This is a genomic window from Gordoniibacillus kamchatkensis, assembly GCF_000829455.1.
Taxonomy (GTDB): domain Bacteria; phylum Bacillota; class Bacilli; order Paenibacillales; family NBRC-103111; genus Gordoniibacillus; species Gordoniibacillus kamchatkensis.
On record NZ_JXAK01000033.1, the window covers coordinates 1 to 57671 of the forward strand.

Below are 57671 nucleotides of genomic sequence, written 5' to 3' on the forward strand. Positions count from 1 at the left end.
TGCCGTAACCGGCCGGCCGAAGCGCCGAATATAGGGAGGAGCAACGAGTTTTATGAAGATCGCTTCGATTCAATTGGAGATCAAGGATCAGGAGAGCAAGGCGCAGCGCATCGAACGGGCGGCCGCTCTCGTGGACCGTGCCGCGCAGGATGCGGATCTGATTCTGCTGCCGGAAATATGGGCGACCGGCTACTTCTCGTTCGATAAGTACGTGGAAGAGGCGGAGCCGATTGACGGCCCCTTTGTGCAGCTGTTTGCCGACAAGGCCAAGCGGCACGGCGTCTATTTGTTCGCCGGCAGCTTCGTGGAAGTGAAGGACGGCAAATATTACAACACCAGCATTATGTTTGACCGTCAGGGCGGGCTTGTCGGCACTTACCAGAAGACGCACCTGTTCCGCTACGGCTCCAGAGAAGGCGAGCTGCTGACGCGGGGGGAAGGAGCCAAAGTATTCGACACGGAATTCGGCAAGGTCGGCCTGACGACGTGTTATGATCTGCGGTTCCCCGAGCTGTATCGGCAGCAGGTCGATCAAGGGGCGGAAATCTTTCTCGTCACGTCGGCCTGGCCGCATCAGAGGCTGGAGCATTGGAAGCTGTTCAACGCGACGCGGGCCTTGGAAAATCAATGCTATCTCGTCTCCTGCAACTGCGTCGGCACGACCCGGGGCGTTCTCCTCGGCGGACATAGCTCCGTCGTCGACCCGTGGGGCATTATGGTGGCAACGAGCGGAGAACAGGAAACGATCGTCAAGGCGGACATCGACCCCGCCGAAGTCGCGCGCATCCGGGACGTGTTCCCCAGCTTAAAGCATCGCGTTCTTTAACGTTCACGCTTGTGCGGGACGATTAGGACGATATGCCAGCCTAAAGAGAGGAAGTGCATCTTGTGGAATTTATTTGCAACGGAACGGCATTCCAGTGGACGCCGACCCGGCTGGTTATCGCCGGATATACGGGGAAAAACCAGGAGGCTGTCAAGAAGCATATCGACGAATTGGAGGAACTGGGGATCCCGGGCCCGCCGCGGGTGCCGATGCTGTTCGATCTCTCGCCGCACCTGCTGCAAACCGCAAGCGAAATTACGGTCGTCCGCAACGACGGCAGCGGCGAGGCGGAAGCCGTTTTGCTGGACGTGAACGGCAAATGGTACGTCGGGCTCGGCAGCGACCATACCGACCGCGTACTGGAGGCGGTGTCGATCCAAAAGTCGAAGGAGGTTTGCGTCAAACCGGTCAGCAAAGAGGTGTGGGCGCTGGACGACATTTTGGACCGCTGGGACGACATCGAAGTGAGAAGCTGGGTGGAGAAGGACGGGAAAGAACACTTGTATCAATCCGGGACGCTCGGGGAGTTTTTGCACCCGAACGAACTGCTGCGCCTTGTGCGGGAGCGGGGCTATGACGCTCCCGGCATGGCGCTTTACTGCGGCACGTTCCCGCTGCACGGAGAGTTTGTGTACGGAGGGACGTTCCGCGCGGAAATGACCGACCGTGCAAAAGGCCGCAAACTGGAGCTCAAGTATCGCACAAAACTGCTTAAAGACGCCGAGGAGGAATAAGCCCATGGCTAAACCGGAGTTGGAATTTACAGATTACCGTCAATTTGAAGAGGTGCCGTTCAGCAAAGTTCAGGGGCTGACGGAACGAGTGATTGCCAAGGACCCGGAATCCGGAGTGGCGACGCGCATTCTTATATTTGCGCCGGGCACGGATACGACGCCAAACGGCGTGCAGATTCACGATTTCTGGGAAGAGCTGTACATTATCGAAGGCTCGATTTACGACCTCACGCTGAAGCAGGAATTCACCGCCGGCATGGTGGCTTGCCGCCCGCCGGGCATGAAGCACGGACCGTGGATTTCAAAAAACGGCTGCAAAACGTTCGAAGTCCGCTATTATTCCAAATAAATGCGGGTAGGCACGGCCATCATTTTTGAAAAGGGGCTGCAAGCATATGAAACGTGTAAAGAAGGGCTTAAGCATTGTGGCGGCTGCCGTCGTTATGGCATCGATCCTGGCAGGCTGCGGCAATGGAGCCGGCGGCGGTTCCGCTTCCGGCAAACCGGGTGACGGCCAATCGGCATCGGCTGCGGGGGGCAAAAAGATCACGCTGAAAATCGCCAACATCACGAAAGCCGACAGCCAGCTCAGCGTGACCGCCAAAAAAATCGGCGACGAGCTGAAGGCCAAGACGAACGGACGCTTCGATCCGCAATATTTTCCCGGCGGCGAGCTGGGCAACGAAACGGATATGATGCAGCAGCTGAACACGGGCAGCATCCAAATGGCTGTCATTACAACCGCACAGCTGAGCAACTCGTCTCCCGCATTCGGCGCGTGGCTCATGCCGTTCCTCATCGATAATCACGATCAAGCGTACAAGCTGTGGACGAGCGACGAGTCGATGAAGCTGTTCGATACGCTGACGAAGGAAAACGTTGTCGGTCTCGGCTACGCCTCTTCCGGCTTCCGTTACCTTCTCGGCACGAAGCCGATCTCGAGCGTGAAAGATCTGGAAGGGTATAAGCTGCGCACGACGCCGAGCCCGACGATCCTCGATTATTGGACGGGCCTTAAGGCGGGCCCGACGCCGATGCCGCTGACCGAGGTGTACACTTCGCTGCAAACCGGCGTCATCAAAGGTGTCGATATCGATTCCGAATCGGTAACTTCGGAGAAGCTGACGGAAATCGCCAAATACTTGAACCCGGACAAGCATATGTACTGGGCGGCCGGCATTCTTATCAACAAGGATTTGTGGAACAGCCTGTCCCCGGACGATCAGAAGCTGATCAAAGATACGGTGCTTGCCAAAACGAAAGAAAACAGCGTCGAGGTCGCCAAAAACGAAGAAAAGTTTTTGGGCGAAGCCAAGAGCAAGTACGGCTTGACGCTCGGCGAAGTGAACCGCTCCGAATACGACCCTGTCGTGAAATCGGTGCGGGATACGTGGAGCAAGAAATCTCCGGAAATTGCCAAGTTTTTGGAGAAAGCGGATCAAATCAGACAAGGGAAGTAGGTGCTTGCTCTCATGATGGCGAACGACAGACCTGCTGAACGGGGCCTCCTATTTATTATAACCAATCCGCTTGACAAGCTGCTGGTCTGGGTTAGCATTGCCGTGGGCGCCATACTTGCGGTCAACATGATCGTAGCCGTGTTTTTCCGCTATGTCCTCAGCTCGCCGATTGTATGGGCGGACGAGCTTTCCTTGTACTTGTTTTGCTGGGCCACGTTTCTCGGTGCCAGTCTTGCCGTGAAGCGATCGGATATGGCGGCGGTCACGTTCGTGCTCAGCCGCCTCCCCTTCAAGGGGCGCGTGCTCGGCTCGATCTTCATTCAGCTGAGCATTTTGTTTTTCGCCGTCGTGATCGGCTATTACTCCTTCATTTGGGTCGTCAGTCCGAGCGTGATGAATCAAATATCGCCGGCGCTATCGGTCAAATTGTGGAAGCTTTACGTCATCGTGCCGTTCTCGATGTTGTGCATGGCGCTGTTTTCGATCGAAAACACGCTCGGTTTGGTGCGTTCGCTGCTGCGGACCGGGAAAGGGGGGGCTCCCGAATGAGTTCCGGCATCGGTTTTGTCATTCTGCTGTTCATCGGCGTGCCCGTAGCTCGTTCTCGGCTTGACCACCCTGATTTACGTCTTCTCTACCGGGAATTTGAATTCGTTGCAATCGCTTTCTTCCAAGCTGTTCAACGGGCTGCAAAACTTCGGGTTCGTCGCGATTCCGATGTTCGTGCTGCTCGGCGAAATTATGAACCGCGGCGGCATTACGAAGCGCCTGATTCAATTCGCAACGGTGCTGGTCGGCCATTTGCGCGGCGGACTTGCTTACGTCAACGTCATCGCCAACATGTTTTTGGCGGCGATAGTCGGCTCCTCCAACGTGCAGACGGCGATTATGGGCAAAGTGATCGTACCGGAGATGGAGAAGAGGGGCTACGACAAAGAATTCAGCACAGCGCTGACAGCCAGCTCGTCCATCATGGGGCCGCTCATTCCGCCGAGCATGCCGTTCATCATTTACGGCGTTACGTCGGGTGCCTCGATCGGCAGCCTGTTTTTTGCCGGCATTATTCCGGGCCTGCTGTTTGCGCTCGGCTTCGGCATCATCATCTACGCCGTCTTCCGCAAAACGGAAAGCGACCGCATGAGAAGAAGCACGGTAAAGGAAATGGCGCAAAGCCTGCTCGGCGTTCTGCCGGCGCTGTTCATTCCGGTGCTGATCATGGTCGGCATTACGACCGGCGCGTTTACGGCTACGGAATCGGCGGCGGTTGCCGTATTCGCGGCGATTCTCATCGGCGCTTTCGTCTACCGCGAGCTGAAGCTCCGGGATGTGCCGGGCATTTTGCTGCGCACAATCATCACGACCTCGTCGGTGTCCTTCCTGCTGGCGACGACGAATATTTTCGGCTGGGTGCTGCATCTGGAAGGCATACCGCACAAAATCGCCGACATTTTCCTCAGTCTGGCCGGCAGTAAGTTCATGTTCCTTATTTTGCTCAACGTGCTGCTGATCGTGATCGGCACGTTCCTCGAAGGCGTGGCGGGCATTATTTTCCTGACGCCGATTTTGCTGCCGATCGCCGCCCAATACGGAGTCGATCCGATTCACCTGGGGGCGATTATGGTCATCAACCTGACCATTGGCTTGATGCACCCGCCTTTCGGCACGGTGCTGTACATCGCTTCGGCGACGACCGGGGTGTCGGTGGAACGTTTGACCGTCAAATTGATCCCGTTCCTGCTCGTCATGTTCGGCATTTTATTATTGGTCACTTACTTGCCTTGGACGACGTCGTTCCTCCCCGGCCTGTTCGCACCGAAATAACGTAATTGCGAGAAGATTGCCGAAGGAGTTCCGCGCGAACGGCGCGGAGCCGGCACAGAGGTAACCGGGCGGTAGATGTGAAAAAAGTCAACTTTTACCGAAATAGATTGAAAACGAAAAAGCTTGCTGCGGCAAGCTTTTTCTGCTTATTTATAGCGCTTTTTGCTGAAAATTCGGGTCGCGAATCAGAAAATTGGGAAAATTATGCGACAATATTCGCCAATTAATGATAAAATGAGACGCAAGGATTGTATCCGGATGTGGGGGGAACCCGTTGTGAAGAAGCCGCTATCCAAGTTTAGTTTTAAAAACCTGTCGATTCGAGTGAAATTGCCCGTAGTGCTGCTTGTCTTGTCCATGATTCCGCTCCTGGCTTCAACCTGGTTTCTGACCGGCTATTTCAGCGCCATTACGAAATCCGACCGCGAACAAATCCAGCAAGACATTGCGGAGCTGAACATTGCCAGAATCGACGAATGGATGCAGCTCAAAATTTCCGAAATGGAGGAGCTGATCAAGCAGCATCCCGAATTTAAATCGGGCGATCCGAAAAAGATTCTCCCGCTGCTGAAGCTGCTTGACGAAAGCGACAAGCAGATCGACGGCTTCAATCTGGTGAACGCAAGCGGCGACGGCATCGACGTCAACAACGTAGCGATCAACGTTGCCGACCGCGCGTACTTTAAACAGGTAAAAGAAACGAAAAAGCCGGCGATTTCGGATATGCTGGTCAGCAAAAAGACGGGCAAGTACGTGCTGCCGATAGCCGTGCCGATTCTCGACGATTCCGGAAGCTTTGTCGGCATCGTATCTGCGACCGTATCTCCCGATACGCTCACGAACTTGATGGCTTCCGTCAAAGTGGGCGAAACCGGCTTTGGCTATATCGTTTCGGGTACGGGCGATTATTACACGCATCCGGACAAAAACCGAATCGGCAAACAGGTTTCCGAATACGAGAAAAGCGCCAGCTCGCAGGAAGCCTTCAAGTCCATGCGCGATAACCAAAGCGGCGCCGTCACGTACATAGGCGATAACGGCAAGGAAGTGTTTGGGTACTACGGGACGATCCCGAATACTTCATGGAAGCTGCTCGTCGTTGCGCCGACGAATGAAATATACGGCGCTGTGCATAAGGCACAGCAAATTTCCGTTCTGTTCGCGGTCGCAGCGGCGCTGCTGATCGTGCTGGTCGCCTTCCTCATTTCCAGATTGAGCGTGAAGCCGATTATCGCCATTTCGACGGTGATGAAGAAAGTGGCGGACGGCTACTTGAACGAAAGATTGCGCGTCTTTGCCGAGGATGAGCTCGGTCAAATGAGCCGCAATATCAACGTCACGATCGATTCTTTGGCCGGGATGGTCGGCCAAATCAATTCCACGATCAACCGGGTTGCGATCGCGTCGGACGAGCTGCTCGATTCGGCCGGGCAATCGTCCAGAGCGTCCGCGCAAATCGCCGCTTCCATTCAGGAGGTGGCCAGCGGCACGGATGCCCAGCTGCAAGGAGCGGAGCAATCGGCGAGGGCGATGGAGGAGATGGCGGCTGGCGTTCAGCGCATTGCCGAATCGTCGGGGATCGTATCCGACCGGTCGCAGGACGTCACGAATGAATTGGAGAGCGGGTATCGCGACATCCAATCCGCCATCGAGCAAATGAACGTTATCGGCACGGCGGCTGGCGAGACCGCTGCGGTGATCGGGCAGCTGAGCAAGCACTCCGACGAAATCGGCCACATCGTCGACGTCATTTCGGAAATCGCGAACCAGACCTCCTTGCTTGCTTTGAACGCCTCGATCGAAGCCGCCAGAGCCGGGGAGCAGGGGAGAGGCTTCGCGGTCGTCGCGAATGAAGTGAAGAAGCTGGCCGAGCAAACGAATCAATCCGTAGCGAGCATCGTCGGTTTAATCCAGTTAATCCAAAGCACCTCCGCGAGCGCCGCAAGCTCCATGGAGCACAACGTCGCCGAAATCGACGACGGCATCCGGAAAATGCTGCATATCGGAGAAGCTTTCGGCACCATTCGCTCCTCCATTCGCAACGTGGCCGAACAAATCCAGGAGGTTTCGGCTACGACGGAGCAAATTTCCGCAGGTACGGAGCAGATCACGGCGTCCATCGCCGACATGGTGCACGTGGCCAAGCAGTCCGCGGACAATTCGCAGGCGGTGGCCAGCTCAACGGAGGAGCAATCGGCCATTATGGAGACGATTGCGGCTTCGGCGCATAACTTGAACAAATTGACGGGCGAGCTTAAAGAGATGGTCAAAGTATTTCGCGTATGACCGGGCCGCGGTTGGGGCAAAATTTTCCCGACATGTTATTTGCCAGAAAGCGGCGTGAACGAATTGGAGACCAAATTTGTGAAGGAAACCCGGTGCTTTAAAGTATCGCGCGTGTTTCCTCCGGATGTAAACAGCTACAACACGATGTTCGGCGGCAAGCTGATGTCTTATATCGACGATATCGCTTCGATTTCCGCAACCAAACTGTGCCGCGCGACTGCGGTTACGGCCTCTACGGATTCCGTCGATTTCCTGCAGCCGATCCGGCCGACGGACTGCGTATCGCTGGAGTCCTTCGTCACCTGGACCGGCAGAAGCTCGATGGAAGTGTTTGTGAAAGTCATCAAAGAGGATTTGGCGAGCGGCGAAAGGAAAATTGCGGCTACCTCTTTTCTTACGTTCGTCGCTCTCGACGAGCACAATAATCCGACTCCGGTGCCGCAAATCGTACCGGAGACGGAGGAGGAGAGCAAGCTGTTCGAGACGGCGCAGCGCCGGGCCGAGATGAGAAAGCGCCGCCGCGAGGAAAGCAAACAATTCGCCGATTATTTGCTTACCAAATACCCGTGGGAGTAACGGCCGCGCCGATTCGCAGGCAGCAGGGCTAACGCTCGGATGGGTTGGCGTTAATCTCCGCACGAACGCTGGCCGCAGCCGGGGCAGATGGTGCAGCCGGCTTTTTCCGGGACCGCGTATATCGTCAGGCAGTTCGGGCATTGCTTATTTATCGTTTCGACGGAAATAGGTTGCTGGCTGACTTGATTCACAAGGAAAACCTCCGTTTGGCTAGTATCAGGGTGAGGCATAAAGGAACGGTGTTCCGCTATTTGCTCAAAAGAAGAGCAATGTGACGAAATAACGGATTTTCATTCCGCTAATCGGCGGCAATTGCCGGATCATATCCATTTTTGGGCGTTTTGCTGGCGAATAACGGACTGTCGTTCCGCTAATTCTGGGAAATAGCGGGAAATGCCGCTAATAACGGAAATACGTTCCGCTATCGCAGTCCAAGTTGCGCGACACAGGAACACGTGTTCTTATTATATGCGAACGGTTGCTCTTTATGCAAGTGGCCGCAAGAAAACGAAGCGCCTACCGGAGGGGATGGCGCTTCGTTTTTGCATGTGCGAGCTATGTTGCGTTTTCACTGTCCATAATAATATGTCCTTGTCCGGGTAAGGCCTCGATGAAGCCTGCCATATGGCGCGCTTGATACCGGATAGGCTTGCCGCTGCCCATGATCACGACATTTTGCACGTCGCGAGCCCCTTGCGCAGGAAGGGCAAACGTCCTCGTATACGGAAAATGTTCGCCAAGCGTAGTATGAATGGCGTTAATCAAATTGTCGTTCGCGCCTTTTCCCATAAGATTCATGACGATAGCTCCCCGGGAGTGGAGCTTTTCTTTCGCCATCCCGAAAAACTCCGCAGATACCAAATGCCGAGGAGTTCCCTCAGCCGTGAAAGCGTCCAAAATCACATAATCGTAAGTTTGCGGCGCTTCGTTCGCGAGAATAAAGCGGCCGTCGCCGATGATCACATTATCGCTATGGTAACCGAAATGCGTCCTGCTGATTTCCAGCACCTTGCCGTCGAGCTCCGCGGCTTTAAACCGCTTGTCCGGAAAATGTCCGGCGATCGTACCGATGCCGTGGCCGATGACGAATGCGTCCTCGAACGACGGATTGTTCAGCTCCATCAAGTGAATGATGGCCCGGGGATATTCAAGCACGATGCGCTTCGGATCGTTCAAATCCATCGCGCCTTGCACGGCTTCATGGGAAAACTGCATGACCCGGAAGCTGCCGCGCTCGCCGTACAGCTCCTTAGTGTCGTAAACCGTTATGTCTTGATGTTGCTGCCCAGTCTCTTTAAGCCGCAAATGCAAAATACCGATCTCCTCCAAGGAACAACGATGAAGCTGCGCATGTCGATCATAACATACCGGAGGAAACATGGTATAATTGACGGAAAATTGAACATGAACAAGGCGCGGTGATGGTTATCAAGCTGGAGCGGCTTATTTCGATGATTTATATGCTGTTGAACAACGAGGTCATTTCTGCTTCTGCACTGGCGGAGAAGTACCAGGTGTCTCAGCGGACCATTTATCGGGACATCGACGCCATTTGCGCGGCTGGCATTCCGGTGGTGTCGTACCAAGGGGCTAACGGCGGCTACGGCATCATCGAAACGTACAAAATGGACAAAAGCTTGCTCGGATCCCACGATGTCGGATCGCTCGTCACGATTTTGCAAAGCCTGTCGACCGTATTCGGCGATGAGCAGGCGATGGATACCGCCCGCAAATTGCAAACGATCCGGAAAGACGATGGCGCCCCAAGCGTGCTGATGGATATCGGCGGCCGGCGCGCCTCGAACGCGTCGCTCCGTCTTTGCGAGCGGCCATCACGACCCGGCACGTGGTCCGGTTCGCTTACGTTAACGGCAACAATGAACGATCGGAGCGAAGCGTCGAACCGGCAAGCCTCAAGTACAAAAACAATGTCTGGTATATGTACGGATTTTGCCGCGAGCGAAACGATTACCGGGAGTTCCGGCTGTCGAGAATGTCGGATCTGGTCTCGCTGCCGGAGCAGTTTCAGCGGAGGCATGACGTCCCATTGGAACGAACCTCGTTTGAGCGCGCGGAGAGGGCCGATCCCGTAAATGTCGTGCTGCACTTTTCGGTGCAATCGCTGGCAAATGCGCTGGATTTTTTTTATGAAGGGGAGAAGAGCTTCCACCCGGACGGTTCGCTGACGATAACGTTCAAGATCGGCTCTATGGAAGACGCAAAATGGCTGATCCCGGCACTGCTCAGCTTCGGCGACCGCGTAGAGGTCGTTGAACCGCCCGCAATCCGGCAGGAGCTGAAGACGACTATCGAAAACATGCTGAGGCGGTATTTGTAAACCAAAAAAATTGTGCGCATCAATAGGAGGCGAGTTCCATGCAAGAAGAAAAGCAAATCATTTTTAGGAGTCCGCAAACAATGCCGCCTGCGAATGGCTACACACAGGTTGTGGAAGTACGAAACGCGCGGACGATCTATGTTTCCGGACAGGTTGCTATTAATCAAAATGGAGAATTGGTAGGTCCGGGAGATTTAAAAGCGCAAACAATACAGGTATTTGAAAACATAAAAGCAGCGTTGGAAGCATCCGATGCTACTTTTGACAATGTGGTAAAATTGACGTTCTTTTTAACTGACATCTCCCAAATCCAAATGGTTCGGGACATTCGAGATATGTATGTCAATACAAAGCATCCGCCAGCCAGTTCGGCAGTTGAAGTGAGCAAACTGATCAATGAACACTTCCTGATTGAAATTGAAGCGATAGCAGTGGGGAAATAGGTTTTACCGGCAGTAAGGTGATTTACCGTTTGTGAGGGGGAGAATATGGACGAATTATTATTGATGCTAAATAATCAGCAAATAGACTATGGAATCATCGAACATAGTATTCCCATTCATACTGCACAGGAAGGTGCCGAATATTTTGGCATTCACATTGGACAAACTGCCCCGACACTAATTTTGAAGACAGAACAAGGATATTGTGCATTGATAATCTCTGGCGATTACGGACGAGTCGAATTCGATTCGTTGAAGGACATCTTACAGACTCAAGAGATCAGATTAGCGAAACCTAAAGAAGTAGAACAAGTTACCGGTTCTAAGATTGGAAGTGTATCATTAGTAAATCCCAATATCCCGACAATCATTGATAGAGGATTATTTCGATTTCCCTTTGTTTACGGGGGGACAGGGGTCTCGCAATCGACTTTGAAGATTCAGCCGAAGGATATAGAGAAATTAAATAATGTAGTTGGTTACATAAGGTAAAGATCAAGTGAAGCAAACATGTCGGGGAGAGATAAACATGGTAAATATTATTCAAGCTTCTACAGATGATCATTACAAACAAGCGAGAGAACTTTTTACCGAATATGCTAAGTCCTTGGACATTGACTTGGCGTTCCAAAATTTTGATGAAGAATTGAAAAGTATTCCTGGAAAGTATGAGACTTCAACAGGCGGATGTTTACTGTTGGCTGCAGATAACCAGTACCCGATAGGTGTGTGGCTATAAGGAGAATAGATGACAACATATGCGAAATGAAGAGATTGTACGTCAAACCGGACTGGAAGGGACAAGGAATTGGAAAAAGGTTAGCCGTTTCTATTATTGAAGAAGCTAAAGCTCGCGGCTATTGCTTTATGCGGCTTGATACCTTGTCAACAATGAAGGCGGCAATCTCACTATATGAATCCTTGGGATTTTACAAAATTGACCCGTATATATTTAATCCGATTGAAGGAGCAATATATTTGGAATTGGATTTATCAAAAAAATGACGGTAATTGAAAAAAAGCAGTGGCAGACTACGTAGCTGCCGCTGCCTTTTTTCACTCAATGAGAAGCTGCGTAATCCCCAGCTTCCGCTTCAGTTCCCGCTTCCGCTTTCGCCTCCGCTGCCGCGACCATCTTCTCGCCGCCCATGAAGAAGGCCGCCACGAACGCCAATACGGCCGGAACGAGTCCCCACGCAAACGTGTAAACGATGGAAGAAGCGAGCCCCTCCTTGATGATTCCCAGCGCGTGCAGCGGAAGCTGCGCACGCGTTGCGGGGTCCAGCAGCACGTGCGGATCGCCGATGTCGGTACCCTTCGGCATGCCGGTTAGCGCATTCCCCGCCAGCGCGTACGTCAATTTGCCCGTGAGCGAATGGTTCTGGATGATGCCGAATACGGTAATGCCGACGGCCATGCCGAGTGAACGGAGGAAATTGAGCGTCGAGCTCGCCACTCCCCGTTGCGCCGGGGGGAACGTGTGAACCGCCGCGTTGGTCAGAACGGAGAAAGAAGCGCCGATGCCGAGCCCTACCAAAATCATATAGACGGTAACAAGCCATCGCGGCGATTCGCTCGTTATGGTGCTCAGCAGCGCAATGCCCATAGCGAGCAGGAGCAAGGTGGAAACCATAAGCAATCTGTACGACAGTTTCGTCAGCAACGCGCCGGCACCTGCGGCCGTAACGACTGAAGCGAGCATCATCGGCAGCAGCATCAGACCCGAATTCGTTGCCGTACCGCCGAGAACCCCTTGAATAAAAATCGGAATATAAGCGGATGCCGTAATGAACGCAGCGCCGCTCAGCATGCCGATGACATTGCTTGCTGTGTAAAGGCGGCTTTGGAACATGCGGAACGAGATGATCGGCTCTTGCGCGCGCTTCTCCGCCCATAGGAACAACGCGGCAAACAGGACGAAGCCCGCAAACAAGCTGGCGATCGGAACCGAGTTCCATGCATACTGCTTCCCGCCAAGCTCCATCGCGAAAATGAGGCAGACGACCGCACCGACCAAAGTGACGGCGCCTATATAATCGATCCTCTGATTGTTGTGTACGCGCGATTCTTTATAGAACAGCGCGATCATGGCAAAAGCGAGCAGCCCGAGCGGCAAGTTAATAAAGAAAATCCATTCCCACCGGATAAAGTCGGTGATGTAAGCCCCGAGCAGCGGTCCGAGAATGCTCGACAGGCCGAACACGGCGCCGAACAAGCCGTTCAGCTTGCCGCGGTTTTCCGGAGTCGTCGCATCGAACATAATCGTAAACGCGATCGGCACCAAGGCGCCTCCGCCGATCCCTTGCACGGCCCGATAAATGCTGAGCTGCACGATCGATTGCGCCGTTCCGCAAAGGATGGAGCCGAGCATGAACACCAGTATCCCGAACACGAAAAAACGCTTGCGCCCGTACATATCCGACAGCTTGCCGAATATCGGCATTCCGGCCATTTCCGCCACCATGTAGGCCGAGGTGACCCATACGAATTTGTCGAGCCCTCCCAGCTGGCCGACAATCGTTCCCATCGCGGTCGCCACGATCGTGTTATCCATCGAAGCCATAAGGATCGCCAGCAGCAGGCCGGCGACGATATACCCGGTTTTGTGTTGCGTTGCACTCATCGGTTCGTTTCCTCCAAAATGTGTTGGTTTTGTTTACAGGATCAATGATAGCGGAGGAACTCTGACAGCATTGTGTCAGTGTTTTCGGGCATATCGCGAAGAATAAGTTGCTGTTTCCCGGAATATGAATGAGGCTGAGAATCGGAGGAGGTATGGGAATGAGCAGAGCTTCGATCCAAGCTTTAGTCCGCGCGCCGCGGAAAGCTCCGAAGCGGTTGCGATGGGCATGTTCGCTGTTGCTGGTTTGCCTGGCCGTGTTCGGTGCGGGAGCTTTGCCGCAGGCATCGGCCGCCGAAGACTTCAACGGGGAAGCGGCGACTGCGGTATCCGTTCTGCAAAGCTGGTACAACGGGAGCACGTACAATTCGACGGGATGGTGGAACTCCGCCAACGCGCTCGAAGCAACGATCGATTACATGATGCGGTCCGGATCTACCACTTATTTAAGCGACTTGACGAATACTTACAACGCTAACCACAGCGGCAATTTCCTCAACAATTACTATGACGACGAAGGCTGGTGGGCGCTCGCCTGGATCAAGGCGTACGACCTGACCGGAGACGCCAAATATTTGGACCAGGCCAAAACGATTTTCAGCGACATGACCGGCGGTTGGGACAGCACGTGCGGCGGAGGCATTTGGTGGAGCAAGGATCGGACTTACAAGAACGCCATCGCCAACGAACTGTTTCTGACGGTCGCCGCCAAGCTGCACAACCGGGTTGCGGGCGATTCTACCTATTACAACTGGGCGAATCAGGAATGGAACTGGTTTAAAAACAGCGGCATGATCAACAGCTCGAATCTGATCAACGACGGCTTGACGAGCGGCTGCGCCAACAACGGGCAAACGACGTGGACGTACAATCAGGGCGTCATTTTGGGCGGCCTTGTCGAGTGGAATGCAGCGACGAAGGACGCTTCGCTGCTCACGACCGCCCAGAACATCGCGAACGCCGTCATGAACAGCACGACGCTGACGAAAAACGGCATCCTGACGGAGCCGTGCGAGGCGAGCGGCTGCGGAGGCGACGGGCCGCAGTTCAAAGGCATTTTCATGCGGTATCTGAAAGTGCTGTACGACCGGACCTTGAATGCCGGCTACCAAACCTACATGCAGAACAACGCCCATTCGGTCTGGGCAAGCGACCGCAACGCATCCAATCAGCTCGGTCTCAAATGGGCGGGGCCGTTCGATTCCGCCGACGCGGCGCGGCAAAGCTCCGCGCTTGACGTACTCAATACGCAAGTGACGGAAACGCAAACCGTCGATCTGGCGCTCGGAAAGACGGCGACGGCGAACGGAACGGCATGCGCGTCGTCGGAAGGGCCGGGCAACGCGGTGGACGGCAATACGACCGGGACCAAATGGTGCCAAGGGGGCTCCGGAGGGCAGACGCTGACGATCGATCTCGGCTCGGCCCAGTCCGTGTCGCAGCTATTTCTGTATTTTGCTGGAAGCGGCGGGGAGGACCCGGGGTATAACATTCGCGATTACAATATCCAGATCGGTGACGGCACGAACTGGACGACAGTTGTGACCAAATGGGGCAACATCGGCAATGTCGTATCGCATGATTTCAATGCAGTCACCGGCCGATACATCAAGATGAACGTGACGACCGCCCAGACTTCGACAAGCAACCTCGCCGCCCGTCTCTATGAGCTGAAAGCGAGAGGAAGCGCGGCGACATCCCAGTATGAGGCGGAATACGGAACGCTGCACAGCTTGTCGATCGAATCGAAATATAGCGGATATACAGGCACGGGCTATGTGGCCGGATGGAACGCCGACGGGCAGTGGGTCGATATTAGCGTCAACGCCGCTTCGGCGGGAACCTACAAGCTGACATTCCGCTATGCGGGCGGCGCCGGGAACGCTTCGCGCTATGTTTACGTCAACGGAGCGGGGGTCGTGAACAACTTGTCGTTTCCGGGCACCGGCAGCTGGAGCAGTTACAGTACGGTCACCGTAACGGGAGTCCAGTTGAACGCGGGAAGCAACACGGTCTCGCTCATTTACAACAGCAGCAATGGGAGCACGAATTATTTGAACTATGACAATCTTACGGTGTCGCAATAGGATGTCAAAAAGCGCACAAAGCCTGCCGCAGCAGGCTTTGTGCGCTTTTATCGGGCGAAGGAACTAGATTTTGGCTATCGATTGATTCAGCGTTTCCGCCATTTGGGCCAGCGACTGCGATGTCGATGCCGTTTCCTCTACGCTGGCCGCCGTTTGCTCGGCTACTGCGGCGATGCTTTCGACGGAGATGAGCACCTCGTTCGATTGGGCGGCTTGCTCCTCGCTGGCGGCGGCGATTTCCACGACTTTGCCGGCGGTTTCGGTCAGCTGCGACACGATGCGCTCGAACGCTTTGCCCGTCTCCTGCGACAGGGCCACTCCTTCCACAACCGCCCGGACGCTTTGCTCCGTATTTTTCTGCATGCCTTTAATGATGGCCGATATTTGTTTCGTCGCTTCGCCGCTCCGTTCGGCCAGCTTGCGCACTTCGTCGGCGACAACCGCGAAGCCGCGGCCTTGTTCGCCCGCGCGCGCCGCTTCGATAGCGGCGTTAAGCGCCAGCAAATTCGTCTGATCGGCAATATCGCTGATAACTTCGATGATTTCGCCGATTTTCCGGGAATCTTCTTCAAGATGGGACATTTGCTTGTTGACCTGATCCATGCCGTTAATCGAGTTTCGCACCGTCTGGCCGCCTTCATGGGCAATTTGTACGGTTTTATTGGCGTAATCGGCGGCGAACTCGGCGCTTTCGGCAACGGTGTTGATGGCTGTGGACATTTCTTTGATCAGCTCGGTCATGTTTTGCGCCGCAGTGGCTTGAGCCGTCGCCCCGCTGGCGATTTCCTCGGTGCTGGCGGATATTTCCTGGGCCGCGGCGGATAAGTTTTGCGACGAATCGTAGACGGCCTGGACGACCGTTTTCAAGGCGCGAAGCATGATCAGCGCGAAGGCGACGCTAATCACGAAACAGATCGCAATAACGGTGAAGATGATGAAATTATCGCGGCTAGCTTTGCTGTGTATGCTATCCGTAGTGGCGTCAATCTGCTTGTCCAGCTTGTCCAGCGAATCGGCGACAATCGGGTCGAGTTCTTTGCGGGCATCCCGCTCTTCCCCGAAGTGGAGCTTGATCGCTCCGTCGCGGTCTCCGCTGCCGTAAGCGTCGATGACTTTTTTGCTGGCGGCCGAGAAGACGGCGAAGTTTTTGCTCACTTTATCCGCGGTTTGCAGTTCTTCTTTATTCAAACCGTTCAGCTGTTGAATGCTCTTCAAAAAGCTGTCCACGTCGGCAGTTTTGTTTTTGATTTCCTGCAAATAGCTTTGATCGCCTTGAAGCAGGTAGCCTCTCTCGTCGTTCGACAGGCCGGCCAGGCGGAACTGGATCGATTTCAGGTAGAATCGGTATTCCTGCTTGTCCAGGATGGCGTCGTAGCTCTTTTGAGTTTGCAGATTATTGACGTAGCCATAAATCCCGATGAACAAAATAAAACCAACCAAAGCAGCAAGCACGCTTACCAGTTTCGTTTTCAATCTCATCGACCCATTCCCCCGCAATATGTAATATGGTGCATAAAAACAAAAAAACGGCTTGAATCAAGCCGTTTTCCGGCTTTTCGGCGGCCCGGCGGTCATAGTTCGTACTTGGAACCTTAGACCCGTAGCTTTGCGTCCCTGCCTTTCGGCAAGTTTGCCTTTATCGAAGCGATAAAATAGACGATATGAATATGTAAGCGGTACTAATTTATATTATAATGGGGCGTTTTTGGAAATCAACAAAATACGACAAAATAATTGAAATATTTTGACATGATTCGATAATTCTCAACTCGAAATTCCCGGAGCCGAAACGGACCTGAGCAGCGCCCGGAGTTCTTCCGCCGGAACAGGCTTGCCGATCAAATATCCTTGAATCTGGTCGCAACGGTAAGACTCCAGAATCCGAAGCTGCTCCGGCAGCTCCACGCCTTCCGCAACGACGGTGAGCTGAAGCTGATGCGCCATATCGATCAGCGCCGACACGATGACTTGATTGCGGGCGTTATCCGCGAGATGGTCGATCAGCGTTTTGTCGATTTTCATGCATTGAATCGGCAGCTGGAACAAGTACTTCATCGAAGAGTAGCCCGCTCCGAAATCGTCGATGGATATAAGAAATCCGAAGTCCCGCAGCTGCGCGAAAATGTCGACCACTTCGTCGAACTTGGCGATCATGAAGCTTTCCGTCACTTCCAGCTCGAAATGCCGGGGATCGGCTCCCTCCTCGGCAAATATGGTCCGGATTCGCCGGGCGAAATTCGGCTGCAGCAGCTGAACGCCCGATATATTGATGGCGACGATCAGAGACATGTCCGCAAATTCGTTTTGCCAAGCGGCGAATTGCCGGCAGACCGAGCGAATGACCCATTCGCCGATGTCGTGAATGATGCCCGAAGACTCGGCGACGGGAATGAACTCGTATGGCGGTACGTTGCCAAGCTGCGGGCTGTTCCACCTCAAGAGCGCCTCCACCCCTACCGTTTTGCCTTGCGCCAAATCCCGCTTGGGCTGATAGTGAACGGTGAGCTCGTTACGGACAATCGCGCTTTGCAAAAATTGCTCCATGCGCAATCGTCTTGCCCGTATCGCTTCCATGGAATCCGCATACCAGCGGTAATGATTTTTGCCGGTTTCTTTCACCTCGAGCATGGCTACATCCGAATGGTGCAGCAAGCTTTCCGAATCGGTTCCGTGCTCCGGATACAAGCTTATGCCGATGCTGGCCGATACCGAGGCGCGGTGGCCGTGAAGATCGAACGGGGCCTCGAACGCGCGCTGGATGGCTTGCGCAAGTTGCTCGATCTGACTGGAATCGCGGACGCTGCGGGTAATGATGCAAAATTCGTCGCCCGCCAGACGGCATACAAAATCCTCGTCACTCAAGCACTGCCGCAATCTTTCGGCAACCTCGACGAGCAGCAGGTCGCCCGCATGGTGGCCCATCGTATCGTTGATAAACTTAAAGCGGTCCAAATCGACAAAAAGCAGGGCGAATCGGACTCGATCCCGCGAGCTGTGCATGATCGTTTTCTCAAGCTGGGCGTAGAACGCTTTCCGGTTGCTGAGGCCTGTTAACGGATCGTGATACGCCTGATAATGGATTTCGGATTGGGCGTGCTCGAGCGACGACATCATGTGGTTGAACGATTTTTCCAGCTTCGTGATCTCATCTTTGCCCGATTCCGGAATTCGGATGGAAAAATCTTGCTTCTCCTCGATCGCATTCATGCCGCTTATCGTTCTGTTCAATCTGGCAAATAGCGTGCGCTGCAGAACGAAGCTGACGATGAAGAAAAAGACGAATCCGGAAAGCGCGAAATAGAGCAAGTAAAACATAATGCCGTTATTGGCTTCTTTCACGAGTGCCCGCGGCTTCGAGTACTCCAGAAGGAGGGCAGGCTTGCTATCGATATCCGTAAGCAGGCAGAAGCTCCTGACGGTCGTTTTGTCGGATACGGTCCAAAACGGCAGGGAACGGTTGCCGGGACCGCCTATCATAACCGCATCGGGCGGAGGGGAGAAGGACGGTTCTACGATGGAGATCGAAAACGGCATGTCCGTTTTTTCGGAAATGTACTTGATGTAGTTTGAATCCAGGTAACGGACAAAAACCAAGGTGCCGTGAACGGGACCTTCGTTGTTGCTCGTTAAAACCGGATAAGAAGCGGCAATCATCGGCTTGTTGTCGACGATCAAAAGCCCTTGTTTGCGGGATGACTCGACCGGATGCTCGAGGAAAGACGGATGCTCTTTCAGCAGAGCTTCGACCAATGTGCCGGGGTGGGGGAGAGCGCGCTTCTCGGCATAATCGTAAGCTTTGCCGAAGTAAAGCCGCTTCTCGTTATTAAACAGAAGCGTCGCGTTCAGACGGGAAGAGACGAATAACGAATCGGTATAATTGTCGGTGAGATACGGATCGTTCTCGGCGGGAATAGCCGGCCGGGCGACAAAGTTGTACGTATCGTCCCAGCCCGCGTAATTGATCGTGATAGCCCCGAGATTCGTATATTCGTCAAAAAAAGCGAGCAGGCTTTGTTTCATGTTTTCCCGAACGCTGGAAAGCTCCAGCCGTTCGTAATTGTCTAGCAGCATGCTTTTTGAAATGACATAAAGCAGCGTAAGCAGGCCAAGAGTGGTGATCCCGATGTAGATCATAATTTTGCGATGAAGCGACATGGCGGATCGGCCTCCGATAATCCCTTCAGATGTAAAGCAACTCACAGCCGTTTGCCGTTGCAGTATGCATAATTATTTCGATTATAATCGACATCAATTGACAATACAACAACATGCGCATTGCAGTAACGGCTTGCCGGCGCAGCGGCCGTAGCAATGAGAAACGCCGGCCTGTCGCCAGGCCGGCGTCTTCGGGGGCAATCATTCGTCCGCTGCAGGCGGGCAAACGCCGCAGTCGGCAAAAGGGTTCCTCCATTCCGTAAGCACTGCATAGAAGCAAGAATCCCGGTCTCCGCGCAAATAATTGGGCAGCACCTTCAGCGGCGTCCGTCCGGCTTTCATCAGGAAAGTAAGCACAGGGTCGGTAATCTGACCATGTATGACCTGCCGCACATAATCGTCCGGGCTCAGCTTGTCCGCGTAGAGATGATAGCCCGGCATGCGGCCGCCTCCCACCACCCGGGGGATGCCTAGCGCCACAGCCAGCTCATACATCGATTGAATCAGCCAATACCCGATCTTCAGCCGCCGGTATGCCGGGCGGACGCAAATATCGACGATATACAGCGTGTTTCCGTCCGCCTTATGGTTCCGGATATAGCCGTTGTCCGTTATGCTATGCCACGTATGCTCCGGGTTGCCGGGGCCGAGATCGATCCGGAAGCCGGTCATTGAGCCTGCCGTTTCGCCGTCTACCTCCGCGATGAGCGCTCCTTCCGGGAACATGGCGATCTGGCTTCGCAGCTGGTCTTTGCGCCACCACTGCTTCTCCGAGGTCGGCGGGGGAAAGCTTTCCCGCTGGATGCGGATCAAATCGTCGAAATCCGCTTCCTCGTAACGGCGAATGACAGTAGGAACCGGCCGCGCTCCGCTGAACGTAAACAATTGCTTGCGATACACTGTCCCACCTCCGTTAACTCCAATCCGGGTACAGGTCGGTCCGGCGGTCGCGCCACGTCGTTACCGAGCCCCTCTCCCTGATCTCGTGCAGCAGCTGCAGATCAAGTTCGGCGGTTACGACCATCTCTTGATTGATTTCACCTTCAGCCACAATGCCGCCAGGCGGAAAAGGGACGTCGTTCGGCGCGATGACCGCGGCTTGCCCGAAGCTTTGCCGCATGCCGCCTACCGTCGGCAGAGAGCCGACCGTTCCCGAAGTGACGACGTACACTTGATTTTCCACAGCCCTGGAGTGGCACGAATACTTGACGCGGTACAGCCCGTGGCGGTCGTCCGTACACGACGGGCAAAACAGGATATCGGCGCCCCGCGCTCTGGCGATGCGGGCGATTTCCGGAAATTCGATGTCGTAGCAGACGAGCAGCGCCACGGTGGCTTTGTCCGTTCGGAACACCTGCAGCCCTTCTCCGGCGCTAATATTCCACTCTTTGCGCTCGGCCGGGGTGATGTGCAGCTTTTTTTTGCTTGCCGAAACGGCCGTCCGGGTAAAACAAATAGCAGGTGTTGTAGAGGTGGCCGTTCTCCCGGACGATATGGGTGCCGCCGACAATATGCATGCGGTATTCCTGCGCGATTCCCTGGAAGAGCAGCTCGTACTCTGCGGTATAGCGCGGCACGTCCTCAATGGACACCCGACCCGCCCGATCTCCCTGGATCGTCAGCAATTGAGTCGTAAACAGCTCCGGAAACAGCAGGAAATCCGCCCTGTATTCTTTCGCGACCTTCGTATAATGCTCGACCTGATCCGCGAATTCGGTAAAATTACGCACAGCATGAAGGTGATACTGCACGGTGGATACTCGAAGTTTCATAGGTTCCTCCCGCATAAACGAACGGCAGCCGCTCCGAACGTAGAGCATAGCGCTCTTTCTCATCATATGTAAGCATTTGCGAGCGGTGTCTTCCCATCCGCAAAAATAGGCCTCGAAGCGCAGCCGCTTGCGCATGCCGCCGCAGGGGCCCGCATATGGGTAAAGCAGGAACGCAGCGCAGGAATCGCATGATCCGCGTTGAAATATTACTTCATGCGGTGCTGAACGTTTAGCACGTGAAGCAAACGTAACGTTTCAGGCTGCCCGGGAAAGGCGGAGCGGAGAATGGGAATGTAGGCCTATGAGCGTAGCGTGCGCCTTTGAAATCGCGTTCCCGCCTTCTCTAATTTCGAGGGAACACGATTGTGGGCGAAGCCGGAGACCCACGTTCTTAGGTCCGCAGCGCAGCCATACTTTCTCGGGAAGCCCGAACATTTTCCGGTTGAACGCCAAGGCGGTAAGCCGGAGGTACGACACCAGGCATGCGAAGCCAATGTAACACCGCAAGCTAAACTCTAAGGAGGGTGGAATATGGAAGCGGAATCAAGCTCAAGATGGATTGCGGCTCTGCCGTTCGTGGTCGTATTTTTCATAGTGACCGGCATGGCCGGCGGCTATATGGATGTATGGTGGCATTTGAAAGGGCTCGTGGAGACGTTTGCGACAATCCCTCATCTGATCATTTACGCTTCCGTCTTTCTGGGAGGGATGGCGACGCTGCTCGTGGTCGCAAGAGAGCTGGTCAAGATCGGCGCATTCGCGCCGGCCCGCATCCCGCATGCGGCAGGCCTGGCGCTTGCGGGGACCGGCTCGCTGCTGGAGCTTATAGCGGGAATTACCGATAACCTGTATCACAATCTGGTGGGGTTCGACGTGACGCTGTGGAGCCCTCCTCATTTACTCGTCATCTACGGGGGCGTCGTCAACGCGCTTGGAGTGGCGGAGCTGTTCCGGCAATCGCCGAACCGCCGGATAGCGCGAATCGGGGCCATTGCGGCGTACGGCATTGCGGTGAGCTTTTTTCAGTTCGGAATGACCGAGTACGACGTCGATACCGGATGGGCGATCGGCGCGCGCTGGAGCCGCTATTCCGGTTACTACGCCATCTTGATCATGCCCGTCCTCGTCTTTGTCGTTAAGGAAGGTTTACTTCGGTTCGGCAAGCCGATCGGTACCTGGGCGACGCTTGTACCGTTCGTTTTTAAGCTTATTGTATACGGTGTGTGGTCGCTGACGACGGTTCACATGCTGTTCCCATTTCTGCTCGTTCTGGCAGGCATTCTGTTCGATCTGGTCTATGCACTTTTGCGTGCAAAACCGGTCTATGCGGAGTATGGGGGCGTACTGGCGATGGCTATCGGGCTGACAGTAGCCGCAGCGCTGCAGGACCCGCTCGGAATGAGCCGGGAGCACGTCGTTTTGTCGCTGCTCGGTTCTTGGCTGGCAGGAGCGGCCGTTTTGCGGATCAGACGGGGGACCCGGGGACGGAAGGAGGAGGCAGGACATGCGTAAAATCGGATTTTGGCTCGCCTTGCTCCTCGTGCAGCTCCCTGAGGCGGCTTGGGCTCACGAAGGGGAGGGGGCCGCCAGACGGGCGCCGGATCTTCACCCGCTGTTCGTGCTCGCGGAGTTCGCCGTCGTGCTTTGGGCAGGTCTGCGCATCGCCGGCTGGCTAAGCCGAATCGGGCGGCCCCGGAATGAGGAACGCAGACGTTCGTGACGATATTCGCCGGTTTCGCGCAAGGAAAAAAAGGGGCTCCTCCATTCGCCTATGGGGAGCCCCTAAATTATGTACTGCGCAATCCTGAGGAGGGAAGGCGCCGAAAACCGCACTCGATGGTGTAAGGAAGAGCAGTCGGTGATGGATTTATTATAGCGGTTCTTAGGACCAGCTCATAGAGGTTAGGGTTAGGGAAGTTCAGGGTTCCCAGCCATTCATATCCATACATAAAATCTTCATATCATTCCCCTATTGTATGGAAAATGATGCTATGGTAGAATAGATTTGCAATCAAAATTCGAAAAAAAAAACATAAATCGATGGTCAACATGGTACATTTGTCGTATATTGGCGGGCTTTGAAGTCGGCATATTGGTTCAATATCTAGCTTGTTGTAGGGGGTGGCCATCTTTTTTGGGGTGAATCCCGTTCGACAAATGTCGATTTATGACAAATGAGCGCAGTACAAAAATTTGAAACAGTGAGGCGATACCGTGAAAATTTCGACATTGCTAAAGATCGTCGCAATCGCTTTCAGCATCTTGTCCGTCCTGCTCATTGTGTCCGTTCTGCTGCTCCGCGCCAATTACGAATCGTTCAAAACTGCCGTAAACCGCCAGGCCGAATTTAAACAGCTTGGCATCGATTTGGCGGACTCCTCGGACTATTTGACCAACGAAGCCCGCCAATACGTGCAATTCGGCGATAAAGTCCATTACGACAATTACTGGAAAGAAGTCAACGAGACGAAGACGCGGGACCGCGTGGTCGCGCGGTTGAAAGAGCTGCACGCGCCGCAGGACGAGCTGGATTTGATTACGCAGGCGAAGAATAGTTCCGACACCCTCGTCAAGACGGAAGATGCCGCCATGAAAGCGGTGGCGCAAGGGGACTTCGACGCGGCGCGCAAGCTGATGTTCGACAGCCAGTACGATACCAACAAAAAAATCATCATGGCCCCGATCAAGCAATTCCAGGATAAGATGAATACGCGTGCGCAAAATGAAACGCTGTCGGCGGAAAACCGGATGTATTTTATTTGTTACGCCGTTACTCGCCATCATTGCGGTCGTTGCCGTCAGCATGCTGATCTCGGTGTTCCTGCTGTTCCGCAAAATTCGCCCGCTGCATCTCGTCGTACATAAATTGCAGGAGCTCTCCGGCAACAAAGGGGACTTGACGGCGCGCTTGCCCGATTTCGGCCAGGACGAAATCGGCCAGCTGGCCCGTTCCTTTAATACGATGCTGGACAATTACCAGGTGTTCATCCGCAACATTTTCCAATCCGCCCATCAGCTCGCTGCGGCCTCGCATCAAATATCGGCTTCCATCGAAGAAATTTCCGGCTCCAGCCAGAGTCAGGCTCAAGCGTCACAAACGATCAACGAGCTGTTCAGGGAGCTTTCACACGGTGTCGATTCCGTCGCCAAAAACGCCGAATCCGCAGCCGATCTTTCCGAACAAACGGCCCGCCGCGCCTCCGAGGGCAATACGATCATCGCCAAATCGCTGGACGGGATGAACCGTTTGAACCAGCAAGTATCCGTCCTTGTCGAACACTCCGGCAAAATCGGGCAAATTATCGAAGTGATCGACGAAATTGCCGACCAAACGAATCTGCTTGCGCTTAATGCCGCCATCGAGGCAGCCCGCGCGGGCGAGCAAGGCCGCGGCTTCGCCGTCGTAGCCGACGAAGTGAGGAAGCTGGCCGAAAGAAGCAGCGATGCCACCAAAGAAATTACCCACATCATTAAGGCGATGCAGGTTAATATGGAGCAAAGCGCGCAGGCCGCCAAAGAAACGGCGGAAAATTCCACGCTGAGCGGCGAAGCGTTCAAAGCGATTTTGGACATGGTCAACGGAGTAGCGCTCAAAGTGTCGGAAATTGCTGCAGCCACGGAACAGCAGGCCGCACAATCGAGCGAAATATTGAACTCGGTCGAGACGATCGCCGCTGGCAGCGAAGAGTCAGCCGCAGCATCGCAAGAGTCGGCGGCTTCCGCAATGACGCTAGCGAGCTTGGCGGAGCAATTGAATCAATCTGTTGCCGCGTTCAAAATATAAGGCGCGCGGCGGTAACTTAATAGGAACAGTAGGGGCGTCCGGCTACCGGGCGCCTTTCTTTTTTACCGTTAAAGAATGTTTAAGTTCTGTGAATATCGATATGCGAACAGAAGAACATTCTTTACGGCATGAAAAGCTTCCTCGCTTACGAAGCGGGTTTTGCTGCGCAAAACTTGTAGGTCGCTCATCATCGATAAGGCTTCGAAAGAGCTTTTCTTATGGATGAGCCTGCATTTGCGAAACGATATATAAATTCTGATATAATAGACATAGATTTGGGAAAATAGGAGGAATGCAGCGATGAAGAAATTACATATGGCGGCAGCGGCCGCTTTGGCGGCTTTCTCCGCGTTTGGGAGCGCAGCGCTCGCCGATACAAGCTCGGGCAGTGCAACCGGTGCTGCGGCGAATGCGGTGACATCGGCACAATTCGGCGATCTCGCTCGATCAGCGCCGATCTGAAGGTGAAGATTGACGCTCTGCTGGCGGAAGGCGTTATGGAAGGCGTATCCGCGGATACGTTCGGCATTCAGCAAAATATGACCCGCGCTCAATTCGCCAAAGTACTCGATTTGAGCAGCGGCGTACGCGTCGACATGAACGTGACGGCGTCAAGCTTTACGGATGTGAAAGCTGACGATCCGGCTAACGGCTGGTCGATTCCTTATGTGGAAGCGGCGAAGAAGGTTGGCCTCATCGACGGCATGACCGATACGACGTTCGCGCCCGGAGATAACGTGACGGTCGGCCAATTGGCCACTGCGCTGCTGAAAAGCGTCGGCAAGAAGCCCGACTTGTCCGGCAGCCCGTGGTACGCCAAAGCGGTTCAGGATGCCAAGCAGCTTGGCCTGATTGCCGCTGACGCCGACGGAGCCGCGGCGGCGACGCGAGCGGACCTGGTCGTCGGCGGGTATGCGGTATATAAAACGAAATTGGACCAATCCGCGCCGGCTCCAACCCAGGCCGTTCAAGTGTCCGTTGTCGGCGCCAAAGCGACAGATGCCCAAACCGTCCAGGTACGTTCGACCAGCCGGTCGATACCGCAAAAGCCGTTGTGACGCTGAGCCAGGGCCAGGCTGTCGTGGCTGCGAAGATCGCCTGGTCCGCCGACGGCAAGACAGCGACGCTGACGCTGACAAGCGGCTCGCTCGCCACCGGCGATTATACCGTTGCTTTAAGCGGATTGGATGCTTCTACCGTCAAGACCGGATCCACTTCGTTCCACTATGATAGCCCTGCGCCCGCACCGGAAGTGACGGCGGCTTACGTACTGCCCGGCGTTATCGACAGCGGCGTTACCGCCCTCGCGGCCGGGATCGACGGCGTCAATCAGGCTGCGGCTGAAAACCCGGCCCAGAGTAAATTGGCAAAAGAAATCGTGATTACCGCAAAGACTGCAGACGGTGAGCCGGTTGCGATGCCGGGCGTCATTCAGTCGATGGTATCCTCCAATCCCGCAGTAGCCAAGGCTGGCATTGATGCGAACCATAAGGGCTATGTGCTTGGCGTCAAAGCAGGGAAGGCAACGATCAACTTGACTTTCCGCGCCCTGAATGGCGATACCAAGCAAATGAACGTTCCGGTTGAGGTAAAAGCCGATCCGATTTCCGTCGCCAAGCTGGAAGCCGGAAATACCGGCGTCACCGTACCGGTGGGCACCTTCAATGCATTCCAGCAAATGAAGCTGACCATCACCGATAACTACGGCACGACGTACAAGAGCGACAGCACCCGTAACGAGGGGCAAGAGTATAATTTCGCATTGGGCGTTCTGTTCACCGTGAGCCACATTCTCGGCGACAGCTCGTCCAGCGTAGGCAATGTCACGGTCGACCCGGACGGCAACGTCACCATCGCCGGCAATGTGACCAGCTTTGACTTGAAGGCCGTTTCCCCGAGCGGCGTGGAGGCCTGGACGGCGGTCACCGTAGAGCATTGACGAACACCGCGTCTGACCCGGCTGGATCCGGTTGGGGCGTACTATAGTTCATTTGAAAGGCTCTACCTGCAGCAGTGGCTGCGGGTAGAGCCTTTTGTGCGCTTGGGAGCGTGGTGCTGTTTCCGACGGGCGGCAGCTCGGCTTACGCTTCACGCAGCGGCTGGCCGGGCTGGCAGGGTGGGACGATAGTTTTCAACAGGTGCATGTTCGGAGCGAAGTGCGATTGTATGGCGACCGTCAGCGTGCGGCCCGGAATTTGGCATGCGCAGCGCCGCACCGCATCGCGCGCCGGGAGAGGCATTTGCCGGAAGCGAGGGCTAAATAGCTGAGATGGAGTCGAAGGGACATGCTGGTGCGATTCCAGTGAGCAGGGAGACGGTGGGGGGGCTGGACGGTGCGGCGACACAGTGGGCAAGGAGGTGGCGAAGGGGGGGCGACATAGTAGGCGGGGAGATGGCGTAGGAACGGAAAGTGCGGCGACACAGTGGGCTGGACAGTGAGGCGACACAGTTGCTGGGAGACTGCGAGGGGGCTGGACAGTGAGGCGACACAGTGGCTGGGAGACGGCGAGGGAACTGGACGGTGCGACGACATAGTAGGCGGGGAGATGGCGAGGGAGCTGGACAGTGAGGCGACACGGTGGGCTGGGAGACGGCGAGGCACGGTGCGGCGAACATAGTGGAAAGGGAGACGGTGGTGGGGCTGTACGGAGTGCAACAAAGTGGACATGGAGACTGTAAAGGCGATGAGCCGCCTAGTTCCAATGGGGAGAGCTGTTTAAAGAACTGGTACGCTATGCAGCGTCTTATGGGACGCTATTAAGGACCAATTGGACGGAATGAACGTCCAGAGCCCTGTTGTTCCGTAAATAGCGACGATTATTCGCATGGAGCGACTTTCGAGGCGTTAAGGGTCAGTTTTTCCATTTTCTCCGAAAATTAGCGTCTGGAAAGTCGCTGATCAGCGAACATGGGCTTAATTACAGCAATAATCGGCGAGCGCGGGCTAAATGGGCTTAATTACAGCAATAATCGGCGAGCACGGGCAAAATAGCAGCGTTAGACTCCAATTTAAAGAACTGGTACGCTATGCAGCGTCTTATGGGACGCTATTAAGGACCAATTGGACGGAATGAACGTCGAGAGCCCTGTTGTTCCAAAAATAGCGACGATTATTCGCATGGAGCCACTTTCGAGGCGTTAAGTGGCTGATTTTCCGTTTTCCCCAAAAATTAGCGTCTGAAAAGTCGCTGATCAGCGAACATGGGCTTAATTACGGCAATAATCAGCGAGCACGGGCTAAATGGGTTTAATTACAGCAATAATCGGCGAGGTACGGGCTAAATAGCAGCGTTAGACTCCAATTATTTGGGGTATTTCGTTCGTATCTCGATTCCCCGGCTGCCGTCTAACCGCCCGGCTAATCTGCCAAGGGTGCGCTCTAATGCGCATGAGCTCAGTAGCTGTTCTTAGCCCGCGCCCCCCCGTCAGTTTCAAACTCAAGGCAGTTTAGATTGCGACCGCATGAGCACAAAGGTGAACAAATAGGCGAGAGACGTTACGCCAAAAAGCGCAAATATGCTCGGCGTCATAGCAGTGTACAAGCTGCCTGGAAATGACCAGATGAACGCGACTGCCATGAAGGCTCGCTTTGATGCAGCAACAGCTGCAAGAGCGATGCAGGCCGGGAGAAACAGCAGGATGAATGTAGTAATGGCCGCATCCGGTTCCCATCTGTGCGAGTATGGATTGAGAAACACAAATACAACCCAGAGCAGCATGGAAGCGATACTAGCGCATATGCCCAAGAGGGAGACTTTGTTGTACTGGCGGCCAACCATACTAGCACCCCGCAACTGTTAAAATAGTTCTTATTCGCTCTACCGATGCAACGAAATTATTGCCGCCGCTATGCATGTATAACAACATATATACCCCATAAGGCGGAGCGCATATAGTGGGCTCCGGCCCTAGGAAGACAGGGTCTGCAGCCGGAATGGAGCAGGCGCTGCAAAGCGGTTTGCGGCAGGAGTGGTTACCGAAACTATTCGGCCCTTTCCCGCCCTCTGGTCTCGTTCTGTTCCGACTCGCTTCATTCGGGTCATGGCAGCAAACATGGATCGTCGGCACACGATTGATGGAACCCGGCACATCGTGTGCCGGGTCCTATTTACATCATGGCAAAGTTTAGTTGCCTGTTCAATCCGTTCGTGCTTGCCGCGCCAAGCATAAAAGCCAGTAACGCAGACGAGAGGCTGCAAGCCGGACTCCGGATGGAGGAGGAGCGCTCGTACTGTTGCATCGGCGCCGTTCCTAGACCGTCCGATCGGGTATTGCGAATCCCTGAGCCTACCCCTTCATCACGCCCCCTAACCACCCGAGGCGCTACAATTTAGTTCGGATTTGACGCGGCCAGTTCGATTTTGTAGGCATGTTCCAGACGTTTGGGCCAAGCGGTAAAATTGATGAATGCGTCGTCAACGTGCGTAAGCTGATCGATGGACCCGACCGGGACTAATTTGCTGAGCGTCGCGTCGGTAATTGCGCGTTTGCATGCCTCTGCATAGCTGCCCGCATTCAGAACGCGATACGGGCGAACCGCATCGTTAATCCCGACCTTGTAATGCTCGAACGTGCGCTGGACTGTTGGCGTAAGCCCCAGAAAATTATGCTTTTCAGCGACAATCCCAAGCGCCTGCGCCACTTTGTTCTCGCGGCTTCGTTGATCGGAGGCACCAAGTATATCATCGAGGACAGGTCCTATAACCGGCGCGATAGACAGCTTTGAAAATGCGCTTCCAAACCATTTGAGATAAGGCCAGTATCTCCGTTCCTGAAGAAAGCACAGTTCCATGATGAGACGGACAAGGCGAAAGGCGACCAGAGTGGAACCCCGTGCATCGTTTGCTTCGGCCGTCCGGCCAAGGAGATGCTCCGTATTGCCGATCAGGTGCCATTGGGACGCCATCATCCACAGCCAAACGTCGTCAGGAAACCAGGAGAGCCGTTCGCGCATGCGGGTCAGTTCCCCCGGGTCGTCCCGAAAAACGGCTCCCGAATTGAATTGCAATAAGTGCTGCTGCGGCATGGAGAGCCATTTTTCCGCTGTCAGTGCCGTATGGGAATCGATCCGGAGCTGCGAAAGCAGCCATTGGTTCAAAGTAGTGACCTCTACGTGATGCTTGACCGTACCGGCTTGCCACGAATAAAACTGTACCGGAAACCCCTTGTAGCTGGCAGGCAGGCCGCCTTCAACGGCGAGTGAAACTTTATCGACCTGCGCAGGCTCGACAAAAATTTGCAGCCGGGGACCCCAGCTATGATCGGTGGAACGCGGCTGGTCAAATCCGAGCACTTCTGAGCCTTCTCCGATCAAGGCGGCAGCATGCGGCTGATCCACCAGCTTGCTAACCACGTCTTCATAAAAATGGCGCGACAGCACAATACCGGGAACAAAAGAAGACAACGCTTTCGATTCCTCCTTCATTGGCGGGGAATCACGCAGTTTAACGGGCTATTTATGCGGTTTCCCCGATTTAGGTTGGGCCCGATTCCGATGATAGCTATCCATGGACAACGCCTCCGTTCCTGTAATGCTTTCATCATAACATTTAGATACCATAAATGTGAATATAACCCATACAGCGGCAAAAAGGAGCCCGGCACGCCGTGAAGCGCGCCGGGCTCCTTTTTCAACAGTTACCAGCCCATCCGTTCGCGCAGGGAGGTAATGTGGGCCGTATGGTGCTTGCCGTGCCATGCATACAGGCCTGTGGCGCGGGCGAGAGGCTGCGGGCCGTTCTCCGGATGGTGGAAGGTGCGCTCGAACTGCTGCGGCGTCATTGAGCGAAGCAGCTGCGTCCATCGTGAGTGCAGCGCATCCAGCAGCGCCAGCGACAAGGCCGGATCGGCGATGCGGCCGTCGTCCAGCTCGGCCCAAGCGGCCTCGTCATACGGCTTGATGGTCGGATTGTTTTCGGTCAGCGCCAGCTTGAAACGGGTGAAGCTGTTCATATGCGAGTCGGCGACATGATGGACGACTTGGCGCACGGTCCAGCCGCCGGGGCGGTACGGCGTATCGAGCTGCTCGGCTGACAGTCCTTGCACCGCGGCTCGAAGCCGCTCCGGCAGGGCGGCGATGTCGGCGATCCAGCTTGCCAGCTGCACGGCGTCGGCGCCTTCATACTTGAACTTTCCGATCGGGTACTGCAGGTTGGGTTCCATGAGAACGTCCTCCTCTAGCAAAGGTGGGGGGTCAATTTCCTCCCATTGTACTGCACAAAGGGGCCATGCGCCAGTACGAAAAAAACACCGGCATCCGGTGAAGATCGGATAGCCGGTGTTTTTGCCGTATCGGCTGCAAGCTTTACTTGCCGCCGAACATCATTTGCCGCAGTACCGTTTGCAGAATGCCGCTGTTGCGGTAGTAGTCGACGTCGACGAGCGAGTCGAGACGCACCTGCACCTGGAATTCAAGCTTGGAGCCGTCTTCGCGGGTCGCGGTGACGTTCACTTTTTGACCAGGCTGCACGTTGTTGCTCAGGCCCGTGATATCGAACGTTTCGCGGCCGGTCAAGCCGAGCGACTTCCAGCTTTCGCCGTTCACGAACTGGAGCGGAAGCACGCCCATACCGACCAGGTTGGAGCGGTGAATGCGCTCGAAGCTTTCCGCGATGACGGCTTTCACGCCGAGCAGGAACGTGCCTTTGGCCGCCCAGTCGCGGGACGAGCCGGTGCCGTACTCTTTGCCGGCGATAACGACGAGGTTCGTGCCGCTCGCTTGATACTTCATGGAAGCATCGTAGATCGACTCGACTTCGCCTGTCGGCAAGTACGTCGTGACGCCGCCTTCCGTGCCCGGAGCGACCTGGTTCCGGATGCGGATGTTGGCGAACGTGCCGCGCATCATCACTTCATGGTTGCCGCGGCGCGAGCCGTACGAGTTGAAGTCTTCCTTCTTCACGCCGTGCTCGATCAAATATTTGCCGGCCGGGCTGTCGACTTTGATGTTGCCGGCAGGGGAGATGTGGTCCGTCGTCACGGAATCGCCCAGCAGCGCAAGCGTCTTGGCGCCGCGGATGTCGGCAATGTCGCCAGGCTTTTCGCCAAGGCCCGTGAAGAACGGCGGCTCCTGAATGTACGTGGAGTTCGTATCCCACTCGTACAGTTCGCCTTCCGGCACTTCGATCGCGTTCCAGCGCTTGTTGGCGCGGAAAACGTCTTTGTATTTCTCGATGAACATGTCGCGGCTCATCGCCGTGGACAGCGCATCTTGAATTTCCTTGTTCGTCGGCCAAATGTCTTTCAGGTATACAGGCTCGCCGTTTTTGCCGGTGCCGATCGGCTCCTTCGTCAGGTCGATATTCACCGTGCCGGCCAGCGCGTAAGCGACGACGAGCGGCGGCGATGCGAGGTAGTTCGCTTTGACTTGGGCGTGAACGCGGCCTTCGAAGTTCCGGTTGCCGGAAAGAACGGCAGCAACGGTCATGTCGTTGTCGGCGATCGCCTTGCTCACTTCGTCCGGCAGCGGACCCGAGTTGCCGATACACGTTGCGCAGCCGTAGCCGGCGACGTGGAAGCCGAGCTTCTCCAGCGGCTCGATCAGGCCGGCCTTCTGCAAGTACTCGGTAACGACGAGCGAACCCGGGGTCAGCGAGCTCTTGACGTAGAGCGGCTTGGTGAGGCCGAGCTCGACGGCTTTTTTCGCGAGCAGGCCGGCGCCCAGCATAACGCTCGGGTTGGACGTGTTCGTACAGGAGGTGATCGCCGCGATGACGACGGCGCCCGTGCCCATTTTGGCAACTTGACCGTCCGCGTATTTCACGTCGACAACTTCGCCAATTTTGTCTTCGGACAGGCCATAGCCGCCTTTGTCGATCGGCTGGCGAACGATGGTGTTGAACGATTCTTTCATCGCCGTCAGCTCGACGCGGTCTTGCGGCCGCTTCGGGCCTGCGAGCGAAGGCACGACCGTGGATAGGTCGAGCTCGATTTTGTCGGTGAATACCGGGTCAGGCGTGCCGTCCGTGCGGAACATGCCTTGTTCTTTATAATAAGCTTCGACGAGTGCGATTTGCTCTTCCGAGCGGCCGGTAGCGTGCAGGTAGTTCAGCGTCTCCGCGTCTACCGGGAAGAAGCCGATCGTCGCGCCGTATTCCGGAGCCATGTTGGCCACCGTTGCGCGGTCGGCGAGCGAAATATTGCTAAGTCCCGAGCCGTAAAACTCGACGAATTTGCCGACGACGCCTTTTTTGCGCAGCATTTGCGTAACGGTCAGCGCCAGGTCGGTTGCAGTTGCGCCTTCCGGCAAAGAGCCTGTCAGCTTAAAGCCGATAACTTCCGGCGCGACAAAATAGAGCGGCTGGCCGAGCATGCCGGCTTCCGCCTCGATGCCGCCGACGCCCCAGCCGACAACGCCGAGACCGTTGATCATCGTCGTATGGGAGTCCGTACCTACGAGGGAATCCGGGTAAACGTAAGTTTCGCCGTCGACCGTTTTCGTAGCGGCAACGGAAGCGAGGTACTCCAGGTTCACCTGGTGCACGATACCTGTGGACGGAGGAACGGCGCGGAAGTTGTCGAACGCCGTTTGCGCCCAGCGCAGGAACCGGTAGCGCTCTTCGTTGCGCTCGAATTCCAGGTTGATGTTGGTCTCCAAAGCGGTGGAAGAACCGAACGCGTCGACCATGACGGAGTGGTCGATGACGAGGTCGACCGGCACGAGCGGGTTGATCCGCTTCGGGTCGCCGCCGGTGCGGGCCATCGTCGCTCGCATCGCCGCGAGATCGACGACGACCGGCACGCCGGTAAAGTCTTGCAGCACGATGCGTGCAGGGATGAACGGAATTTCTTTGTTGTCGTCGCGGCCCTTGGCCCAACCTGCGATTTGCTTCACGTGTTCTTCGGTGATCGCTCTGCCGTCGAATTGGCGCACAGCCGCTTCGAGCAGCACTTTAATGGAGAATGGCAGCTTGCCGATGTCGTCGAGCCCTTGCTGCTCCAGCCCTTGCAGGCTGTAGTAGTGATAGGTTTTGCCCCCGGCCTGCAGCTGCTTGCGGACGGAATACCGATCCTTGTTCGCCATGGTGATGCCTCCTTCGGTGCAAAAAAATGTGTTGTGTTTGATTGTTTCGCTTGGTGAAACTTGATTTCATGAAACGAATCTACCCTAAGTATACCCTTTCCAGCTCGCTCCGTAAAGATAAAATTCGCTCATGTTCCCTCTATTTTTCACATATAAAGAGAAGTAGGGGAGGGATAGGCATGTCCTGGAAAACCGCCGTTTACGATTACGTACACGCGAAAAACCGCGCCGAAACGGAAGGAAATATCGAGCCGCTGCGCGCCGCGCTGGCGGATCCGATTTTTCTGAGCGAGATGTCGCGCATACTTTCCGCCGCCAAAAGAAAGGCCGAAGAACGCGGCGTGAGGCCGATCGAGCAGCAGACGAGGCTGCGCATCCTGGCGTCGCGGGTACTGCCGTCAGGCGCCGCCGCCGACCTGGAACTGCGCCGGATGTTCTCGTATGAGCTAAAAGGCCAGCGGCATACGGAGGAGCGCGTCGAACGCGAGCGGGTGACCGTAAAGCCGCGCGGCGACGGGCGCTGGAGCGTGACGCAGGTCGAGCGGCTGCAGGCGCCGGACAGCTACGACCGCCCGATCCCCGGAGCTATGCACCATTACGCCCGCCCCGAGCTGGCCGGATATGGCGCGTCTGTTCCTTATCTCAACAGTAGTATACTCAATCCTAACGAAAGCTCTCCGCGCCGCGTCATTTATAACCGGGCAGCGGCCGTTCAATACGCGGAAACGTGGTGGAACGGCGCGAACCCTCAATATATCCAATTCGAGGTCGACTGTACCAGTTTTGTATCCCAATGCCTCTATGCAGGCGGGCTTCCCATGGACTATACTGGGAAAAGGGAATCGGGCTGGTGGTACCGCGGCCGCGTGCACGGCCAGGAGCTGTGGAGCTATAGCTGGGCAGTTGCCAACTCCTTGATGCGGTATTTGCTGAACAGCGGACGGGCAAGGCAGGTGCGAAGCCCTTGGGAGCTTCAGCTCGGCGATGTGATTTGCTACGATTGGGACGGCGATGGCACGTATCAGCATAATACGATCGTAACGGGGATGGACATTACAGGCGCCCCGCTCGTTAACGCACATACGTACAACGCCCGAAGCAGGAACTGGGCTTACTACGATTCGCCGGCTTGGTCCGAGCGCACCACGTACGTTTTTCTTCGGATTGCCGACCAGATCTGACCCTACAGCGAAGTCCGCCTCGCCGGCGGACAACTTGACGAAGAAAACCTGGAGGTACTTATGACTCGGAAAATCAAAGTCGGTCTCATTTACGGGGGCAAATCGGGTGAGCACGACGTTTCGCTGTCTACCGCTCTGGCCGTCACGAAAGCGTTGGACTTCAATAAATACGAGGTTGTTCCTTTTTATATAACAAAGCAGGGGGAGTGGCGCTCCGGTCTCGCACTGAAAGGTCCGGTGCAAGCGAAGGAGCAGCTGGCCTTTGGCGTGGAATCGGAGCGGCGTGACAGCGCCGGGCCGAGTGCGCTGCAGCCGCTGTTCAGCGGGCTGCGCGCAAGCGGCGAGACGGCGGTCGTCTCCGCCGCCGGGGCGGCTCCCGAGGCGCCGCTGGACGTCGTATTCCCGCTGCTGCACGGCACGTTCGGGGAAGACGGCACGGTGCAGGGGCTGCTCGAGATCGCGGGCATTCCTTATGTCGGGGCGGGAGTGCTGGCGTCAGCCGTTGGCATGGACAAAGTGATGATGAAGAAGGTGTTCGCGCAAGCCGGGCTGCCGCAGGTCGTTTATCGCCATTTTACGAAGAAGCAGTGGGAGAAAGAACAGGACGAACACATTATGGAAATCGAAATGTCCGTCGGCTACCCGTGCTTCGTCAAACCGGCCAACCTCGCTCCAGCGTCGGCATCTCCAAAGCGAGCAATCGCGTCGAGCTGCTGCGTGCGGTCGCCGAGGCGTTCCAGTATGACCGCAAGGTCATCGTCGAGGAAGGCGTGGACGCGCGCGAGGTGGAAGTGGCCGTGCTCGGCAACGACGAGCCTGAGGCGTCGGTTGCCGGCGAGATCGTATCTTCGAATGAATTTTACGATTACAAAGCAAAATATATCGATGGCAAATCCGTCATGGTCATCCCAGCGGAGCTGCCGCAAGAGCTGTCGGACGAAATCCGCGAACTGGCGCTGCGGGCTTTCCAGGCGGTGGACGGCAGCGGTTTGGCGCGCGTCGATTTCTTCCTGCGCAGGGCCGACAACAAGGTGCTTATCAATGAGATCAATACGATGCCGGGCTTTACGCCGTTCAGCATGTACCCGCTGCTGTGGAAGGAAAGCGGCAAGACGTACGGCGAGCTGCTGGACGAACTGATCCGGCTGGCGCTGGAACGGCATGCGGAGAAGCAAAATATCCGGTATACTTTTGACGTGGAGTAATTTGGCGCGGGAGGTATGCGGGCATGGGGTTTCAGACCGAATTCAATTCCGTTTGCAAATTGGGAAGCGAGCAAGAAGCGTACGAACTGCTGGAATACGGCCGCGGCAAAATGGTGAAGGCCGGCTTCCGCGTCTACCCGACCGGACAAAAAGTGATCGCCTATTCGCCCGGAAACGAGGCGTTTGCGATCGTGAAAATCGTGGCGTCGATCGCCGAAATCAATTTTCAAGGCGAAGAAGTGACGCAGGTGGAGATGGAGCTCGTCCGCCGGCTGACGGATGAAGAGGCGCGGGTGCAAACGGCGCTTGCGCGCGAGATGTTTTTCGGACTGCAATGAGGGGAGCCGTTTCCGACCGCTAGCGCGGTTGGAGGCGGCTTTTTTGTGCAGATGCACGGGGGGCGGCGAATCGAGAGTGCGGAAGCGTGGTTAAGGCGTGGGTGGCTTTGGGCGGGAGTTTGCTTTTTGCTGTATCGTGTGCGGTCGCTACTGTTGGTGGGCGGCTGAGGGGAAGAGCGCCGAAAGTCGCTAAATAGGGATTCTGGTGACGCTGTTGGTGGCCGGCTAGAGGGAACAACGTCTAAAGTCGCTAAATTGAGAATCTGGTGACGTTCGTTGGTAGGCGGCTGAGGGGTTAGCCGTCGAAAGTCGCTAAATAGAGAAGTCAAGGCGACGTTGTTGGTGGGGCGGCTAAAGTCGCTAAATAGAGAATCTGGTGACGCTGTTGGTGGCGGCTAAGGGGAAGAGCGCCGAAAGTCGCTAAATAAGAGAATCAGGCGACGTTGTTGGTGGGCGGCTAAAGGGAACAGCGTCTAAAGTCGCTAAATAGAGAATCAGGTGACGCTGTTGGTGGCGGCTAAGGGCAACAGCGCCGAAAGCCGATAAATAGAGATTCTGGTGACGCTGTTGGTGGCCGGCTAGAGGGAACAACGTCAAAAGTCGCTAATTAATGAATCTGGCGACGCTGTTGTGGCAACTAAAATGAGAATATAGCGAAGCAGAGACTGCGCCGACTCTATCAACGACGATTGTTCGCTCGATAGGGAACAACAGGTCGCAAGACGACGTTTGCGAATTTTACGCTCCTAATAGCGCAACAAGAGACACAAATTAGCGACTTCGAGGCTTATTGCGCCCCACACCTCCGGGGCGAGAAGGCCTTGACCTCGGTGTTAGACGACATTTGGCCTCCGGAATACGCAACAGCAGCCGCAAGCAATGGGCGGCAATGCGGGGGCGGCCATTTTGCTTGACACAGGAACGTAAGCGAAATGGGTAAAGTGAGGGCAGCCATTATTAGCGACTTCGAGGCTTATTGCGCCCCACACCTCCGGGGCGAGAAGGCCTTGACCACGGTGCTAGACGACATTTGGCCTCCGGAATACGCAACAGAAGCCGCAAGCAATCGGCGGCAATGCGGGGGCGGCCATTTTGTTTGACACAGGAACGTAAGCGAAATGGGCAAAGTGAGGGCAGCCATTTTGCGTGATGCCGGAAACGTAAGCGCTGGCACGACACACTCCGATTCGCAGTTTTCCAACGCACGCGAATCCCGGGCGCGCGTTGCGACGCTCCATGATGGCAATCGAACCCCCACGTTTCGACGGGATTCCCCCCTTGCCAACTTCGGAAAAATCAGGTAACTTGGGGGAAGGGCGCGGACAAGCGCCACAGGCACCGCTGTGGAAAGGGGTTCTTCTCCATATGAGCAACTTACTGACCGGTAAAAACATTCTCGTGATGGGCGTCGCCAACGAGCGCAGCATCGCATGGGCGATCGCGCAGTCGTGCGCTGCGCAAGGCGCTCGGTTAGCTTTTACGTACGAAAGCGAGCGGGTCGAGGAGCGGGTTCGCAAGCTGGCCGATACGATTCCCGGCTCCGTTGTCCTCCCGTGCAACGTCACCGTCGATGCGGAAATCGATACGTTAGCCGAAGCGCTTAAGGAGCACTTCGGCGTTCTGCACGGCTATGCGCACAGCATTGCCTTCGCCAAAGGCGAAGAACTGGAAGGCCTGTTCGTCGATACGTCGCGCGACGGCTTTGCGCTGGCGAACGACATTAGCGCTTATTCGCTTGTAGCGGTAGCCAAACGCATTTACCCGCTCATGACTGAAGGCGGCAGCATCATGACCATGACGTACCTCGGCTCGCAGCGTGCAATGAAAAACTACAACGTTATGGGCGTGGCGAAGGCGGCACTGGAAGCGAGCGTCCGCTACTTGGCCGCCGATCTCGGCCAGTACAACATTCGCGTGAACGGGGTGTCGGCAGGACCGATCCGGACGCTCGCGGCCAAAGGAATCAAGGACTTCAACTCGATTTTGAGGCAGGTCGAGGAGAAGGCGCCGCTGCGGCGCACGACCGACACCGCCGAAGTCGGCGATACGGCGATGTTCCTGCTCAGTCCGCTCTCCCGCGGCATCACCGGCGAGTTCGTTTACGTTGACGGCGGATATCATATTATCGGGGTCTAAGCATCGTTCCTGGAAAAAGAAGCCTGGCGGAAGCCGGGCTTTTTCATTTCCTTTGCCAAGGCGACCAAATGGAGCTTAAGTTTACGGAATACGGATGGACAGCGGAGGAGATACGGAAATACGCTATCATCGATATAAACCATTCGTTCGATATGAAGCTCGACTCCTCCGGCGCACCGCCGTCTATCGCGTTACCCATGCCCCTGCGCGCAGCGCGGGGCTTTTCGCTCTACCTCGACGCTTTTGAATGTGGTACAATGCGGGAATGAGAGCGTCTATATCCGCAGCGTTGCAACCGAATCTCGAGGGCTGCGTATAACATTAAGGCCCAGGCGTTGAGCTGGAGGTGTAACGGCGAGCAATGTGCCGGGCATCCCGCAGCCAGCGAAACGCCTATGTGCCGAGTTTGGGATAGGGGAAGAGTGAAGCTATGACGAATGGAGAGAAAGAGCCTTTCTCCGTCGGGAGCAAGGGCTTTACAGCAGTAGCCGTCAACACGGCCGCGAAAGCGGGACAATGGATCAAAAGCAAGCTGGGCGATTTCACTAAAATCAGCCATAAATATACGCCCCAGGATTTGGTGACGGAAGTCGACAAAGGCGCGGAGACGATGATCCGCAATTTGATCTTGACGTATTTTCCGGACCATTCGATTCTCGGCGAGGAGGGAGTCGAACCCGGTCCGGCCGCTTCCGCGCAAGCGCTGGCGAAGATGAAAGACGAGGAGTATTTATGGATCGTGGATCCGCTCGACGGAACGACCAATTTCGTGCACGGCTTCCCGTTCTATTGCGTATCTATCGCGCTTGCGCATCGCGGCGAAGTCATCGTCGGCGTCGTCTACGATCCGTCCCGCGACGAGCTGTTCGTGGCGGAGAAGGGCAAAGGGGCTTATGTCCATGGCAAGCCGATGCGCGTATCCGAGGAAGAGCGTTTGATGGACAGCTTGCTCGCGACCGGCTTTCCGGCCGATCGCAACGGCGCTTTGCCGGTCAATCTCGCGGGCGTCAGGCGCTTGTGCCGAAGGCACGCAACGTGCGCGTCGCCGGCTCGGCGGCGCTCCATCTCGCCTACGTCGCGGCCGGCCGTCTCAGCGGGTTCTGGGAGATCGGTCTCAACTCATGGGACATTGCGGCCGGGGCACTGCTGGTCAAAGAGTCGGGCGGAGTTGTGACCGACACCGAAGGTGCGCCATACACGCTGGACGTCCGTCACGTGCTCGCTTCGAACGGCCGCATTCACCGCGAGCTCCAGCAAGCTTTGGCCCAAGCCGGAGCGGTGCGGATATAATACCGTGCTGCAAAACGCCATCGACCGCTGAAAGCGAGCGGCCGATGGCGTTTTTTCGCTGATGCAAACTTCCTGCAGCCTTGCGAAGACTCGCAGTTGCACGAAAAGCAATTGCAGTGGCAGATTCACGAGAAGTCGGCGGTGAAAGCTCCTCCAATTGCTTTTACTCGCGAACGCTGCACACAAAAAATGTTGGCAGAGGTCACTATTGCTCCGTCAGCACAAGAGTATCGCCGCTAACCGTAGCTTCGAGACCGAGCTGGGAAAGGTTGACGTAGATGGCGCCATCATACGTAAACGCGCCGGACCCTTTCGAATACGCCGTACCGGTCGGAACCCGGGTAACCGTCTGGCCGTCGAGGCTGAGTTCCACAAGAGGCTCTCGCCAACTGACCGTATAGAAGCTGCTTAATGTGATGAGGGAAACGTACTGCGCCCCGTTAACCTGGATGATGTCGAATTTTCCGCTGCTTTTCTTTAGCTTTTCGCCGTCGCGGCTGAGGATAACGGTCGAGATGGCTTTGTAGCCGGCTTTGATGTCCCCTGGAGCCTGAGCTGCGGGCGGAGTGGCCGGTGCGGCGGGCGATGGCTGCGGCTGAGGGGCGGGCGCCTCTTTTTTCTTGAGGGCAATGCCCAGATCGGCATCGAACGAAACGTCGTAGCCGGTCGCCTCGCCAAAGGCCCGAACCGGCAAATAAGAAGTGCCGTCGACCACGATTGCCGGAGCGTCGAGCGGCTTACCGTCGATTTGGATCGGGAACGCTCCTTGGATCGTTTTGCCTACGAGCGACACGACGTCTGCCGCATGGGCGGATGCCGCCGTAGCGATGAGAAAACCGGCAATACCGCCGGTGATGTACCGTTTCAATGCTCCCGCACCTTTCCTGGTTGAATGATGACGATTCCTATGTGTGCATGGACGAAGCTAGCCGTCGCTATGTTGCACTCTGCTCCTGTATTCCTTGGGCGACATGCCGAGCCTGGCCCGGAACGTGCGGTGAAAATACGAATAGCTGTGGAAGCCGGACTGTTCGGCCGCCTGCTCCAGAGTTGCGGCGTCGAACCGGATTCGTTCGCAGGCGACGGCCAGCCTGACGTCGATCGCGTAGTCCATAATGGACTGCCCGAACGTTTCCTTGAACAGATGAACGGTGCGGGATACGCTCAGCCCTGCATGAGCGGCGATCCGCTGCAAAGTAAGCGGCTCGGTAGCGTGGCTCTCGACAAAAGCGCGGATGCGGTAGGCGGTGTACGATTTTGCATCGGGTGCCTGCGCGCCGCCTTCCTGCACGAGCCTGTCCAAGGAAAGGCAAAGAATGCGCACGAGGTAGTCGGCGATAGCCGAAGAGCCGTCGCGCAGCTTTCTGTTTTCGGCGATAATGTGACGCCATACGGCGAGCATGGTATCGTCCAGCGGGATGTGTGCCTGATCCGGCACGAGCTTGCGCTGCCACCAATCGTCCATCCACGATCCGCAGCAGAACAAGTAATAGTCCGTGCTTGAGGCGGTACCGTCGTCCGAGGACGGCTCGATGCGCAGCTCGTAGGGCTCGCCGGGGCGGTACAGGAGAAGGTCGCCCGGCAAGATCGGACACATTCGGCCGTTCTTTAGGGCCAAGCTGCGCCCATCGGTCTGCAGACGAAGCAAGTAATCGGTCAAACCTTGGCGCATGTTGGCGGTAAAGGGCTTGCCGTGAGTGGAGCGGCCGGCGTGAAGCACGGTACAAGTCAGTGAAGCGTTGCCTTCGGTCTGCATCGGGAACCCCTTTGCTCGGAAATTTAGCCAGATCGGACATGTTTATAGCGAGATCGTTCATTGCTATTATAGAGAAAATAAGCCATACTGAATAGCGGAATATCCAAAAGTAATCGGAAGCGGAAGGTGATACCAATTGGCTAAAATGGGAATCGCACTGCAGCTTTATACGCTTCGCGACGTAACGGCCAGCGATTTTGCCGGTACGCTGCGCCGGGTGGCGGAGCTCGGGTATGAAGGCGTCGAATTTGCCGGATACGGCGCTTGGCGCCGGAAGAAATGAAGGCGCTGCTCGCCGAGTTGAACTTGAAGGCCGTCGGCAGCCACGTCGGATTGGCCCGCCTGAAGGACAACCTCGATGAAGAAATCGCGATGAACGTAGCTATCGGCAGCAAATACGTCGTTTGCCCTTGGCTGTCTGAAACGGACCGGAGAGAGCCGGAGCTTCAGAACACGCTGCAGCTGTTTAACGAAGTGGCGGCCAAGCTGGCGCAGCACGGCATTCAATTCGGCTATCATAACCATGCGTTCGAGCTGCAGGAAAAAGTCGGCGACCGCTGGCTGTTCGATGAAATTTTCGCCCAGACGCCGGCCGAGCAAGTGAAAGTGGAGATGGACGTATGCTGGGTGACCGTTGCCGGCCAAGATCCGGTCGCGTACATCGACAAATACGCCGGCCGTCTGCCGCTCATCCATTTGAAGGACATCCGCAAGGAAGCGGACGGCAAAGTGCTGACCGTGGAGCTCGGCCAAGGCGACGTCAACCTTCCGGCGGTCATCGAAGCAGCCGGCAAAGCGGGCGTCGAGTGGATGATCGTGGAGCAGGACGTCTGCCAAAATCCGCCGCTGGAAAGCGTCGCCAACAGCATGGCTTGGCTGAAAGCGAATTATCTGTAATCATGCGAGCCGCGGAAAAAAATCGCGTCCGCCCCCAAGTGGGGCGGGCGCGATTTTTTTGGGGGGGAATTCGGATTTGTGGCGGATTCGGAGATACAGATCAGGTTAAATGGCATAAACATTGCTCTGATTGCAAACATTACTAACTAAGCTTTAATTTTGGTCATTAGGAGCAACATAATGGCTATATTAATAGGGACTGTTGTTACTTGGATGGCGGTGACGTTTTTTTCAATCATTCCCAAAAAAATTCCGCCATTTGAAACGATCTTTCTCTTTTGTGTCAATACGATATTTGAACTCAGTATTTTCTCAATTTTGCACCTTAACCTCAAATTTATCGTAGTTGAACCGGGAATTGGGAACGGCATCGCGGATTTAATGTTACGGCTTATCGAGCTCCCTTTATTGTTAGTCGCATCGTCCAACATTTTACTGTACTCCAACAAAGTAAAATGGTGCTGGGTGGCATTGATCATCCTGTTTACTTTGCTTGTTCAACAAACATTGGAATGGATGGACATTATAACCTTTCAGCGTTGGAACATAATGTATACGGGCATCTATATGTGCGTGAACGTAGCGTTCTCAAGCATGATGACTTGGGTTATTACATCTTTAGACAAAAAGGAAACGGCATAAACATGATCGTTTACGATACTCGTTTTAACGCCAATGAATGGTTCGTCATCGTTGGATTCTGTATCGGTTATGGGATGTTGTTCTTACTGCCGAGGCGATTTTCCTATAAAATCACTTTGCTGTTTATCATTTGCGGAATATACAGCGGCTTCTTTTATGATCACTCGCTAAGCGTGGAGCCGAAAGATTTTTATGACGTGAACGATACATCGCTATATCAGCCTTGGGACTTCCTTTCCTACTTGATGTATGGCCCGTTGAGCTATTTGTTTTTTTACATTTGGGATTGCGTGCGGTTTAAATTTCGTTTTGCTCCGCTGTACATCTTTGCATGGGGATTAGTGGCCGTCGCATTTGAAAAATTCGCGATCGTGTGCCACGTATTTCATTATAAAAACGGGTATCGATTAGCGTATTCTTTTCCCATTTATTTATTGACTTATAGTATTTGGAGCGCGCTGTACTATTATTTTAAAGTTAGACAAGCCAATGCAAAAGCATGAACAAAGGAGATGTGTGTGCATGAACGATCCGGATGTAAGGCCGGAGGCCGAGGACGGCGGCAACGTGCCGAGCCGCGAGGCGCTGCTGAAGGCGTACGACGCCGAGGAAGCTGACGCGATCATCAGCCAGGAGCAAAAATTGGGCAGGAACGATGCTGGGGACGAGGCTTCGGCAGACCCGAAGGCGGTAGCGGACGCCATAGCGGCTGTGGTCACGTTCACGAACGGCCCGTGAAGCCGCGCCATCCATGAAAAAGCTAGCCGAACGGCTGCGAGAGCAGCGTTCCGGCTAGCTTTTTGCATGTGGTGCTTCACGATCTTGCGAAGGCGCTCCGTAACTTTTTACTATGACCCCACGTTTATATCAACGGAGAGGAGATGACGATGGCGATGAGAAAGAAATGGGCTGGCTATACGGTCGCTTTTTCATTATGCATGAGCCTGTTGGCGCCTGCAGGACAAAGTCGAGCCGCAGATGTGAGCGTGAGGGTTACGCTGCCGGATTTTGCGGTGAACCTGAACGGTCATACGGTGGAAAATCAATACCGCGAATACCCGCTGCTGGTTTATCGCGATATCACCTATTTTCCTATGACGTGGTACGATACCAGAATGCTCGGTTTGGAGGCGACTTGGTCGCCGGACGACGGTTTGAACATTAAGCAAAGCCGTGTGACCTCCACGTACGTGCCATACAAATCCGAGCGACGTAACGCGGCCGCCTACGCAGCGGAGGTTCCCGCATCGGCCGTCACAATCAACGGCAAGGCGATCGACAATACAAAAGAAGAATATCCGTTGCTAAGCTTCCGGGATGTCACCTATTTCCCGTTGACATGGCGCTTCGCGCACGACGAATTCGGATGGGATTACCGGTGGAGCGATACCGGCGGCCTAAGCATCACGTCCCATAACCCGCAGCTGCAAACGGCCCCGCTTCCTGCATACGCCGGCGAGAACGATGTCGCCCTGTTCAAGGGGTATTATTATTTCGTCGAGACGACGGACACGACGAACCATGTATATCGGGCTCCCGTACGGAAGCCGTCCGACAAGGAAGAGATTTATTCTTATAACTTCTACAGCACAGATATGCTGCCAAAGGTAGTATCCTTTCAAATCCGCGACAACACGCTGTGGTTTAAATATCATCTCGGGGGAGGGTTTGTAGGTAGCGACTATTTCGTGAAAATCGGCGACGATGGAAAGGCGGAACTATTGCGCCATGGATATCTCAATTTCCGTGATACGCCTTACGGTACGTTGATCGTCCTTCAAGGCGCTTCGGCGTTCGAAGGCGGCAACTTGTATTTGTCGCCACCGGGGCAGGATGATGCGAACCGCAAGCGTGTAGGCGACCCGAAATTGATGTACGCCGTTAAGTACGACGGCACCTGGTCGTTAGGACCCAACGACGAAGTTTCCTACACCGCCATCGTCGGAGACGATGTGTACATACTCGCTTCACGCAGCGACTCCGACGCAAATAAGATTTATAAAATCAACCTTAAAACGAATAAGACCGAGAAAATCGTGGACTCGAGCGTCAGCCGGTTTCGGATGCTCGATAACAAACTATACTATGTAAAAGACGAGGACAACGCACTATATTCGTCCGCGCTGGACGGTACGGACGAAATAAAACTGTCCGACCATGCAGTGTCATGGTTTGACAGCATCGACGGCAACGTATTTTACACAACCAAGAAGGAAGGGAACCGATTCGAGCTGTACCAGGCCGATCCGAACAGGGAAGACCCGCTCGTATGGACAACGCCGGTGGCCAGCGTGCAAGTGGCGAACGATCGGCTCGTCTGCCGGTTTGGCGAAAACGATGACTACGGCGTCGTACTGCTGGACGGTTCAGGCCGCCTGCTGCTGAGCGTGGCGGATCCGATCTCGCACGTACTGACGTCCGACGAGGGGATTTTACTCGAATCCGCCCGAGATTCCTCGGTCGAATTCATTCGTTGAACGAAAACGGAACAGCGCAAGCAACCGGCAGGCGTTGCGGGGCAAGAACAGGCCGGTAAGCAGGGGAGTTTGCCTGTTGATCCCAAATCATAATGTGGTCAAGTAAGCAAAAAACGGAGGCATTTGCCTCCGGTTTTTTGCTTACTGTTTTTGCTTACTGTTTTTGCTTACTGTTTTTGCTTACTGTTTTTGCTTACTGTTTTTGCTTACTGTTTTTGCTTATTCCGTTGCCACCGACTGATCGGCTTGCAGGCCGACCGGCGCGATGCGCACAAAATGCTTGTCGAGATCTGCGAGCAGCACGTCGATCTTGGCCGCTTCCGCCGCTTGGCCGGCGTTAGCCAGCTCATCGCGGTAAGCGCCGAGAAGCTCGTTCAAATCTTTGCGGCTTTGCTGGCCGATCGTTTCGATTTTGACCTTTGCGCCCTTGGCGATGCGGCGTTCGATCGCCGCCTGGTCGAGACCGAGTTCCGGCACGAGGCGCTGGTACACGACGCCGCCTGTCATGCCGGCGCAAATCCACGGACCCGGGTCGCCGAGGACGACGGCGCGGCCGTTCGTCATGTACTCGAAGGCGAAGCCTTTCAGGTTGGCGCGGCTGGCGATCGAGCCGAGCTCGTCGCGCACCGGTGTCGTAATCTCGCCGCCGAACACGACGTCGGCGCCCGAGAAGCGGATGCATGCTCGGGAATCGGCGCCGCCCTGAATCAGGAACAGGCCTTTCTGCGCGCCGTAGCCGAACGATTTGCCGACGTTACCGTTAATGAACGTGCCGTTTTTGCCCGGCGCTTTGAGAATGGCGACTTTGCCGCCTAGCGACATTTTGCCGACGCCGTCTTCGGCACCGCCGTGCACCGTAATGTCCACGCCGCGGGCGTTGAACGCCGCCAGGCCGTTGCCCGGGACGGAGCCGTCCGTCAGCTTCAGCTGCACTTTCGGCAGCTTGTCGTACGAGCCGTCGAAACGGTCGCGGACGCGGTGGCTTGAATAGCGCGAGCCGAGGATGCGCGTTTCGGCGGTGATGCCGGACCAGCTGTGCTGGATCGGCTCGTTCCACGAAACGGTGTCCGGGAAGTGCTGCTGGCCTTCGGCGCCAGCCGCGATGCGGATGTCGCTGGAAGCGACGGCCGCTTCTTCGGCAGCTTCCTTGATGCCGAGGAACTGCAGCGGAGCCGGACGGAGCAGGTCGGACAAGTCGATGCGCTCTTGCTTGCTGATTTGCTGCAGCAGGTCGGAGCGCCCGACAAGGTCTTGCCCGTTCTTGAAGCCGAGCTGGGCGACGATGTCGCGCACTTCCTCGCCGATGCCGCCGAACAGGCGGACGAGCGATTCGACCGCCGTTTCGTACACGCGGGGAACGAAGCGGCGCAAGCCTTTCTCTTCGGCTTCTTCCATCGAATCGATCTGCGTCGCGATGCCGACGTGGCACGTGTCGAGATGGCAGCCGCGGCAAGTCGTACAGCCGATCGACTGCATCGCGATCGAGCCGAAGCCGCAGCGGTTGGCGCCGAGCATCATCATTTTGACGACGTCGGCACCGGATTTCAGGCCGCCGTCGGACCACAGCTCGACCCGGTGGCGCAGGCCGGCTTCGATCAAAGCGACGTGCGCCAGCTTCGTGCCGATCTCGGTCGGGAGGCCAACGTGCGTCAGCGAATGGATGCGCGCCGCGCCCGTGCCGCCGTCGAAGCCGGACAACGTGATGACGTCCGCACCCGCTTTGGCGACGCCGACGGCGATCGTGCCGATGCCGGGAACGACCGGAACTTTGACGATGATTTTGGCTTTGCGCCCGCTTGCTTCCTTCAGCTCGGAAATCAGCTGGGCCAAGTCCTCGATCGAATAAATGTCATGGTTGTTCGAAGGCGAAATCAGGTCGGAGCCGATCGTCGCGTTCCGCGCGGCGGCGATTTTCGCCGTCACCTTCGAGCCTGGCAGATGGCCGCCTTCGCCCGGCTTCGCGCCTTGGCCGATTTTGATCTCGAGGAAAGCGACGGCGTTAGCCAGCTCGACGTTGACGCCGAAGCGGCCGGAAGCGACTTGCGCGCCGCGCGTCCGCTTGTAGCGGCCGAGCATGTCTTTGATTTCGCCGCCTTCGCCGTTCATCGTCACCATGTTCAGCCGCTCGCCGGCTTCCGCATAGGCGCGGAACGCCGTTTCGTTCTGCGAGCCGAACGACATCGAGGAGATGAGCAGCGGCAAGTCGTGATCGCCGACGCTGATGTCGACTTGCGACGGATCGAGCGGCTTGCGGCCTTCCGCATGCGCCTTCTCGAAGTTGAAGCCGGCTACGTGGCGGATCGAAATCGGGTTGCGCTGCTCTTCTTCGCGCAGCTTGTCGCGGTAGTCGGCGTAAGGCGCAGCGCCGGAAGCGGCGTCGCCGAGCGCTTTCCACATCCGGTTGAAGAAGCGGAAGTTTTTGGCGGCTTTCGCTTTCGGGTTGCTGAAGTCCTGATAACGGGCTTCCGCATCTTGCTCCAGTTGGGCAAAGCCGGTGCCGGCTTGTTCGCTGCCTAAATAGTTTACGATATCAAGCATTTCCGTCACTTCCGGCTTCAGGCCGATCGACGAGAAAAAGCGGGTGTAGCCGCGCAGCTCGTGCGTACCGATCGTGGAAATGACTTTTTCCAGACCTTTGGACAGAGCGCCGTACACTTTGCGTGCCGCGGGCGCGCCTTCCTTGTCGGCAGCCGTAGCGAACAGCAGGTACGGCGAAACGACGTCGGCGCCAAGGCCGCAGGCGACGGCAATGTCATGCAGGCTGCGGACGGCGGCCGAGCGCAGCACGATGGAAGCGTGGCGGCGCAAGTTGTCGCCGAGGCCGAGCTTTTCGGCGCGCAGCGCGATGTCGATGGCGGAAACCGCCAGGTGCGGGTCGATCCACAGCCGCTCGTTCCGATGCGCGGCGGAGTCGTCCAGCACGAGCAGGTGAGCGCCGCCGCGAACGGCGTTGGCCGCGTCTGCAGCCAGCTGCTCCAGCGCCGCTTTCAGCGAGGAGCCGCGGGCGAATGTGGCCGACAGCGTGACGACGCCATGCGGCTGGAACTGGGCGAGAAGCTGCTCCAGCGACGGCTGGCCGATATGCTCTTCGCTGTCCGCGCCGTTCGGGCCTTCCAGCACCATCGGGTTCAGCAGCTCGAGGCGATACGTGTCGTTAGCGCCGTAAATGGTCGGGCGGCGGCCGACGACGACGCGGGTGGAGAAGTGCTCCATCTCGCGGTCGCGGTCGATGGCCGGGTTCGTGACGACGGCGACGGACTCTTTGATGAAGTCCGGAATGTTTTGCCGTTCCCAGTTAATGGCGGCGTGCGGAGCGTCGTGGCCGAGCGAGCGGATCGGCTCCGCGCCGGTTTCGGCCATCGTCTCGATCATCGCGATGCCGTCGCGGTCCCAGCCGAATGCGCTGTAAATCGGATCGGTCGGAGTGACCGCTTCATTGGCGCCCGCGGCGATGCCCGTTTTAGCCGGGGACAAATGCTTGTTCAAGCCGCCGAAATCGACGCGCTGCTTGGCGCGCTCAAGCACGAGTGCCTGCACGGACGTGTACGGGATGACCTGCACGTGCTCGCCGGCCGTCAGCACGACGCCGATTTTTTCTCCGGGCGCGATCGGCTTCGGATCGGCGACCATGTCGCCCGTCGTAATGATGCCCTGCTCCGAAGAGAAATAAAGCGAAGTTTCGCTTTCAACCATCCACAGCGGGCGAAGGCCGAGCGCATCGACCGCGAAAATGCACTCGTTGCCGTAGCGGGACACGATGCCCGCCGGCCCTTGCGCATAATGGCCCCAGATTTGCCGGTAGTAAACGTACAAATCTTGCAGCTCCTTGGAGAACTGCTTCATCTCGTTATGAATCGGCGGGAACACGAGCTCCATCGCTTCGAACAGGCTCATGCCGAAACGGTGAATGAACGTCTCGATCGTGCGGTTCATATCCTGGGAATCGGAGCCCCCGTCAACGAGCGGCACGCCGATCATTTCGGCTTCGTAGCGCATTTTCTTAACGGTGTTGATTTCGCCGTTATGGCCGAGCAGCGAGAAAGGCTGCACGCGGAAGAAGCTGGACAGCGTGTTCGTCGAATAACGGTTGTGGCCGATCGTCACTTGCGCCGCAAACAGCGGGTCGCGGGTATCGTTGAAATATTTCGGCAAAATGCTGGCCGCGCCCATCACTTTATAAGCGGCGACCGTGTTGCTCAGCGTTGCGACATGCACGTTGTACTTGGCTTCAATCGCGATGTGCAGCTCGAAAAGGTGATCGGCGACGTTCGCGCCCGGCTTTTCGCACAATGCGGCGATTTGCCAAAACACCGGCTCGTCGTTTTTGCCGTTCGGGCCCAGTACGGAGCTGTCTACTTGGTTTTCCTGCTCGAGAACGATCGTCACGCCGTGCTGCGCGAACAGATCGCGGATGCCCTTTTGCATGTCGGGTGCGGAAATGTCCAGCTTGCGCGGAACAAAAATGTGCGCGATCGAGAAGTTCGGCGCATAAGCCAGCTTGCCGTCCAGACCGGCGTCCGTCAGCTTCTTCTCCCACAGGGCGCGCGGAATGTCGGTAAGAATGCCGCAGCCGTCTCCTTCACCCTGAATAAAGCCGGAGCGGTGCTCCATTTTCACGAGTGCGTCGATCGTCTTCTGAATGTTGTCGCGGGAAGGCTTGCCGTTCTTCTCGATGATGCAAATAATGCCGCAGCTGTCGTGCTCCACTTCCAACAGGTTCTGGAAGCGGCCTTCGTTAATCATCCATCTTTCCATAGCGTATCGGTCAGCTGCCTGACCGTCACCTCCAGTTTGTAAGAAGTCGGGGGGTTCGTGCTGAATGAAAATAAACGTCATTGAATAAAAATGCAATTCGAAAGGAGATGTGTGTGTTTTCTGAATTTAATAGATAGAGTGGGTAATGTGCGCGATAAGTTAGATGTTGGTGTTATTGGTTTGTTGGTTTTGTAAATGTGGTTTGTGTGTGTGTTGGTTTTGGTTTATAGGGTTATAGGTATAGGTAAAAGTATTCTAAGGATAGCATGAAAAGCCTGGCACGACAATACGGCGGAGGCTGGAAAACCGAATGTAAGCGCTGCCGTTTTTGTATAAAGGTTGAATAAACGTGCGATTTGGCGGCAGTGGAGGGAAAATAGGATACGAACGAAATTGTAGTTAATGCTGATGAATATTCGGATTGGGAACGATAGGGAGAGTATTTAAGGGTATAACTTTACTAAATAAAGTTTATGTGATAAAGTATCGCGATGAGAGGAGGAAGAAGCGATGACAACGGTATTCATCACAGGAGCTACCGGTTACATAGGATCGGCCATCGCCCGGGCGTTCATTGCTGCCGGGTATACGGTTAAAGGCTTGGCCAGAAGCGAAGCGGCCAGGGAGCGTCTCTTGGACAGCGGCGTTCAGCCGGTGAGCGGGAGCATGGCCGACATCAGCTTGCTCAGAGGCGAGGCGGCCGCATCCGATGGAGTGATTCATGCCGCCGTATCACACGGTGCGGACAGCGAAGCGCTCGACAAAATGTCGGTGGAGGACATGCTTGCGGGACTTACGGGCAGCGGCAAGCCGTTTATCTATTCGAACGGGACGCTCGTATACAACGATACGCGGGATCGAATTCTGGACGAGGACGACCCACTCGATCCGATCGCACCGCTGCGTTGGAGGGCCGAACAAGAATCCGTCGTTCTGGATGCGTCCGCCGCGGGGTTCGTTCCATCGTTCTGAGGCCTGCCCTCGTTTACGGCAGAGGGGGCGGCATAATGAAAGGCGCAGTCGATGGCGCCCTTGCGCGAGGTACCGCGTCGTACGTTGGAGACGGCGAGAATGCGTGGTCCACGGTGCACGTGGACGATTTGGCGGAGCTGTACAGACTAGCTTTCGAGAAAGCGAGCCCGGGATCGCTGTTCAACGGTTCCTCCCAAGAAGCTGTCACAAGCAAGGCAGCTCGCGGAGGCGATCGCCGGTTTGATCGGGGCGCCGGACCGGGTCGTCTCCATCCCGAAGGAACATGCCCTAAGTGCATTGGGCGTCATGGGGTGGGCGATGAGCATCAGCCAGCGGACGTCCGGGCGGAAGGCGATGCGCCTGCTGGGCTGGCAGCCGCGCAGACGGACGCTGCTGCAGGATTTGGCGCAGGGGGACTATTAGAGGCGATAGCATCGGCCGCTGCAGTTACTGTGGGGGCAATTGCGGAGGCATGTTGGGCGAACTCGGCTATTTGCAAGTGCCGTAAGAGCAATTGCAGCATCGTCCACCGCCGCGTAGATGCGAAAATGCGGCTGCAGTTGCTCTTAGTGCAATTACGGAAGCGAGTTGGGTGGATCTGGCCGCTGCAAGTGCTGTAGGAGCAACTGGAGAAGCGTCAGGCGCTGCATTGGTGCAATATGGCTGCAGTTGCTTTAAGGAGGCTGTCGGTTAATCGCGGATATTGATAATCAGAACAGTCCGAGATAGAAAACGCGAACCAAGCCCAATGCAAAACTTTTGCATCTTACATCGCCTTTTTTGCTGAAATCGTAGTTATGAAATGCACAATTTGCAATTGACGTCACTTGCATACAATGAATCGACAGCCTCTTAAGTGCAATTGCGGAGGCATGCAGGAGCATTCGGCTGCTGCAAGTGCTCGTAGGAGCAATTGGATAGCGGCCTGGATCCGGCAAAATCGACGATCCAGGTCATAAATCTCATTTCATCCCCGTTCAAACTAACGTGCGCATCATCGAAACAAGCCTCCAACGCCACTATTTACCGTGGGTTGGGAGGCTTGTTTTGGCAATACGGAGGGTCTGCCCAATTTATAGCTGGCCGAACGCCCGGTCGGCCGCTTCGATCGTATAGGCGACATCTTCGTCCGTATGGGCGAGCGTCAAGAACCACGCCTCATATTTCGAAGGGGCGAGGCATATGCCTTGATCGAGCATAAGCCGGAAAAAGCGCGCGAACATGTCGCCGTCCGTGTCCTGCGCTTCGTCGTAATTGGTCACCGGATGATCGCAGAAGTGTGTCGAAAACGCTCCGCCGATGCGGTTCACCGTCAGCGCGACGCCGCGGCTCCGCGCGGCAGCGGCGATGCCGTCGGCGAGCGCGGCCCCGAGGCGCTCGAGCTCGGCATAGACGCCAGGCTGACGCAGCACTTCCAGGCAAGCGATGCCGGCGCGGATCGAGGCCGGATTGCCGGCCATCGTGCCGGCCTGGTACGCAGGCCCGAGCGGCGCAACCTGCTCCATAATGTCGCGGCGGCCGCCGTAAGCTCCGATCGGCAGTCCGCCGCCGATAATTTTGCCCAGCGCCGTAAGATCCGGTTCCACTGCGGCGAAATCGCGCGCACCGGCGCTGGCGGCCGCCCCGTCCGCCTGCGGCAAGCCGGAATACGTCTGGGCTGCGCCGTAATGGAAACGGAACGCCGTGATCACCTCGTCGTAGATGACGAGGGCCCCGTGCTTCCGCGTCACGGCGCACAGCGCCTCGAGGAAGCCTGGCTTCGGCATGACCATGCCGAAATTGCCGACGATCGGCTCGACCATAACGGCGGCGACATTGTCGCCCCAGCGCTGCATCGCTTCTTCAAGCGCAGCGATGTCACCAAACGGGACGGTGATGACTTCCTGCGCGATGCTGCCGGGGACGCCGGCGCTGTCCGGCACGCCGAGCGTCGACGGGCCCGAGCCGGCGGCGACGAGCACGAGGTCGGAGTGGCCGTGGTAGCAGCCGGCGAATTTGATGATTTTGCTGCGGCCGGTGTAGGCGCGGGCGACGCGGATCGTCGTCATGACGGCTTCCGTGCCGGAATTGACGAAGCGCACCTTGTCCAGCGACGGAATCGCTTCTTTAATCATGCGCGCGAACGCGATTTCATGCTCCGTCGGCGTGCCGTACAACGTGCCGTCGCGGGCCGCTTCGACGATCGCTGCCGTCACATGCGGATGGGCATGGCCTGTAATGATCGGCCCGTAAGCCGCCAAATAATCGATATAGCGATTGCCGTCTTCGTCCCAGAAATAAGCGCCGTGCGCTTTCTTCATAAATACCGGGGCTCCGCCGCCGACCGCCTTGAACGAGCGGGACGGGCTGTTGACGCCTCCGACGATATGCTGCAGCGCTTCTTTGTATAGCTCTTCCGAACGGCTTCGGTTCATCGTCATCGCTCCTCGAAATACTCGATATAAAATGGGTACTGGCTGAGAGAACAATCACTACTATGTAATACCTCTGCGCGCAGGTTGTCAAGGCAGGGCAGGCCTTGATATAAATCCGGGGACTGGAAGGAAACCGGCGTGCCGGCGGCGAACGGTAAATCTAGGAAAAAAGGAGTGACGGCCATCATGCAACCTGTAAAAGCCATCTTATTTGACCTGGACAACACGCTGCTCGACCGCGACGCAACGTTCCGCGCCTTCACGGCAAGCTTCGTCGCACACTACTTTCCGGAGCTCGACGAAGAAAGCAGCCGGAGCTTGATTGAGCGCATCGTTGCGCTGGACGAAGACGGATACCGCAGCAAGCCGGGGATGTTCCGGCAGCTGCTGGAAGAGCTGTCGTTCCCGCCGGACACGACGGCCGAGCAGCTGTACGCATTTTACGAGACGCATTATGTTGGCAACGCAACCGCGTTGGAGGGCGCGGAAGCGCTGCTGCAAGCTTGCCGCGCTGCGGGGCTGCGCATCGGCCTCGTTACGAACGGGCGGACCGCCATCCAGCTTGGCAAGCTGCAACGGCTCGGGTGGGAAAGCCGCTTCGATACGGTGCTCGTGTCCGAGGCCGCTGAGTGCAAGAAGCCGGAGCGGGCGATTTTCGACCGGGCGCTTCACGAATTGAACGCGGAGCCGGGGGAGGCGCTGTTCGTCGGCGACCATCCCGCGAACGATATCGGCGGGGCGCACGGCGCCGGCATTCGCGCCGTCTGGCTGCGGCGCAACCAGCCGTGGCAGGCGGACGTGCCGCAGCCGCTGCATGCCGCAAACAGCGTGGAGGAGCTGAGGCAATGGCTGACGGAGCAAGGCATACTGGCGGAGGCGCCCGACCATGACCGGGTGTACGCCGAACAGGCGGACAAGTACGAGCGGCTCATCGCCCGCGAGGACTATGAAGGCCGCATTCCGGAAGCGATCGCGGCCGTCGTCGATCTCGCCGGCAAAGACATGGCCGATCTCGGAGCCGGCACCGGCCGGCTCAGCGTCATCGCTGCGCCGAGCGTGCGCTCGCTCGTCGCGCTCGACCAGTCGGCCGCGATGCTGGCCGTGCTGGCCGAGCGGCTGCGTGCTGCCGGCTTTGGCCACTGGCGCACCGAGGTCGCCGATCACCGCAGCTTGCCGCTGGCGGACGCCTCCGTCGACGTCGCCATGGCCGGCTGGACGCAGTGCTATTTGGCCAGCATGAACCAACCGGACTGGCGCGGCAATTTGGAGCTGATGCAAAGCGAGCTTATGCGTATTGTGCGGCCGGGCGGCGCGATTTTGATTTTCGAGACGCTAGGTACCGGGAACGAGACGCCGCAGCCGCCGGATGTTCTGCAGCCGTATTACGAAGCTCTGGAGTCCGACTACGGTTACAGCCGCACCGAGCTGCGCACCGATTACCGGTTCCGCACGCCGGAAGAAGCGGCGGAGCTGACCTCGTTTTTCTTCGGCCCGTCGCTGGCGGCGCGCGTGCGCGAAAGCGGGAGTATCATCGTGCCGGAATGCACCGGGCTTTGGTGGAAGCGGGTGTAGCTGAGCAAATCGAGTAGGCCGGCACAGAGTCTGGCGGCGCAAGCCGCAACTTTTTACAGCGCAAAGGAGTGGAAAAATGGGTAAAGTGGCGAAAGGAAGGTACACGGCCGTCACGGAAGGGGATTTCGTCGTGTTCCTGATCGGCATGAGAGTAAACCGGATATGGGCCGTCCACAAATGGCTGCCGGTATTTATGGCGATGGGGCCGATGCTGCGCGAGCTGTACATGAACCGGAAGCTGGGCTTTCGCGGCATGGAAACGATGTTCGGCTGGCGCAGCATCCATTTGCTGCAGTACTGGGATTCGTACGAGCAGCTGGAAGCTTATGCGCGGGGCGGGCAGCATTTGACGGCTTGGCGCAATTTCAATCGGAAAATCGGCACGGACGGCACCGTCGGCATCTATCACGAAACGTACAAGGTGCGGGCCGGCGAGTACGAATGCGTCTACGGCAATATGCCCCGGGTCGGGCTGGGCAAGGTGGCGGAGCATGTGCCGGCAATCGGCCGTCTGGAAACGGCGCGGCGCCGCATGGGCGGCATGAACGAGCCTGCCGTCCCGACGCCGCCCAATCCCGAGCCGCCGTCACCGTGACGCGTCCGCCGCGAAGGAGTGCGCCGCAGCGGCAACATAGTAGGCGAGTCCGGTTTGCTGGCCTTCGAGCATGCGAAGATGGAAGTCGTCGCTAAGGAAAAAGCCCGTTTGCGCGGCAAAATCCGCAGCCGACACCGCATGTCCGCGCTCGTTCAAAAAATCGAGATGGCTGCTGATCAAACGCCTCACCTTATCGTCGTTATGCTTGATGCCCGCCCGCAAAGCGCCGGCCATTCCTTCCATAAAAGCAACGACTTCCGCGGCCTGCTCATTCATTTCCTGAACGTCAATCTGCACCCCTTCGAGAATGTCGACGCCATACGACTGTTTCAAATGCCGATTTTGCTCTTGAAGCGCATCCGTCCATTCCTCCTCGCTGGCGAAGCCTTTGAACATGTCCATGGGCGCCATCGGCTCTCCTTCCTTCAGGCTGGCGATCGATTTCCCGAGCGTTTGCATAATCGTGTCCAACCGCTCTATGCGGCGCTTCAGAAGCCGTTCTTGCCCGGACAAAATGGCCAGCCGCTCCGGTTCCTTCTCCAGCAGCCGCTTGATTTGCTCCAGCGGAAAATCGAGCTCGCGGTAAAACAAAATTTGCTGCAGGCGTTCCAGCTCCGCCTCGCCGTATAGGCGGTATCCGGCATCGCTGATCCGGCAAGGCTGGAGAAGGCCGATTTTGTGATAATGGTGCAGCGTCTTGACAGTGACGTTGGATAGTGCCGACACTTCCTTTACCGTGTAAAGCATAGTTCAGATCACGCCCTTTCGTATCCAGCATAAAGACTCCCCTTAGGTAAGAGTCAAGATGAAAATCAACCGTTGACTCTCCCCTTGCAGGAGGCCATAGGATAGGTTCCGAAACGAAAAGGAGGAATCTGTCCATGACTATGCAGACGCTGGCGTCCATGAAGCTGCTCGGCAACGCCTTCGTTCGCGCGATCCTGATTGCCAATCTGTTTTCGCAATTCGGAATTTGGATTCGCAATTTCGCCGTTCTTCTTTATGTGATGGAAACGACCGGCGGTAGCGCCGTGGCCGTCTCCATGATCTCGGTAGCGGAATATGCCCCGATCTTCGCCTTTTCATTCATCAGCGGCGTCTTTGCCGACCGTTGGCGGCCGAAAAGAACGGTCGTTTGGTGCGAAATGTTAAGCGCGGCATCGGTCTTCATCGTGTTCTCGTGCTGGCGACCGGGCGGTGGGAAGCGGTATTTTTCGCTGCTTTGTGTTCATCGGTTTGTTCGCAATTTGCTCAGCCTTCCGGAATGAAGCTGTTTAAAATGCACGTGCAGGGCGAGGATGCAGCTGCATGCATGTCCTTGCTGCAAACGCTGGTTTCCGTGTTTATGATTGTCGGGCCTATATTGGGCACTCTCGTTTACCGGCAGTTGGGGATCGGGCTTGCAATGATGTTTACCGGCTTGTCGTTTCTTGTTTCCGCGCTGGCGATGCTGTATGTCCCGCCCGACCGGGACGGCGCCGAGGCGCGTGTGGCGCGGCGGTCTTCGGTCTATCGCG

46 protein-coding genes, 8 pseudogenes and 1 riboswitch (1 of these 55 running past the window's edge) are annotated in these 57671 nt (G+C 56.2%); of the genes and pseudogenes, 40 read left to right on the forward strand and 14 right to left on the reverse strand.

Annotated elements, in window-relative coordinates; all coding sequences use genetic code 11:
* Positions 1-52: 52 nt before the first annotated feature.
* From SD70_RS18435 to SD70_RS18470, 8 genes are all read left to right on the forward strand, one after another.
* Entirely contained in the window at positions 53-826 is a 774-nt protein-coding gene (locus tag SD70_RS18435; RefSeq protein WP_041049006.1) for a carbon-nitrogen family hydrolase, read from the forward strand.
* Positions 827-888: 62 nt separating this feature from the next.
* Positions 889-1560 (forward strand): DUF2848 family protein, encoded by a 672-nt coding sequence (locus SD70_RS18440; RefSeq protein WP_041049007.1) that lies wholly within the window; start codon positions 889-891, stop codon positions 1558-1560.
* Positions 1561-1564: 4 nt separating this feature from the next.
* Positions 1565-1909, forward strand: a complete 345-nt coding sequence (locus SD70_RS18445) for a cupin (RefSeq protein ID WP_041049008.1) — start codon at positions 1565-1567, stop codon at positions 1907-1909.
* A 46-nt stretch (positions 1910-1955) separates the two neighbouring features.
* Positions 1956-3020: a TRAP transporter substrate-binding protein gene (locus SD70_RS18450; RefSeq protein WP_041049009.1), complete on the forward strand. Its 1065-nt coding sequence runs from the start codon at positions 1956-1958 to the stop codon at positions 3018-3020.
* Positions 3021-3032: 12 nt separating this feature from the next.
* Positions 3033-3569 (forward strand): TRAP transporter small permease, encoded by a 537-nt coding sequence (locus tag SD70_RS18455; RefSeq protein WP_041049010.1) that lies wholly within the window; start codon positions 3033-3035, stop codon positions 3567-3569.
* 105 nt (positions 3570-3674) lie between these two features.
* Positions 3675-4841: a TRAP transporter large permease gene (locus tag SD70_RS18460; protein ID WP_231571292.1), complete on the forward strand. Its 1167-nt coding sequence runs from the start codon at positions 3675-3677 to the stop codon at positions 4839-4841.
* 276 nt (positions 4842-5117) lie between these two features.
* Complete coding sequence (locus tag SD70_RS18465; protein ID WP_231571293.1) at positions 5118-7127, forward strand: methyl-accepting chemotaxis protein; 2010 nt, start codon at positions 5118-5120, stop codon at positions 7125-7127.
* Between the two features lie 63 nt (positions 7128-7190).
* Entirely contained in the window at positions 7191-7703 is a 513-nt protein-coding gene (locus tag SD70_RS18470) for an acyl-CoA thioesterase (protein WP_041049012.1), read from the forward strand.
* Between the two features lie 555 nt (positions 7704-8258).
* Here the strand turns inward: SD70_RS18470 and SD70_RS18475 are convergent.
* The gene (locus SD70_RS18475; protein ID WP_041049013.1) at positions 8259-9014 is read right to left on the reverse strand and encodes a spermidine synthase; all 756 of its coding nucleotides are present in this window, start codon (positions 9012-9014) and stop codon (positions 8259-8261) included.
* 149 nt (positions 9015-9163) lie between these two features.
* Between SD70_RS18475 and SD70_RS39855 the strand changes: the two are divergent.
* The 7 genes and pseudogenes from SD70_RS39855 to SD70_RS38275 form a co-directional block, all read left to right on the forward strand.
* Positions 9164-9247, forward strand: a pseudogene (locus tag SD70_RS39855) (HTH domain-containing protein); the annotation flags it as partial.
* 302 nt (positions 9248-9549) lie between these two features.
* Positions 9550-9648, forward strand: a pseudogene (locus SD70_RS40660) (WYL domain-containing protein); the annotation flags it as partial.
* Between the two features lie 102 nt (positions 9649-9750).
* The gene (locus SD70_RS40665) at positions 9751-10041 is read left to right on the forward strand and encodes a helix-turn-helix transcriptional regulator (protein WP_449267217.1); all 291 of its coding nucleotides are present in this window, start codon (positions 9751-9753) and stop codon (positions 10039-10041) included.
* A 38-nt stretch (positions 10042-10079) separates the two neighbouring features.
* Positions 10080-10484 carry a RidA family protein gene (locus tag SD70_RS18485; RefSeq protein ID WP_041049014.1) on the forward strand — a complete coding sequence of 135 codons (405 nt, stop codon included), beginning with the start codon at positions 10080-10082 and terminating at the stop codon, positions 10482-10484.
* Between the two features lie 45 nt (positions 10485-10529).
* Entirely contained in the window at positions 10530-10976 is a 447-nt protein-coding gene (locus SD70_RS18490) for an aminoacyl-tRNA deacylase (protein ID WP_041049015.1), read from the forward strand.
* A 37-nt stretch (positions 10977-11013) separates the two neighbouring features.
* Positions 11014-11223, forward strand: a complete 210-nt coding sequence (locus SD70_RS38270; RefSeq protein ID WP_231571294.1) for a hypothetical protein — start codon at positions 11014-11016, stop codon at positions 11221-11223.
* 35 nt (positions 11224-11258) lie between these two features.
* Positions 11259-11489, forward strand: coding sequence for a GNAT family N-acetyltransferase (locus SD70_RS38275; RefSeq protein ID WP_231571295.1), 231 nt, complete (start codon positions 11259-11261; stop codon positions 11487-11489).
* Between the two features lie 55 nt (positions 11490-11544).
* Here the strand turns inward: SD70_RS38275 and SD70_RS18500 are convergent, their stop codons facing one another.
* Positions 11545-13107, reverse strand: coding sequence for an MDR family MFS transporter (locus tag SD70_RS18500; protein WP_052487609.1), 1563 nt, complete (start codon positions 13105-13107; stop codon positions 11545-11547).
* 158 nt (positions 13108-13265) lie between these two features.
* On the opposite strand from SD70_RS18500, the gene SD70_RS33575 reads away from it, so the two are divergent.
* Positions 13266-15191 (forward strand): glycoside hydrolase family 76 protein, encoded by a 1926-nt coding sequence (locus tag SD70_RS33575; RefSeq protein WP_052487610.1) that lies wholly within the window; start codon positions 13266-13268, stop codon positions 15189-15191.
* Positions 15192-15254: 63 nt separating this feature from the next.
* Here SD70_RS33575 and SD70_RS18510 read toward each other — a convergent pair whose 3' ends face one another.
* The 4 genes and pseudogenes from SD70_RS18510 to SD70_RS18530 form a co-directional block, all read right to left on the reverse strand.
* Complete coding sequence (locus SD70_RS18510) at positions 15255-16670, reverse strand: HAMP domain-containing methyl-accepting chemotaxis protein (protein ID WP_052487611.1); 1416 nt, start codon at positions 16668-16670, stop codon at positions 15255-15257.
* Between the two features lie 76 nt (positions 16671-16746).
* Positions 16747-16836, reverse strand: a riboswitch (cyclic di-GMP riboswitch).
* 119 nt (positions 16837-16955) lie between these two features.
* Positions 16956-19346: an EAL domain-containing protein gene (locus SD70_RS33580; protein WP_052487612.1), complete on the reverse strand. Its 2391-nt coding sequence runs from the start codon at positions 19344-19346 to the stop codon at positions 16956-16958.
* Positions 19347-19547: 201 nt separating this feature from the next.
* A complete protein-coding gene (locus SD70_RS18525) occupies positions 19548-20246 on the reverse strand; it encodes a GNAT family N-acetyltransferase (protein ID WP_052487613.1) in 699 nt (232 codons plus the stop codon).
* 13 nt (positions 20247-20259) lie between these two features.
* Positions 20260-21253 (reverse strand): annotated as a pseudogene (locus SD70_RS18530) (carbon-nitrogen hydrolase family protein).
* A gap of 396 nt (positions 21254-21649) precedes the next feature.
* Here SD70_RS18530 and SD70_RS18535 point away from each other — a divergent pair.
* The 7 genes and pseudogenes from SD70_RS18535 (at position 21650) to SD70_RS18555 (ending at position 26841) form a co-directional block, all read left to right on the forward strand.
* Positions 21650-22630 (forward strand): hypothetical protein, encoded by a 981-nt coding sequence (locus tag SD70_RS18535; RefSeq protein WP_041049018.1) that lies wholly within the window; start codon positions 21650-21652, stop codon positions 22628-22630.
* Complete coding sequence (locus SD70_RS18540) at positions 22623-22838, forward strand: hypothetical protein (RefSeq protein WP_041049019.1); 216 nt, start codon at positions 22623-22625, stop codon at positions 22836-22838. The genes SD70_RS18535 and SD70_RS18540 overlap by 8 nt, the downstream gene beginning before the upstream one ends.
* Positions 22839-23332: 494 nt before the next feature.
* Positions 23333-23983: a hypothetical protein gene (locus tag SD70_RS37035; protein WP_052487614.1), complete on the forward strand. Its 651-nt coding sequence runs from the start codon at positions 23333-23335 to the stop codon at positions 23981-23983.
* Between the two features lie 142 nt (positions 23984-24125).
* Positions 24126-24902, forward strand: a pseudogene (locus SD70_RS33590) (methyl-accepting chemotaxis protein); the annotation flags it as partial.
* Positions 24903-25202: 300 nt separating this feature from the next.
* Positions 25203-25364 carry a hypothetical protein gene (locus SD70_RS36170; protein WP_156158091.1) on the forward strand — a complete coding sequence of 54 codons (162 nt, stop codon included), beginning with the start codon at positions 25203-25205 and terminating at the stop codon, positions 25362-25364.
* Positions 25365-25366: 2 nt separating this feature from the next.
* Positions 25367-25960 carry an S-layer homology domain-containing protein gene (locus SD70_RS33595; protein ID WP_052487616.1) on the forward strand — a complete coding sequence of 198 codons (594 nt, stop codon included), beginning with the start codon at positions 25367-25369 and terminating at the stop codon, positions 25958-25960.
* Entirely contained in the window at positions 25957-26841 is an 885-nt protein-coding gene (locus SD70_RS18555) for a hypothetical protein (protein WP_041049020.1), read from the forward strand. The genes SD70_RS33595 and SD70_RS18555 overlap by 4 nt, the downstream gene beginning before the upstream one ends.
* Before the next feature lie 2391 nt (positions 26842-29232).
* Here the strand turns inward: SD70_RS18555 and SD70_RS18565 are convergent.
* The 3 genes from SD70_RS18565 to acnA form a co-directional block, all read right to left on the reverse strand.
* A complete protein-coding gene (locus tag SD70_RS18565; protein WP_052487618.1) occupies positions 29233-30306 on the reverse strand; it encodes a DUF4037 domain-containing protein in 1074 nt (357 codons plus the stop codon).
* A 233-nt stretch (positions 30307-30539) separates the two neighbouring features.
* Positions 30540-31064, reverse strand: a complete 525-nt coding sequence (locus SD70_RS18570; protein ID WP_041049021.1) for a YfiT family bacillithiol transferase — start codon at positions 31062-31064, stop codon at positions 30540-30542.
* 142 nt (positions 31065-31206) lie between these two features.
* Positions 31207-33924 carry an aconitate hydratase AcnA gene (acnA, locus tag SD70_RS18575; protein WP_041049022.1) on the reverse strand — a complete coding sequence of 906 codons (2718 nt, stop codon included), beginning with the start codon at positions 33922-33924 and terminating at the stop codon, positions 31207-31209.
* A 179-nt stretch (positions 33925-34103) separates the two neighbouring features.
* On the opposite strand from acnA, the gene SD70_RS18580 reads away from it, so the two are divergent.
* From SD70_RS18580 to SD70_RS18605, 5 genes and pseudogenes are all read left to right on the forward strand, one after another.
* On the forward strand, positions 34104-35105 hold the full coding sequence (locus SD70_RS18580) for an amidase domain-containing protein (protein ID WP_041049023.1): 1002 nt from the start codon (positions 34104-34106) through the stop codon (positions 35103-35105).
* A gap of 60 nt (positions 35106-35165) precedes the next feature.
* Positions 35166-36310, forward strand: a pseudogene (locus SD70_RS39315) (D-alanine--D-alanine ligase).
* Between the two features lie 23 nt (positions 36311-36333).
* On the forward strand, positions 36334-36648 hold the full coding sequence (locus SD70_RS18590) for a hypothetical protein (RefSeq protein WP_041049024.1): 315 nt from the start codon (positions 36334-36336) through the stop codon (positions 36646-36648).
* A 1365-nt stretch (positions 36649-38013) separates the two neighbouring features.
* Positions 38014-38784, forward strand: coding sequence for an enoyl-ACP reductase FabI (fabI, locus tag SD70_RS18595; protein WP_041049025.1), 771 nt, complete (start codon positions 38014-38016; stop codon positions 38782-38784).
* 430 nt (positions 38785-39214) lie between these two features.
* Positions 39215-40074: pseudogene (locus SD70_RS18605) on the forward strand (inositol monophosphatase family protein).
* A 205-nt stretch (positions 40075-40279) separates the two neighbouring features.
* On the opposite strand, the gene SD70_RS18610 reads toward SD70_RS18605, so the two are convergent.
* Positions 40280-40942, reverse strand: a complete 663-nt coding sequence (locus SD70_RS18610; protein ID WP_041049027.1) for a hypothetical protein — start codon at positions 40940-40942, stop codon at positions 40280-40282.
* Between the two features lie 57 nt (positions 40943-40999).
* Entirely contained in the window at positions 41000-41830 is an 831-nt protein-coding gene (locus SD70_RS18615) for an AraC family transcriptional regulator (protein ID WP_041049028.1), read from the reverse strand.
* 136 nt (positions 41831-41966) lie between these two features.
* Between SD70_RS18615 and SD70_RS18620 the strand changes: the two are divergent.
* The 5 genes and pseudogenes from SD70_RS18620 to SD70_RS18640 all read left to right on the forward strand — a co-directional run bounded on the left by SD70_RS18620 (position 41967) and on the right by SD70_RS18640 (position 45846).
* Positions 41967-42727 (forward strand): annotated as a pseudogene (locus SD70_RS18620) (sugar phosphate isomerase/epimerase family protein).
* A 180-nt stretch (positions 42728-42907) separates the two neighbouring features.
* A complete protein-coding gene (locus tag SD70_RS37040) occupies positions 42908-43369 on the forward strand; it encodes a hypothetical protein (protein WP_041049029.1) in 462 nt (153 codons plus the stop codon).
* 2 nt (positions 43370-43371) lie between these two features.
* Positions 43372-43872, forward strand: coding sequence for a hypothetical protein (locus SD70_RS18630; RefSeq protein WP_041049030.1), 501 nt, complete (start codon positions 43372-43374; stop codon positions 43870-43872).
* A 19-nt stretch (positions 43873-43891) separates the two neighbouring features.
* Entirely contained in the window at positions 43892-44107 is a 216-nt protein-coding gene (locus tag SD70_RS18635; protein WP_041049031.1) for a hypothetical protein, read from the forward strand.
* 155 nt (positions 44108-44262) lie between these two features.
* Positions 44263-45846, forward strand: a complete 1584-nt coding sequence (locus SD70_RS18640; RefSeq protein ID WP_041049055.1) for a DUF5050 domain-containing protein — start codon at positions 44263-44265, stop codon at positions 45844-45846.
* Between the two features lie 219 nt (positions 45847-46065).
* On the opposite strand, the gene SD70_RS18645 is transcribed toward SD70_RS18640, so the two are convergent.
* Entirely contained in the window at positions 46066-50601 is a 4536-nt protein-coding gene (locus tag SD70_RS18645; RefSeq protein WP_041049032.1) for a glutamate synthase-related protein, read from the reverse strand.
* A 510-nt stretch (positions 50602-51111) separates the two neighbouring features.
* On the opposite strand from SD70_RS18645, the gene SD70_RS35005 reads away from it, so the two are divergent.
* The 3 genes and pseudogenes from SD70_RS35005 to SD70_RS36175 all read left to right on the forward strand — a co-directional run bounded on the left by SD70_RS35005 (position 51112) and on the right by SD70_RS36175 (position 51996).
* Complete coding sequence (locus SD70_RS35005; RefSeq protein WP_082053479.1) at positions 51112-51573, forward strand: NAD-dependent epimerase/dehydratase family protein; 462 nt, start codon at positions 51112-51114, stop codon at positions 51571-51573.
* Between the two features lie 35 nt (positions 51574-51608).
* A pseudogene (locus tag SD70_RS40435) lies at positions 51609-51680 on the forward strand (hypothetical protein); the annotation flags it as partial.
* A gap of 133 nt (positions 51681-51813) precedes the next feature.
* The gene (locus SD70_RS36175) at positions 51814-51996 is read left to right on the forward strand and encodes a hypothetical protein (RefSeq protein WP_156158093.1); all 183 of its coding nucleotides are present in this window, start codon (positions 51814-51816) and stop codon (positions 51994-51996) included.
* 650 nt (positions 51997-52646) lie between these two features.
* Here the strand turns inward: SD70_RS36175 and SD70_RS18655 are convergent.
* A complete protein-coding gene (locus SD70_RS18655; RefSeq protein WP_041049033.1) occupies positions 52647-53993 on the reverse strand; it encodes a glutamate-1-semialdehyde 2,1-aminomutase in 1347 nt (448 codons plus the stop codon).
* 180 nt (positions 53994-54173) lie between these two features.
* Between SD70_RS18655 and SD70_RS35015 the strand changes: the two genes are divergently transcribed.
* Together SD70_RS35015 and SD70_RS18665 are read left to right on the forward strand one after the other, a co-directional pair.
* Entirely contained in the window at positions 54174-55559 is a 1386-nt protein-coding gene (locus SD70_RS35015; protein WP_082053481.1) for an HAD-IA family hydrolase, read from the forward strand.
* Between the two features lie 76 nt (positions 55560-55635).
* A complete protein-coding gene (locus SD70_RS18665; protein WP_041049034.1) occupies positions 55636-56154 on the forward strand; it encodes a DUF4188 domain-containing protein in 519 nt (172 codons plus the stop codon).
* On the opposite strand, the gene SD70_RS18670 is transcribed toward SD70_RS18665, so the two are convergent.
* Positions 56146-56901: a MerR family transcriptional regulator gene (locus SD70_RS18670; protein WP_041049035.1), complete on the reverse strand. Its 756-nt coding sequence runs from the start codon at positions 56899-56901 to the stop codon at positions 56146-56148. The genes SD70_RS18665 and SD70_RS18670 overlap by 9 nt on opposite strands.
* 134 nt (positions 56902-57035) lie before the next feature.
* On the opposite strand from SD70_RS18670, the gene SD70_RS38290 reads away from it, so the two are divergent.
* A complete protein-coding gene (locus SD70_RS38290) occupies positions 57036-57422 on the forward strand; it encodes an MFS transporter (protein ID WP_231571296.1) in 387 nt (128 codons plus the stop codon).
* Positions 57335-57671, forward strand: the 5' end (the start) of a protein-coding gene (locus SD70_RS18675; protein WP_231571299.1) for an MFS transporter. Its footprint extends 587 nt past the window's final position; only the first 337 of its 924 coding nucleotides appear in the window; its start codon is at positions 57335-57337; its stop codon lies off the right edge, out of view. Before SD70_RS38290 ends, SD70_RS18675 begins: the two co-directional genes overlap by 88 nt.

Coding starts and splice junctions, on each gene's coding strand:
- SD70_RS18435 (WP_041049006.1), top strand. CDS start 53: ATGAAGATCGCTTCGATTCAATTGGAGATCAAGGATCAGGAGAGCAAG.
- SD70_RS18445 (WP_041049008.1), top strand. CDS start 1,565: ATGGCTAAACCGGAGTTGGAATTTACAGATTACCGTCAATTTGAAGAG.
- SD70_RS18450 (WP_041049009.1), top strand. CDS start 1,956: ATGAAACGTGTAAAGAAGGGCTTAAGCATTGTGGCGGCTGCCGTCGTT.
- SD70_RS18455 (WP_041049010.1), top strand. CDS start 3,033: ATGATGGCGAACGACAGACCTGCTGAACGGGGCCTCCTATTTATTATA.
- SD70_RS18485 (WP_041049014.1), top strand. CDS start 10,080: ATGCAAGAAGAAAAGCAAATCATTTTTAGGAGTCCGCAAACAATGCCG.
- SD70_RS18490 (WP_041049015.1), top strand. CDS start 10,530: ATGGACGAATTATTATTGATGCTAAATAATCAGCAAATAGACTATGGA.
- SD70_RS38270 (WP_231571294.1), top strand. CDS start 11,014: ATGGTAAATATTATTCAAGCTTCTACAGATGATCATTACAAACAAGCG.
- SD70_RS18500 (WP_052487609.1), bottom strand. CDS start 13,107: ATGAGTGCAACGCAACACAAAACCGGGTATATCGTCGCCGGCCTGCTG.
- SD70_RS33575 (WP_052487610.1), top strand. CDS start 13,266: ATGAGCAGAGCTTCGATCCAAGCTTTAGTCCGCGCGCCGCGGAAAGCT.
- SD70_RS18510 (WP_052487611.1), bottom strand. CDS start 16,670: ATGAGATTGAAAACGAAACTGGTAAGCGTGCTTGCTGCTTTGGTTGGT.
- SD70_RS33580 (WP_052487612.1), bottom strand. CDS start 19,346: ATGTCGCTTCATCGCAAAATTATGATCTACATCGGGATCACCACTCTT.
- SD70_RS18535 (WP_041049018.1), top strand. CDS start 21,650: ATGGAAGCGGAATCAAGCTCAAGATGGATTGCGGCTCTGCCGTTCGTG.
- SD70_RS18540 (WP_041049019.1), top strand. CDS start 22,623: ATGCGTAAAATCGGATTTTGGCTCGCCTTGCTCCTCGTGCAGCTCCCT.
- SD70_RS36170 (WP_156158091.1), top strand. CDS start 25,203: ATGAAGAAATTACATATGGCGGCAGCGGCCGCTTTGGCGGCTTTCTCC.
- SD70_RS18570 (WP_041049021.1), bottom strand. CDS start 31,064: ATGGAACCCAACCTGCAGTACCCGATCGGAAAGTTCAAGTATGAAGGC.
- acnA (WP_041049022.1), bottom strand. CDS start 33,924: ATGGCGAACAAGGATCGGTATTCCGTCCGCAAGCAGCTGCAGGCCGGG.
- SD70_RS18580 (WP_041049023.1), top strand. CDS start 34,104: ATGTCCTGGAAAACCGCCGTTTACGATTACGTACACGCGAAAAACCGC.
- SD70_RS18590 (WP_041049024.1), top strand. CDS start 36,334: ATGGGGTTTCAGACCGAATTCAATTCCGTTTGCAAATTGGGAAGCGAG.
- fabI (WP_041049025.1), top strand. CDS start 38,014: ATGAGCAACTTACTGACCGGTAAAAACATTCTCGTGATGGGCGTCGCC.
- SD70_RS18615 (WP_041049028.1), bottom strand. CDS start 41,830: ATGCAGACCGAAGGCAACGCTTCACTGACTTGTACCGTGCTTCACGCC.
- SD70_RS37040 (WP_041049029.1), top strand. CDS start 42,908: ATGGCTATATTAATAGGGACTGTTGTTACTTGGATGGCGGTGACGTTT.
- SD70_RS18630 (WP_041049030.1), top strand. CDS start 43,372: ATGATCGTTTACGATACTCGTTTTAACGCCAATGAATGGTTCGTCATC.
- SD70_RS18635 (WP_041049031.1), top strand. CDS start 43,892: ATGAACGATCCGGATGTAAGGCCGGAGGCCGAGGACGGCGGCAACGTG.
- SD70_RS18640 (WP_041049055.1), top strand. CDS start 44,263: ATGAGAAAGAAATGGGCTGGCTATACGGTCGCTTTTTCATTATGCATG.
- SD70_RS18645 (WP_041049032.1), bottom strand. CDS start 50,601: ATGGAAAGATGGATGATTAACGAAGGCCGCTTCCAGAACCTGTTGGAA.
- SD70_RS35005 (WP_082053479.1), top strand. CDS start 51,112: ATGACAACGGTATTCATCACAGGAGCTACCGGTTACATAGGATCGGCC.
- SD70_RS18655 (WP_041049033.1), bottom strand. CDS start 53,993: ATGACGATGAACCGAAGCCGTTCGGAAGAGCTATACAAAGAAGCGCTG.
- SD70_RS35015 (WP_082053481.1), top strand. CDS start 54,174: ATGCAACCTGTAAAAGCCATCTTATTTGACCTGGACAACACGCTGCTC.
- SD70_RS18665 (WP_041049034.1), top strand. CDS start 55,636: ATGGGTAAAGTGGCGAAAGGAAGGTACACGGCCGTCACGGAAGGGGAT.
- SD70_RS18670 (WP_041049035.1), bottom strand. CDS start 56,901: ATGCTTTACACGGTAAAGGAAGTGTCGGCACTATCCAACGTCACTGTC.
- SD70_RS38290 (WP_231571296.1), top strand. CDS start 57,036: ATGACTATGCAGACGCTGGCGTCCATGAAGCTGCTCGGCAACGCCTTC.